The following is a 55,323-nucleotide window of genomic DNA, read 5'->3' as shown; positions in this document are numbered from 1 at the left end:
TGCCGCCGGCCAGAGCCTGCTCGCTGCAGCGCTTACCGTTAGGCAGCGCGCACATCCCTATCGCCGAGCCGTCCAGCTGACGCGCCACCGACAGCGAGCCGCCGATCATCGCGCAGTTTGCCTGCCCGGTGCTGCTCATCGCAGCGCGCATGCCCGGTGATACGTGGGCCGCCGTCGCCTGCTGAACGGGTTCACTACTGCAGGCCGACAGTAATAACGCGGCACACCCAACTAAAAACGCAGCTCGCATCGTCTCTCCCCTCGGAAACATCTTAAAATAAACAAACCCAAGAATAATAGGCAGCCCGGCGCCCGACGTCGAGAGGCGAAACCGCTATTTATGCGCTCCATTAACATTTTCTAGCAAATTTCCCGCCGGATTGGCGATTCTCGCAAGGTATTCCCTCTCTCCCCCGCAGATGAATAACCGCAGGGGCTCCCGGCGGATAAAATTGTTGTGAGATCGATCATATTTTAAAACATGCCGGTTGACTTAAGCGGCGGCTGAAAATAGCTTACCGACCTATGATATCGTTTTCATAAAAATTCTATGGCCACCATAAAAGACGTAGCAGAAAAAGCCGGGCTTTCCGTCACCACGGTCTCCCGCTTCCTGAATAATCATCCCTATATCTCTGATGATAAAAAAGAGAAGATTCTGGCGGCGATGCAGGCGCTCGATTACGAGCCAAGCACCGTTGCCCAGCAGATGCGCGGCGTCAAAACGCACCGTATTGGGGTGCTTATCTCGCGCATTACCAACCCCTTCTTCGCAAGCCTGGTCGATGCCCTGGAAGTCACCGCGCGCAAAAATGGCTACTCGGTGCTGATCGTGCAAAACCACGACAGCGCCGGGGAGGAGAAGAACTGCCTCGACCTGCTGAAGAAAAAAATCATCGATGGCCTGATTTTATGCGCGGTAGAGAGCAATAAGAACGTGCTGGAGAAATACCAGCAATACGGCCCGATCCTGCTGTGTAATACCAGCCTCGAGGCCACCAGCCTGCCGGTGGTTAAAGTGGACGATCGCCGGGCGACCTATGGCGCCGTGACCTACTTGATCGGCAAGGGCTATAAAAATATCGCCTACTCAACTGGCGGCACCTTCGAGCAGAAAGGCCACGGCAGCCGCAGAAACCAGGGCTTTATCGACGCCATGCAGGCCGGCAAGCTGGATATCAATCCCGCGCTGATTTTCCGCCAGATGCATACCTATAAAGACGGACAAGGTCTCGCCGCCAAGATGCTGCAGATGGCCGCCAGCGAGCGCCCAGACGCGATTTTTGCCGGCAGCGATGAGGTCGCCTGCGGCCTGATTGCCGGCCTTACCGCCGGCGGCTTGAGCGTACCGGCAGATCTTGCGGTGGTGGGCTTCGATAATTTGCCGGTGGCGGAGATGATCAACATCCCTCTCACCACCGTCAGCCAGCCGATTGAGCAGCTGGGCAGAATTTCCGTAGAACGCCTGCTCGCGCTCATCAGCGGCACCCGCTATCAGTACGACGAGCAGGATTTGCACTCTGAATTGATTATCAGAGCGTCCGCTTAATTTTTTTATTTCAATATGGTATCGATATCATATCAAGGAGAAGTGATGAACACACCCCAGCAGCGCGCATGGTGGAAGGAATCCGTCGTCTATCAGATTTACCCGAAGAGCTTTTATGACAGCAACAACGACGGGACCGGCGATATTCGCGGCATCATTGCGAAACTCCCCTATCTCAAGACCCTGGGAATTACCCTCATCTGGGTGTCACCGTTTTACCAGTCGCCGATGGCGGATAACGGCTATGACATCGCCGATTACTTCGCGGTGAATCCTGATTTTGGCGATATGCGGGACGTGGACGACCTGATAGCGCAGGCCGGCGAGATGGGGATAAAGGTGATGATCGATCTGGTGGTCAATCATACCAGCGACGAGCACCGCTGGTTCCGCCAGGCGCTGGCGAACCCGGACTCCCGCTACCGCGATTACTATATTTTTAAACCGGCGGTTAACGGCACGACTCCCAACAACTGGCGCTCTATTTTCGGCGGCAGCGTGTGGGAAAAAGTGCCCGGCGAAGAGACTTACTATCTCCACGTGTTCCATAAAAAACAGCCCGACCTGAACTGGGAAAACCCGGCGCTGCGCGAAGAAATTTACGCAATGATTAACTGGTGGCTGGCTAAAGGGATCGCCGGGTTCCGCATCGACGCCATTACCTTTATCAAAAAGGATCAGGACTTCAGCCCGCTGCCGCCAGACGGTATCGACGGCCTGGCCTCCGTCAAAAGCAAGGCCCGCAACCGGCCGGGGATTGAGCTTTTCCTCAACGAACTGAAGCAAAGGACCTTTAACAAATTCAGCTGCGTGACCGTCGGTGAAGCCCCCGGCGTTCCGCTGGAAGAGTATGAGCGCTTTATCGGCCCGGAAGGCTATTTCGACATGATATTTGACTTCCACGCCGCCGATATCGACGTTGAAAATGGTTCAGAGTGGTTCCGGGAATGCGACTGGAGCGTCAAGGCGTTCAGGGAAACCCTGTTTGCCAGCCAGCTGGCCTTCGCCCGGGCGGGATGGGGTACCACTTTTATTGAGAATCACGACCAGCCTCGCGCCCTGTCGAAACTGGTGCGCGACGCTGACTATCAGAACGAGATCGGCGCCACGGCCCTCGCGGCCATGTACTTTTTCATGCGCGGCACGCCGTTTATCTATCAGGGACAGGAGCTGGGGATGAAGAACTTCTGCCGCAGCGAGATTAGCGAATTTAACGATATCTCAAGCCTCGATAATTACTACCGCTCGCTGGCGGAAGGCTTTAGCGCCGAGGAGGCCATGGGCTTTGTTAACCGCCGCTCAAGAGATAATTCGCGCACGCCGTTCCCGTGGTCCGACGGCGTCAATGCGGGCTTTAACAACGGCGCTACGCCGTGGCTGGCGCTGTCCACTGACGATACGTCGCTGAACGCGCAAAGCCAGCTGGCGCAAGCCGACTCGGTATTCTCTTTCTACAGAAAGATGATTGCCCTGAGAAATATCGACTTCCCTGAAACGCTGATTTACGGCACCTTCACCCCGCTGGAGGAGGCAGCCGGGAACGTTATCGCCTATGCAAGAAACTCGGCAACCGAGCGCCTTATTTCCATCACCAACCTCAGCGCCACAGAGCAGCCGTTTACCCTGCCTGACGGGGAAATCGTGCTCAGTAATTACACCAACGTGACTTCTACCCTCAAACCCTACCAGACCATTCTCATTAAGGGATGCGTTAAAAATGAACAAATATAAAAATATCGCCGTTGATATTGTTAATACGATTGGCAAGGACAACATTGCATCGGCCACCCATTGCGCGACGCGTTTGCGCTTACAGGTGAAGGATCGCGGAGCCATTGATGACGAAAAAATTCGCCAGATCGGCGAAGTGAAAGGCGTGTTTTATAATTCAGGTCAGTATCAGATCATTCTCGGCACCGGTATCGTCAACAAGGTTTACCAGGCGTTTGTGGAAGAGTTCCAGGTGGCCGAAGTCAGCAAAGACGAGATGAGCCGGCAGAGCACGGGCAGGCTGCAGCGGGGCATCAGAAACCTCTCAGACGTGTTCGTGCCGATCGTCCCGGTGCTCGGCGCCACCGGCCTGTTTCTCGGCCTGAAGGGGGTAATTTTTAACGATACGGTACTGGGCTGGTTTGGCAGCAACGTGCAGGATATCCCGGTTTACCTGCAGACGTTAACCACCGTCCTTTGCGATACCGCCTTTGCCTTCCTCGCGGCGTTTATCTGCTGGTCGTCATTTAAAAAGTTTGGCGGCACGCCGATTATCGGCTTTTTAATTGGCCTGATGCTGGTTTCACCGGCGCTGCCCAACGCTTACGATGTGGCATATGGCCACGCCGCGCCGATATATATATTTAGCTTTATTCCGCTGGTCGGCTATCAGGGTTCGATCCTCACCGCGCTCATTACCGGTATTATCGGCGCGAAGCTCGAGATCTATTTCCGCAGAGTCATGCCGAACTCGATGGATCTTATTTTCACGCCCTTTATCGTCATCCTGATTGCACTCGCCATTGCCCTGCTGGTATTAGGCCCGCTGGTGCACGGATTCGAACATTATGCGGTGATGGCGATTGGGCAGTTCCTCGCCCTGCCGGCTGGAATTGGCGGCCTGCTGATCGGTTTTATTTATCCCATCGCCGTGATGACCGGGATGCACCATATGTTCATCATGATTGAAACGTCGCTGATTGCCGGCACCGGCTTTAATCCGCTGATTACGGTCTGCGCGATGTACGGTTTTGCCAACGCCGCCGTGTGCGTGGCTATTTCGCTGAAATCAAAGAACCTGGCCTTTAAGACCGCCGGCATCTCCGCCACTATAACGCAGCTGCTGGGGGTCTCAGAGCCGGCCCTGTTCGGGATTGTGATGCAGTCGGGGATCCGGGCCATTATCGTGATGCTCACCAGCTCCGCGCTGGGCGGCATGGTGCTCTCGCTGATGGCGATCAAGGCTAACTCTTACGGCCTGGCGGTACTGCTCTCTCCGCTGATGTACCTCTACGACCGCTACCAGTTTATTAGCTATATCACCGTCGGCATCGCGGTATTTATTTTTGCCTTTATTGCCACGACTCTTTTTGTTAATACCAATAAACCCGTGGCCAAAAAATGATAACCCGCAGCTAGCCGCCACCTGACGGCTTAATCACAGCAACATAATTTTTGCTGGCACACTCTTCCGTGCTGCAGGCTTGCCTATGCCCGCAGCGCGGGAATTCTCTGCACAGGTATTAATAATGAAAATCTATACCCTTACGCTCTGCGCGCTGGCGCTGCCGTTATCCGCGCACGCCGCCGATATTACGCTTAATGACATCAACGCCCGTCTGGAAAAACTTGAGGCTGAATTAAAACAGTCAAAAATAGATTTACGCTACGCTGAACAAAAGATTGATAATGCGGAAAAGAGAGCCGCCGCCGCCGAGAATAATGCCAGCCAGGCCCGGCAGCGCCTGCTGGCCGTTGAGCAAAAAACGGATCGCGATATTGCTTCAATAAAAAATAAATCGCTTAACCAGGACCCGGCTGAAATTAAAATCGGCGGCTATGCCCGCACCGGGATCCTCACCGGAAAGCAAGGGGCTACCAGCACCGTCGGTCCTTCCCTGACGCCCGCCGGAAGCACCGGCGGCAGCGTCGGCCGTCTCGGCAATGAATCAGACACCTACGTCACCGCCGATATTAACTATCTGCGTCGCTATGATAATAACGCTAAGCTGCGTTATTACATGAAAATTGCCGAATGGGATAAAACCTATAATACCGACAGCGCCTTTAACGGCCAAATGAACCTGCGTCAGGCGTTTGCCGAAATGAGCGACCTTCCATCCTTTTCCGGGGCGTTCAAGCACGCAACCCTGTGGGCAGGTAAGCGCGAGGATCGCGATAACTTCGATATTCACTGGCTCGACTCCGACATGATGAATTTAATCGGTACCGGGGCCGGTATTTACGACGTTAACCTGGCCGGCGACGTCAAAACCAATCTGGCGATTTACGGGCGTAACTTTAATGATATTGATGACATGGCGAACGTTGAATATAACAACATGACCGGAGCCGCCAATACCTATATTCAGAACTATACCCTGTCGCTCAATAATAAATTGGGCCCGTGGCAGTGGATGGTTAACGGCCTCTACTCTAAGGATAACGATAAGCGTATTAATGACGGCCTGGCGACGGATAAGGCGGCGTCCAAAGGCTTCAACACCATGCTGGCCTATCATGGCGACACTTTCTATGGGCTCCTGCCCGGACTGTCCAAAACGGTGCTGCTGTATGGCCAGGCTCTGGGGGCGGAAGTGCGCGGCCCGGGGTCGGACGGCTATCTGATCGATGACGCCTGGACCGTTAAATTCTCCTCCTACGGCATCACCTCCCTGACCGACCGGCTTAGCCTGGCGCCGCTCATCGTCGCCCAGAGCAGCAATAGCCGCTACCTGGACGGCGATCGCTACGACTGGGTCACCCTCAACGCCAGGGTTATCCAGGAGCTCAATCAGAACTTTGCCCTGCAGTATGAGGCCAGCTACCAGTATATGGATATCGACCCCAGAGGCTTTAACGGCAACCGACCCGCCCGCGGAAGCTACTACAAGCTGACCTTTGCTCCGACCTTTAAAATGCACAACGTGACCGACTTTTTCGAGCGCCCGGAAATTCGCTTCTTCGCCACCTGGATGAACTGGGACAAAGCCCTGGATAGCTACTCCACCACCGACACCTTTGGCAGCGCCGGCTACCACAGCGGAGGCACGCTGATCTTCGGCGCCCAGCTCGAGACCTGGTTTTAAGCGCAGCGCTTTGTTGCCAAAGCGCCCGCAACGTTCAGACTAACGGCATAGTAATCAGCAAGATAGCAGCCACAGGTTCTCCTCGCCCGGCGCGCAGGCAGGGAGAACCTCATGGATCAATTTGTGCACTCGAAAGCCGCACAACTTCAAGGGCATAGCGAAAGCCCCTATACTCACTCCATATAATTACAGGATCCGCCGCCGTTTTGCGGGTCCCTTCTTTTTGTTTGCGCAATGTTAGGGTCTCTTTTTATGATTACTATCGACGGTAATGGCGCGGCCGCTTCTGTCGCGTTTCGCACCAGTGAAGTTATCGCCATCTACCCCATTACCCCCAGCTCAACGATGGCCGAGCAGGCGGACGCCTGGGCGGGTAACGGGCTCAAAAATATCTGGGGCGACGTGCCCCGGGTGGTCGAAATGCAGTCGGAAGCCGGGGCTATCGGCGCCGTGCACGGGGCGCTGCAAACCGGGGCCCTTTCGACCTCCTTCACCTCCTCGCAGGGTCTGCTGCTGATGATCCCGACGCTGTACAAGCTGGCCGGTCAGCTGATGCCGTTTGTCCTGCACGTCGCCGCGCGTACCGTCGCGACCCACGCGCTCTCTATTTTCGGCGATCACTCCGACGTGATGGCCGTGCGCCAGACCGGCTGCGCGATGCTCTGCGCCAGCAACGTCCAGGAGGCGCAGGATTTCGCCCTGATTTCGCATATTGCGACCCTCAAAAGCCGGGTGCCGTTTATCCATTTCTTTGACGGCTTCCGCACCTCGCACGAAATCAACAAAATCGCGCCGCTGGCGGATGACACCCTCCGCAGCCTGCTGCCGCAGGCTGAGATCGACGCCCATCGCCTGCGCGCGCTGAATCCCGAACATCCGGTAATTCGCGGAACCTCGGCTAACCCGGACACCTATTTCCAGTCCCGTGAGGCCACCAACCCGTGGTACGACGCGGTCTACGACCATGTCGAAACGGCGATGGACGATTTCGCTGCCGCCACCGGCCGTCGCTATAAACCGTTCGAATTCTACGGCCATCCCCAGGCCGAACGGGTGATTGTGGTGATGGGTTCCGCCATCGGCACCTGCGAAGAAGTGGTGGATGAGCTGCTCAGCCGCGGCGAGAAGGTCGGCGTGCTAAAAGTGCGGCTTTATCGCCCCTTCTCCGCCGCTCACCTGCTGGAAGCGCTGCCGGAAAGCGCGCGCGCCGTCGCCGTGCTGGACCGCACCAAAGAGCCCGGCGCCCACGCGGAGCCGCTGTACCTCGACGTGATGACCGCGCTGGCGGAGGCGTTTAACCGCGGTGAACGCGAAACGCTGCCGCGCACCATCGGCGGCCGCTACGGCCTGTCGTCAAAAGAGTTCGGCCCGGAGTGTGTGCTGGCGGTATTCAACGAGCTGAGCGCGGCGAAACCGAAGCCCCGCTTCACCGTCGGTATCTATGACGACGTCACCAACCTCTCTCTGCCGCTGGGGGAAAACACCCTGCCGTCGGAGGCGAAGCTGGAGGCCCTGTTCTACGGCCTGGGCAGCGACGGCAGCGTGTCGGCGACCAAGAACAACATCAAAATCATCGGCAACTCGACGCCGTGGTTCTCGCAGGGCTACTTCGTCTACGATTCGAAAAAGGCCGGCGGACTCACCGTTTCGCACCTGCGCGTCAGCGAGAAGCCGATTCGCTCCTCCTATCTTATCTCTCAGGCCGATTTCGTCGGCTGCCATCAGCTGCAGTTTATCGACAAGTATCAGATGGTGGAGCGGCTGAAGCCCGGCGGGATTTTCCTGCTGAATACGCCGTACGCCGCCGATGAGGCGTGGTCGCGTCTGCCGCAGGAAGTGCAGGCGACGCTCAACCAGAAGCAGGCGCGCTTTTATATCGTCAACGCCGCCAAAATTGCCCGCGAATGCAGTCTCGGCGCGCGTATCAACACCGTGATGCAGATGGCGTTCTTCCATCTGACGCAAATTCTTCCGGGCGACAGCGCGCTGGCCGAGCTCCAGGGCGCGATTGCCAAAAGCTACAGCAGCAAGGGCAAGGAGCTGGTTGAGCGCAACTGGCAGGCGCTGGCGCTGGCCCGCGAGTCGCTGGCCGAAGTGCCGCTGCAGCAGGTCACCGCCGCCAGTCCGAACCGCCCGCCGGTGGTCTCCGATGCCGCGCCGGACTTTGTCAAACCCGTCCCCGCCGCCATGCTGGCCGGCCTCGGCGATGCGCTGCCGGTCTCCGCCCTGCCGCCGGACGGCACCTGGCCGATGGGCACCACCCGCTGGGAAAAACGCAATATCGCCGAAGAGATCCCTATCTGGAAAGAGGCGCTGTGCACCCAGTGCAACCACTGCGTCGCAGCCTGCCCGCACTCGGCGATCCGCGCCAAGGTTATCTCTCCTGAAGCGATGGAAGCGGCCCCGGCCAGCCTGCATTCGCTGGACGTAAAATCCCGCGATATGCGCGGCCAAAAATACGTGCTGCAGGTGGCGCCGGAAGATTGCACTGGCTGTAATCTGTGCGTGGAGGTTTGCCCGGCCAAAGACCGGCAGAACCCGGAGATTAAGGCCATCAATATGATGTCGCGCCTTGAGCACGTTGAGGAGGAGAAGGTCAACTACGACTTCTTCCTCAGCCTGCCGGAGATCGACCGCAGCGCGCTGGAACGCATCGATATTCGTACCTCGCAGCTGATAAGCCCGCTGTTTGAGTACTCCGGCGCCTGCTCCGGCTGCGGCGAAACGCCGTACATCAAGCTGCTAACCCAGCTGTACGGCGACCGGATGCTGATCGCCAACGCCACCGGCTGCTCGTCGATTTACGGCGGTAACCTGCCGTCAACGCCGTATACCACCGACGCCAACGGGCGCGGCCCGGCGTGGGCCAACTCTTTGTTTGAAGATAACGCCGAGTTTGGCCTCGGCTTCCGCCTCTCCGTGGACCAGCATCGTCAGCGGGTGATGCGCCTGCTGGCGCAGTTTGCCGACGCGATAACGGCGGAGCTCAACGATGCTCTGCACGCCGAGGCCACCCCGGACGTCCGCCGCGAGCAGGTGGCGGAGCTGCGCCGCGCGCTGGCCGGCGCTGAGGGAGCTCAGGAGCTGCTGACCGACGCCGACGCGCTGGTGGAAAAATCCATCTGGCTGATCGGCGGCGACGGCTGGGCCTACGATATCGGCTTTGGCGGCCTCGACCACGTGCTGAGCCTGACCGAAAACGTCAATATCCTGGTGCTCGATACCCAGTGCTACTCCAACACCGGCGGCCAGGCTTCGAAGGCCACGCCGCTCGGCGCGGTGACCAAATTTGGCGAGCACGGCAAGCGTAAATCGCGCAAAGACCTCGGCGTCAGCATGATGATGTACGGTCACGTCTACGTGGCGCAGATTTCGCTGGGCGCCCAGCTGAATCAGACGGTGAAAGCGATTCAGGAAGCGGAGGCCTATCCGGGGCCATCGCTGATTATCGCCTACAGCCCGTGCGAAGAGCACGGCTACGATCTGGCGCTGAGCCACGATCAGATGCGTCAGCTGACCGCCACCGGGTTCTGGCCGCTCTACCGCTTCGACCCGCGCCGGGCGGATGAAGGTAAGCTCCCGCTGGCGCTGGACTCTCGCCCGCCGTCGGACGCGCTGGCGGAAACGTTGCTCAACGAACAGCGCTTCCGTCGCCTCAACGCCCAGCAGCCGGAGGTGGCGGAGCAGCTGTGGAAGGATGCCACGGCCGATCTGCAAAAACGCTATGACTTCCTTGCGCAGATGGCCGGTAAAGCGGAGAAACCCACCGTCGAAAGCTAGTTTGTAGCGCGCCTGAGCGTTGCCATAAAAAAAGCCCGAATGAATATTCGGGCTTGTCATTTTACCGTTTAAATAGCCCGTAAGAGGACCGCGGGCGGCGGCAGCAATAATGCGGCTGACAATAAACAAAGGCATATAACGCGCGAATAATATCCCATTAATTTCCCGCCGTATAATTTTTATTTTATATGTATTGTATTGATAGATTCACTAAAATTATTATCACGGCAGCGGGTTATTTATTTTAGATTTTACTTATAGCAAAGCATTTTATATTTATTTTACTTTAACAGCCTTCACCTGTAATAATTAAGAGACTTCGAAGGCAGTCAAAAAAACGTCAAAGAATTTTCCAAATGAAAGAACGCGCTGGCCATCATGAACCGATAATTTATATTATTTCTCCGATGATACGTATTCTGCTGATGATATGAGCGATATCCGTCCCGGCTTCAAAGGCGAAACTCATATTCGCGATCTGCTGACCGGCTACGGCCAGTGGAAATATCACGTTCGGGCCAATAATAGCGAATCCGATACCAACAACGCCTGGGCCCGTCCGGCATTCGCCGATCTGAAATTTGGCGAGTGCCGGGCGCACCAACGAGCAGACTCATCGCCCGACCGCCGACGGCGACAAGGGTCTGGTGAAATATGCCGATATCGGCGCGACCTTTTACTTTAGCCGCACTATCTCCACCTACGCTGATGACAAAATCACCCTGCCGGACGAAGAACATAGCGGCTACGCAAACCACGGCATCGGCGCCGATGACGTCGTGGCGCCAGGCCTGGCCTACCCGTTCTGCCGCCGTGGCCCGCTGGGAGCTGCGGGCCTGCGCCCCTCTGTCTGCCGACATTTTAACCAAATCAAAACAATATACCTGTTGCGTTAAAATAGTCGTCCAGTGGATGATATATTGCTTATAAGACCGCTCGTAAAGGACGCCAGCCATGCATCATCATCCCGTAAAATCATCACGCATCAGCTCCGTCGCCTACGACGAAGCCTCCGGCATCCTTGAAATACGCTTTCGTGACAATAAAACGCTGCAGTACTGCGACGTTCCGCCGCGGGTGTTTCACAACTTTCTGCAGGTCGTTTCCAAAGGTCGTTTTTATGACGGGGTTATCAAAGGTAAATTTACCGAACGTTCCGCGGTCTGAAGCCAAAGTGTGACCCTGGTCATTGTACATATTGCCCCTGAATGTCGTACACTTTTAAAGGTTAATTAAACAGGAGGTTTTATGACCAGAATAATTCTTGTACCCATAGATATTTCTGATACAGAATTAACTCAACGCGTTATCAGCCACGTTGAAGCCGAAGCACGGATTGATGATGCTGAAGTCCACTTTCTGACCGTGATCCCCTCTCTTCCCTATTATGCCTCGCTGGGCATGGCCTATACCGCAGAGATGCCGCCGATGGATGAGTTCAAGGCGGACTCCGAAACGCGACTGAAAGAGGTGGTGAAGCAGTTTGCCATCCCTGAAGACCGGGTGCATTTCCATATTGCCGAAGGTTCGCCGAAGGACAACATTCTGGGACTCGCGAAGTCGCTGCCGGCAGATTTAGTCATCATCGCCTCGCACCGCCCGGATATTACGACCTACCTGCTTGGCTCTAACGCCGCGGCCGTCGTGCGTCACGCAGAGTGCTCCGTACTGGTTGTCCGCTAACCTCTCCAGCCCGCCGCCGGTGCGGGCTTTTTATCTTAATCCTTCGCCGCTTAAACTCTCTTAAATGTGCTGACATCCCCGGCGCGAATCCGTACCATACACGCCACAGACTGATACTCATCGACGTCAGATGCCATAAGTTGCCGCCGTCAGCAACGCTGCTGGCAGAATGCGTGTCCACACTACGAACTGAGCCATTATTAAATGCTGCAGAATCAAGATATTAGTAAGAAAGAAAAGTACAACATCGACAAGTTATCTAAATAACCACAAATCACTGAATTCATTAATTTTATATTTAAATACAGTCACTTACAACACCAATCAAACTACTGCAACCTACGCTATCCTACAAAAATATTGCCCTTTTTTTGCCCTTTTTTTCATTCAATGCCCCCTATATGCCCCTCTTTTGCGAGCAGCTTTCCACAACGAAAACGTGCTCGTTTACGGTAATATCCTCCCATGACATCATCAATCCCGTTAATCATGTAAATTTCGGTGCGCACCACTTTTTCATGATTATCCTCTTCTTTAAGCTTACCCCTTCGATCAGTACCATACATGACACCTATACTTTCAGTTTGACCACTGGAGGTAATCATGTATGGACGCTTTGCTCAATCACAAACGCGAGAAGAGTACCTGGCGTATCTGGCTGATGAGGCCAAGCGGGATATCGCCTTTGACCCCGAACCGATCGGACGTTACAACGTTGCGCCAGGCACCAAAGTCCTGTTGTTGAGCGAGCGCGACGAACAACTACACCTCGATCCTGTTGATTGGGGCTACGCACCCGGGTGGTGGGACAAACCTGCGCTCATCAATGCTCGCGTGGAAACCGCGGCAACCAGCCGGATGTCTGGCAGCATGGCCGGGCGATCTGTTTTGCGGATGGCTGGTTTGAGTGGAAGCGTGAAGGTGACAAGAAACAGCTTCTTTCTAATATACTCATATATATATTTGTTTTTTATTTTTATTTCATTTTAAATGACCACGAAATGACCACAACAAAAAACCGGATAGCTTGATTTTTTGATGTATTTAAAGGGATGCAACAATTACAAAAAACCCGACCAAAGGCCGGGTTTATGCGTGCTCGCCGGTTGGTATTCCGGGTAACGCGGTGATGCTCTCCAACTAACAAACAAGATTAATCCCCCACAGCCCAAAAGACAACCAGCAGACAAAATGCCCCTTTTTTTCTCCTCCGTCACCGGCTGACGCGATCACATTTGAATGCATACAGCGCCCAAAAAATCCGCCAGCCATTGCCATGACATTTTTTTGCAGATGCCCGCACGGCGCGACTTTCAAGAAAACTTATCTCCAGCGACGCCGCCAGCAACCTCACGCAATTGAAATAAATTCATTTAATAACAATGAGTTGATTAAAACTTAGACTCCAGCCCTTCGCCATTACCAGGCAAAACCCGGCAAAATGTGGCGTACTGTGCCAAAACCAATAGCGCCGAACATCCCAGCAATGGCGTGGCTCAGGCTATTGATCGGCGGGTAATCAGTTTGGCAAAATATTGAACATGCAAAGAGCGCAGGCGCGGGGGGCGTAGCGCCATTTAGTCAGGTGAAGACGTTCGTTCCGTGTATTCCCCTCAAAGTTACAGTGCTCTACTCCTATGTATGATATTACGGTTAATGATCTAGTAGAAAAATGCCTTAGCCCACACTTAGGAGAAGGTTTCTCTAGACTAAATTAATAAATAAATGTAATTTTGGCATGACGATTTTTTTATTGATGAGAAGAGAACTATCATGCGTGAAGGTTTCGGCGGGTTTTATGGTAATAGCGAGGAGACAATCGAACTCGTACTCAAATCTGATAAGACAATTTTCATTTTTGATACCAATATTTTTTTAACTCTATACAGATGTGAGGAAGAAACCCGCAATCAATTCTTCGAAATTTGGAAGAAAGTTAAAGACAAATGTTGGTTTCCTCATCATGTATGTCTAGAATATCAACGTAATCGTTTAAGTGTTATTAAAGGAAGTAGAGATTCATTAAATGCTATACCGAATAAAATTAAGAATACTATAAACGACTTGAAAAAGGAAATTTATGGAAACACGCACAGCCAGACAATATCAAGATACTCAAAACTTCGTAATGAAATAGATAATTTATTTGAAAAAATTGATAACAATATTAATTCCTTCATTTCAGATTCTATTGATGTGAGAAATGAGAAAATTGACTTCTTCACTTCTCATGATGTTATTCGCGACGAGATAGATTCACTCACTGAGGGGAAGATCGGTCCTGCCCCCGCATCACAGAAAATTATTGAAGCGTTGAATAAAGAAGGGAAAATTAGATATCAATACAAAATGGGACCTGGCTATGAGGACTCAACTGATAAAAAGAATAACTTCTACGCCTTTAATGGGATAAGGTATGATGCGGAATACGGAGATTATTATGTATGGAGTCAAATCCTCGATTATGCCCAAAGCTCCGACGAAATAAATATTGTATATGTTACAAATGATGCTAAATCAGATTTTTTCTATAAGTTAGACGGAAAAATTCGTGGCCCAAATGAATCCCTTACCTCAGAAATAAAAAACCGAGGTGTGAAAGAATTTATCTTACAAAACTTAGACACGTTCCTTCATCATGCTAAAACTCATCTTAACGTACAAATTGAGCAGGAAACAATTACTGAATTGAGTAATGCCAGCAGTATTTCTCAAGTTCTTACATCCAACAAAGATGACAATTCACTTACGAATAGCTCTGACTCAACTCATTTAGAAAACCAACTTCACACAAAGTATCTTCTTATTCAAAATGCAATCCTCAAACGTCAAGAAGAGTTAACTACGTTGAATGCATACAGTAACAAAATCGCAAACAATTCAAGTTTCAGTGAGTTTGAAAAAAAGAAAAACAGATTAAATCAAGAACTCCAAATGTATTATGGTTTTCTAAGGGAGTTAGCAGGTGATATAAGTATATTGCAGGAGAAAAACGCTCTAGAACAATTAATCAATGAAAATAAACAACATTAACGAAATTATGTAATAGAATCTTTTTTATGAGACGTTGGTTATTTAGTGTATAACCAACGTCAGTTCTCATATTATTTTGTCTTTCAAGTTAGGTTGAATAGTATAAGGTAATTAGCCGATCATGTTGTTGTACTTCGTGCGAAGAGCTGCGGGCTTTGCCGCAGTCGCGCTGATCGCCCCGCTGTTTGTCGGGGTACCCGTATTGTTATGAGTATGTTCCGCCGTCTGCCTCGCCAGCTCTTCGAGCACGCCCAAAGTATCGATAAACAGGCGCATGAGGTTCACCCTCTCCGAACCGATCACGATCGAGGGTGCAAGGATATGATGTGCCGCCGCGACGTTTTTACGGATCCCTGTTATACGCTCAGTCAGTGCACCGCCGACCGTCGCCTCAACAATGCCGATTGTCACATCTCCCACGCCTTCGCACCCGCGACAAAGAAAAAACTTTTCTCACATCTGAGCAAATTGATATTTTACTGAATACTCTAGAGAATTCTTATTATCGCTTAGCAGTTCTAGCGCTTGCTACCGGCGCACGATACGAAGAAGCCGCGCAACTGACAATCTCTCGCGTTCAACAAAATAAGGTGACTTTTACTGATACAAAAAATGGGAGAGATCGCACTGTCCCGATTGGCCCTGATGTTCACAAAATCATCACGGATAAAGTGAAGAGCGGGAAGCTTTTCCCCGGTGTACGCTATGAAACCTTTCGTGCAACCCTAAAAAGGCTTTTTGATCTTCCCGAAGGCCAGGCCACACACGTGCTCCGTCACACATTCGCAAGTCATTTCACGATGAATGGTGGAAATATCATCACACTACAAAAGCTTTTAGGACATGCTTCAATCAAACAGACGATGGTTTACGCTCACCTGGCCCCCGACTATTTGAATGAAGTCATTACCCTAAACCCGTTCATAAAGCGTGACATGAAATGATCCACATTTTGACCTAAACAATCAGCTTTCACGAGGTTTGAATAGAGTTGCTTAGCATGTAACTCACTGTTAAATATTGTAAATTATTGATTTTACAGTACCCACGAAAAAACAGCCCTATTTCATCCACAGGAAGGACGGTAAGCCCATATTCATGGCGGCTATCGGCAGTGTGCCTTTTGAGCGCGGCGACGAAGCTGAAGGATTTTTGATTGTAACCGCTGCAGCCGATCAGGGGCTGGTCGATATTCACGACCGCCGACCACTGGTACTGTCACCAAAAGCAGCTCGAGAATGGATGAGGCAGGATATTGGAGGGAAAAAGGCGGAAGAGATAGCTGCCGACGGTTCAGTGTCAGCAGATCATTTCAAATGGCATCCTGTTTCACGCGCCGTGGGCAATGTTAAAAATCAGGGTCCTGACCTTATTGAAATTGTGTAATAATACTTTTTAACAAAAAGTCACTGCATTAGTAATTTTTGAGGGATAAAAATGGACATAGAATTTTTTCTACTTGAACGTACTAAGTTTATTGCTTTTTTTTACAAAACAGCTTCCACACCATTTTCTCAGATCATGAATGATATAGTTAACCAGATCCCCCCTTATGTTCCTCCTTACAGTGAAGATGCTGAACCACCATTCTTAACTGAATGGTTAGATGCCAAATATGGTTTAGATACCTGCGGTCATCATGCCATATCAATGCTATCTTCTTCTCTTCAGCTATTTTTAAAAGCATGGGTAGACAGATTAGATAGATTTCAAGGGATGACATTCGAGGTTAACTTCAAAAAAAATGGGTGGCTTAATGGATACCTTCAAATTTTCAAAGAGTTAGAGTTGGACATGGACGATTGCCCTGCAAATCTTAAAATTATTGAGCAATTACCCCTTGTGCGAAATCGTATCCAACACCCTGAACACCTTACATCAATCTATATCGAACATTCAGATAATGATTTAACAAAACTATCAAGACCATATTTCATTCAAGAATCAGAGTTTGATTCAGTATCTGATCAAGAAAATAACTCTTGGTTACTCCCCCCTGTGATATCACCATCACATGAGAAAATAATGGAAGCCGTCAATAATGTGGAGTTATTAGGCTCGTGGTTGGAAAACCAGTACAGGAAAGCTAGAAATTAAATACACACGAAGAATACAAATAAATTTTTTACTATTAAAACTTAGCTTCACATATTAATGACTCAGGGGTATAGCAATCTAATGTTTGATTAAAGTGTTTTATTTTACAAACAGCAAATCGCTATACCTCGTCGTGTACCGCGGGGATAACATTTCCCGTTTCATCTGCCAGGCTGCCTGTATACCTTGGCCGGCAAAATACAACGCCCCTCTTCCATTTTTGGCATTGAGATGATCCAGGACCTCCATCAGTTTTTCGCTGTTTTGCCGCGGTGCATTATCGTCAAATAGATTTAGCTGAGCCACGCCCTGGCTGTAAAAATCCCCCAGCATCACGCCTGCTTTCTGGTATCTATGCCCATCTTTCCAGACAGCGTCCAGGCACCTGGTCGCCGCGGCGATTATATCGCGGCTGTCCTGGGTCGGGGTCAGCAGCTTTACCGATGCGCTGTTGCCGTAATACGGCTCGTTCAGAGCAAACGGGCTGGTTTTCACGAACACTGAGATAAACCGGCAATACTGGTGCTCACCACGAAGTTTCTCAGCTGCGCGCGAAGCGTAACTACATATCGCCTGCCGCATCTCATCATATTCCGTGATACGCCCACCGAACGAGCGGCTGCAGACTATTTCCTGTTTTACCGGCGCGAACTCCTCCAGACCGAGACAAGACTCTCCGCGCAGCTCCCGCACGGTTCTTTCCAGCACCACATTAAAATGCTTCCGGATAAAACGGATATCAGTATCAGCCAGCTGCAGTACGGTTTTGATGCCCATCGCTTCCAGTTTTTTGCTAATGCGGCGCCCTACGCCCCAAACCTCATTCACTGGCAGTGCAGCCATCAACTTACGCTGTTTTTCGATATTGGACAGGTCAACCACCCCGCCGGTCTGCCGCTGCCATTGTTTTGCAGCATGGTTGGCCAGCTTCGCGAGGGTTTTCGTTTGAGCGATTCCTACACCTACTGTGAGATGCGTTCTGCGCAGTACCGTCTCGCGTATCTCCCGACCAAAATCGGTAAGGTCCCGGCAGTTGCGAACACCACTCAAATCGCAAAAGGCCTCATCGATACTGTAAATTTCGCACCGAGGTGATAACTCCTCCAGCGTTGTCATAACGCGATTCGACATATCCGCGTAGAGCTCGTAATTGCTGCTAAAGCAGATAACTCCCTGCCGGCGAAACACATCCTTCTGTTTGAAGTACGGCTCACCCATTTTGACGAACGGCTTTGCTTCGGCCGAACGTGCAATCACACAACCGTCGTTATTCGACAGGACGAACACCGGCCTCCCTTTCAAATCGGGCCGGAACACTGTCTCGCAGCTCGCATAAAATGAGTTCACATCACAAAGCGCGAACATCTCAGCCCGCCGCTTTAATTATGTAGGTAACGACGCCAAAAATATCGAGTGTGTCTTCACTCCCGACGACGATCGGGGAATAAGCGCTGTTCATAGGGTTAAGCTGCACCGTCGGCCGTAGTTGCAGCTTTTTGACAGTGAACTCCCCATCCACCGCGGCGATAACGATATCTCCGTGAGCTGCTTTACGAGAGCTATCGACGACCAAGAGATCGCCCTCACTGATACCGCCCTCGATCATGCTGTCTCCGGCCGCCTTAACGAAATACGTTGCGCTGGGGTGGTTAATCAACAGCTCGTTGAGGTCGATTCGCTGTTCAACATAATCCTGCGCCGGGCTTGGAAATCCGCATTGCACTGGGTCACTGAACAACGGGAGTGGGATGATCTGACGTAGCTCAACAGGCGTAAAAAACTTCATAATAAGGCACCAAACAAATACTGTTATTATATACAGTAGATTTATCTTGGCGACATATCAATATAGGTTCAGGCTATCAATTCCTCCTACAGGTGTAACGTATTGATGTAATGAGTAAGGTAAGTCTTAAAGTTTTTTCCGTGTTTCACTGATTGATGGCTTTACCAGCAATGCAGGGATAAAATTTTCTCGCTGTGGTACTGCCACCTTAGCAACTTGCTTACCTGCTAGCTCTTGCATACGGCTCGCAGGTAAGCATCCTTAATCTTGCGGAGAACGTCCTCCTCCCTACTTCGGCCGCATCTACAAACCAGCTTTCTCGTAATGTTATTCGACAGCTTCAGGGCAGACAATCTACATCCCCCCTAACATCAAAGCATTCTGTTCGTATTGCATCTCCATCACATTTATTACATGCTCAAAAAACAACCCGATACTGTGTATAAACAGTCTCACTAAATATAATTCTGACGCGAGAGAGGTGCATAATGAGTGATATATCTGCAGATGACAATTTACGTGAAGAACTTAATTCCCCCACTAATGGCCTTGGTGGTGATCTTGTCAACACTCCATATAATATTAGTGTGAATAAATTACTATCGCTTGGACGCATAGTTTACCCTGAAATGTTTGGTTCGGAACTAGCAGAACCTTCCGATGATGAGCTATGGTCTACCATGTTTGCTGTGCTTTCTGGGCTTGATGACACCGCTCTATCAAGTGATCTGCCTTACACTATAGACTTAAGAGGTAAAACATATAGCCTTTCAGAGACGCATCACCTTGATATCAACTTTAATATTATTAATGGCACTATCTATATGGTTGGCGGACAGATAGTTATGGGTAATGAGGCCACAGGTTCAAAAACAAGGCGACATTATCTAAAAGATCTGAAAGTAAGATATTTAAATGATGGTAAAAAATACTTTAATGATGCACTAATTAAAATTGCGAGATGCTACAATACATTCGTAATAAATTGTGACTTTTGGGCAGGAGTTTCAACTAATAAAAATAGTGATGGAAATCCTCTTCGCGCAAGATATGGACTATGGTTGGGTTCGAAAAGAGCGTGGGGTTGCTCAATCATTGGCGGGGAATATTATGGTGGAGAAGTAAGTTGCCGCATTGGGTTTACCAATGACCATACCGGTATTACCGTAACAGGTGGAGCGACATTCCATCATGGCCTAGTAGGAAATTTACTAATGTGTAACCCCGCCGGCTCAATGGTTTCTGGATGTAATATTGAACATTCGGAAGATGGCGCGTGGGGACTTGCAATTACATCAAATACAAATGGTGGAGGTAATTCATCCCATGGAGTGATTATTGAAGGGTGTTATATTTATAATAATGGAAATGGAACAAACGGGGTATTAAATGCCGAAGCTGGCATATTAATCGGTTGCGATGCCCCCGGCACAATGGGATTTGATGAGAACGAGAAATTAATTAACAGCCTTAATACTGCTCATAGCATTACTATACGCAATAGCTATATTGTATCACCTAAACAATTACGAGCAGTAAAATTACAAGGCCTGTATGGATTGAGAGTTGAAGATAATAAATACGGTGTTACTCCTAATGAACCCTATGGTTTTCTTGTAAAGGGTACCGCGGCAAGAACTTTCATAGTAAACAATAGAAATCAGTCATCAGGCATTTCTGATGAGGTAGAATACACCTCAACCAACAAACCACAAGTTGGCGCAAGAGGAGGCACATTTACCCCTAGCATAACCGGGAGTAACACATCAGGGAATATCACCTATACGTCTCGAGGTTGTGACTATTATATCAATAATGGCATGTGTGAATTGTCGCTCTGGTTGGTTGCTGGCTCTGTAATCACGCAACCTGAGGGTAATTTATCTATCACCCTGCCGGTAGCTATAACACTTGGTCGACGGGCAGGTTGTGGAGTATTCGCGCTGGCACTGGTTTCAGGTAACTCTGCGTTGCCAATTACGGCAGCTATTACTAGTGGCACTACACTCAATCTTTACCTTAGTGGTTCCGCTATGCCAGGTTCTGTTATTCAGGCAGCAACAGATATCCGGCTTTCAATCACATATCCTGTAGATGGAGCAACTTATACGGGGTCATGATATAACATTCTTAAACCAAAATAGTTCAAAGGGGTTACTGTAAGCTACTGCTCTGCGTAATCGTTAGCCGGAGACGGTAACCCCATCACAGCACCCTCTCTATACTCCTGAGCATCCATAGCCTATTTTCAGTGCCGTCTGGGGTTTTGTCGACAAAGTAAGTTTGATGGATCTCTATCCACTGGTTGGCCTCGCGCCCAGAAAAGTGAACACCTCGTTCCTGCAGCGCGCAGACGAAATCCCGTATGCGCAGGTATTGATACCCTTTCGGGTTACGAGAGGTAGAGGCGCAGAACGCCTCGCGGATTTTGGTCTGGAGCATGATCTGCCCCCTGGCTTTATCTGGTTATACATACAGTGTTGTCATCGGGAAGACAGATCAAGATCGGTGATGCCTATCAATTTTTATTGCAGTCGTAACGTATTGATGCATCGATTTGGCTATCGATAATGAGCAGGAAAATATTTGTAGATCGTCTTCACCCCTACCCCGATCACGTCGGCCACCTGCTGCCGGGTAGCACCATTCTCCAGCATCCTGCGTGCCCGCTAGACAACTACCGGCGTCATCACCCGCCTACGGCCACCAATACGCCCCAGCTTTTGCCACGGTTAGTCCAACCAAGGCTCGTCTGAAGATAGGGTATTGTGCCTGAACACAAATGTTTATCTTTCCCAAACCTCACTGCAGTTTAGCTACTCTTTAATGGCAAACCTAATCTTGAAAAAGTATCAATTAACTCATAGTAAGGATGAAAAAAAGATCCTATAATAGGGATAGAATTTAAAGAATATCATCGTGTAAAAAAAATCAATGCTTTGATTAAATTAAAAAGAGGTTTTCACATTAATCAGCGGGCTAATAAAATGATCATTTAGCTTAGGATGAAGATGTATATTAAACTAATAAATACACATCCAATAAATTGTATTAAAGGAAATAGGTAATGAACAAGATAAGAAAAACACAGCCCCCCGCCTCTGATTTAATAAATAAAGTCGAGATACTCATAGACAGATACGCAACAAACCTTACGCTATCAGGAGTAATTATTTTCACGCCCAAAAGAATTCCACCACAATTTCTTTATAAATATACATCTATTGACTCAGCAATAAAAATCATAGAGACCAGTTGCTTTAGATATTCTCAACGGGAAGTTCTTGATGATATTTTTGAAGAAGCCCCATGCCGTGATGAAATATCCAGTATACTTCCTGGGTTCGAGGATGGACCGACACTTTTAATCAATACACATCACTCTGAAGAAGATTTAATTCGCTTAGATAAAATACAATTAATGCGATCGGAAATGCGTAAATCTGGTGAAACAATTCAAAATAACATAGCTATAATTGACCCAAATAAAACAAGTAATAATTATAACAAAGAATTCCGGCGTACTTTTGAGAATATATCCAGACCCTTGGCACTATCATTGACAGAAAATTTAAATAGTAAGACGATGTGGGCCAGTTATGGTGACAACCATCAAGGCATCTGTATGGTGCTCAACACTCGATCAATGTATTTTATTTCCAACAGAGATAGAATTTCTACATCTGGTTACTTTGCACCAATTACCTACCGATCCTTGACTGCAGAAGATTATGCTTTCCGCTTTCCTTCTGAGCGTTTCTTTATTAAAACTGACGAATGGAAAACCCAAAATGAATGGCGACGAGTTGAGTATGTCATTGATAATAAAGACAGGAATTGGAAGGATGACATCCATACATTCCCCTTCCCCAGCAACATACTAAAAGGAATAATATTTGGAGTTAGATGCAATCAATCCGATATAGAAAAAATAATTAGTTTAGTTAAATCAAAATCTTCTTTAAAACACGTTTATTTTTACAAAACAAAGCGAACCATTAATCATCTAACTCTTGAGGAGATATAAACATGGAATATAATGAGGAAATGAGATTCCTAAGTGAAATAATGAACAAAGAGGTCCTTTCAATTGATAATCTTGGAGTAGCCGCCATCCCTAATAAAGATGGTAACTCAGGGTCTGTTATATTAGTACTTAAACAGATATCTGGTAAAGAGTTTATATGCCCCATCGATGCCCCGCTCGCATTAGTAATTGGCGAACAATTAATGCGTGCTGCAGATGCTATTGAGAAAAATATCTTTCACAACCAACACCAACAAACAAACAAACAAATAACAAAGGGATACTAATACAAAATCACACATGTTATAAGGGCTGGCTGTATTTCGTTATCAGATATCCCCCCGAAGAACCTCGGGAGGATATTTTTAACTAAACCTACCTTTACTGCTACCATCTCCTCCGCAATAACCTGCAATCGCAGTTTTGCTGACCAGCGTCAGATCGTAAATTCGCTCCCCGTAAAACAGTCCTGCAAAGGGCGTAGTGTCCGCCAAGTTTGAGCCGATGCCATTTTCCCGTCCATACGCCCTCATAGGCAAGAACTCCATCCAGATAAACCAGCCCCTTCGGTTGCGTACCATCAGTAGACTCCAATTACAAATGCTCACATAAATTAATCATGTTGATGGCCGAAAAATCATATAGTTAATGAAATCTTACCGTTCATGCCTTAGGTATCTAAATGAATTACAAAGAGTTTATTTTAGGTGCAAGCTTGCTTGTGATAGGGTTTCAATCCGCTTATGCAGCAGAATGCCAGCCTAATGGCCTTGGCGGGTCATTTTGCATAAATGATGACGGGACCACGTCAGACAGCATCCCGAATGAAGTTGATGGGCAGGAAACCTATTCGGATAACGGCACACTGTCCAGCAGCAGCCCCACTGAGGATGGCAATGACCAGATGTTGTCGGGTTCAGACCCATCCAACCCAACCGATACTATGAGCAATACACTGAACTCTAAGGTAGACAGGAAAGACGACCCGCTCATCGGTCCGAGCTGGAATAAGCCGTCTAACCTGAGCGGTGATGGGGCTGCAACATCAAGTATGGATATGCTCAATTAAATGGTTTGACCATACCCGGAAATATAATTCTGAGAACGCTGGTAGGTTCGCTGCAGCGCGGCGAGGTCCAGAGGACGATCGAAAATCAGCACTTCAGCAACATCAAGCGCCGTCTCCGCGGAATCAGGCGTTGAAGGGTCCCGCCAGTTAATCAACCTGTAAAAACTACTGAGTCCACCCTCCAGGATGCTGCGGTTCGCCAGGTTCGCACCTGACGTTAACGTAGCAGGGATTAGAGACGAGTTTGCTGCTGGCAGGTATAAATTCGCAGCATTACCCGCACCGTCGACAGAAAGCGCCGCAAAGCGGAATTTAACCCGGCTGTCATATGATTCATCAGGCCCCGGTGCACGGGCAAGTAGCGCATCAGTTTTTAACGCATTACCGACTCCACCACTGTTTCGATTTAATGTCGACGCAGAGCTGCTGAATAAACCCACACCTACGCCGGTGATAGTGGCGCTTTGAGACAGGTTCCCAACCGGATAACCAAATGTTGCTGTTGTCTTATTATTTCGCCAGACCGCAACCAGTGTTCGCTGTAACCCATCAGGAACGGAGGTCAGGTAGCCGTTGTTTTTGTCGCCAGTGATGTAGTAATTACCGCGCGTCGGTGCTCCAACGGCAGACAGGGTATGCCCGTTTCCGCTCAGATCTGACAACCCGTCACCGAATCGCCATGCGGCTAACAATCCGGCCTCGGCGACAAACGGAGTATAAATTGGCTTCAGCTGCGGATTCTGAATAACAACGTCTTTATTTCGAATAATCGTGGTCATTGTTGTACTTCCCTTAAAAAATTACACACCAGTTGTGGAGTTTGCGCAAAGTGCCTGCGCTGTCTGTGTAGCTCTCACCAGGCAAATCTCCCTCGCTGTCCCTCAGGTTGCCACGTGGGCCCAACTTTCTTCCCGTTTCCGCGACATCACCAGGTCGCCCCCAGGCATAGGTAACCTGCTCAGTAGCTGTTAATGGCCTGGAGCAGATAATCCTCACCTTATCCTGACCAGATATTGAAACACTGGTGATGATGTCTGAAACCGCATAATTATTGGCCGCATCACGAATATCAAAACCATAATTAACAGTTTCTAAAACCCAGTCAGTATCGATGACGAGTGGAGGTGTCGGCACATTGAAATAAAGCTCAACAATATTCCCCTGCCTGTACTCTCCGATCTTATCTAACCAGTGCATGCCCGGTTTATTTCCTGACTGGTTGTCCTTCAGTAATTTATAAACAGTCCGCCCATAATATTTAGCAAACATCAGATATGTGTTGTTGGTGCAATGGACTCCATCCAGATAACTACCTGAATACATGGGGTGGCTGAGTCTTGAAATCCCATCAAGAGCAGCATCTCGCAATGCCAGTGCAACAGTGGGAACATCCCGTGAATATTGCCGATGCGTACCAAGCTGGTAACTGATAAACATAGGCGGATAACTCTGCCCGGTTATCTCGATCGTGTCTGCCGTAATGTCAGAAATATACTGCCGAAGTTGACTGAGGTAATCCTCTCTACCAGTTCCCGCTCCGTAGTTGTTCTCACCCTGCGTCCACAATATCCCCAGCTCAGAAAATGTTTTTCCGGCGCTGTTAGCCAGCCTGACGGAGTTGGTCACGTGGTCAAGCGCCCGCTGATAATGCGTGGTCCCCTTGGATAACCCAGAGATTGGCGTACCGCCACGGCCTGGAGATGATGAGAAAACGACCGTTCCCAGCGCATCCCAGGTGAGCCCGCGCTCTGCCACCAGTCGCTCTACGAGGCCATTTGATGCGCCTGAGCAGGGGGATTCGCACACCGGGTTTACAGAGTTTTCCGGCGTGTAGGCACGCTCAATGAGAGGGATTGCCGTGTCTGTATCGGAAGTGAAACTGTTATTATTCGTGCTGAACCCAACATTCCCGTAAGGTTGCGTAGTTGAAACAGGTGGGTTTGTTGCTGCAGATGAGGCGGGGATCTGACCGAGCGACAACGACTGTCCGTGGCTGCGTATACCCACCCAGTCACTCAATCTGACTGGTGTAACCGTTTCTGACGTCCCTGAACCACCAATTACCGGAATATCCTGGTCACTCTCATACCCGGGAGTGCACGCCATAGGAATATAGTTGGCGTCACAAAAAACAATGCCAGGTGGCCCAGGGATCTCAACAATCTCAGTATTGCCCACGCCGACCCCACCCATTGGCGTGCCGTAAATGTATGGGACACCATCGTTATCCGTTATTCCCCAATGAGCCTCGGCATTAGCCGGTGCAGATTCAATCTGAACATTTGCCAATCCTACCGCTCCCCGTTGATTTATTCTTAGTGGTGCACGGCCTTCTGCATCGGCAAGAGCATGAACCAGCAGGATACCTTCATCATCATAGATATCCTGACTGGTCGTTAGCCCGGCATCTGGCAATAATGTATCAACATGTGATTGTGACGGCATCTTACGGCCGGTTGCGGTCAGCGTCCCGCCAACGTTCATGATCTCGATAGCCAGCGAGCTGTCGTCCGGGCTGCGGTAGTACGTGGTCGAACCAACAGGTATATTCGCGATATCAGCCTGAGCGGCGGCCAGAGTCATATACTGCCGACTGAGTGGGATCAGGTTCTGCCGGATTTCATCATTTTTCGCCATCATCTGGCGCCAAGTATCCAGCGGCTCCCCGCCGCGGTCGGGCACCGTTTCCGCCGGGCCGTTCACCAACCGATCGGCGCGCTTAACGTTGTCTAAGAAAATTTCCGGCGTCGTCGTGCCCAGCGGCAGATTCAGGTCATCTGCAGCCATGTTTTTTGCTCCAAAAAATAGCGTTCGCGCAAACGAGGGTTTGTGCGAAAGAAATGTTGAAAGGGGTTTTGGTGGGTTTTACGCGACGTCGCCGGGGTATGTGGCGTTGTCGTAGTCGTAGAAATCATCGCGGTACTGCCGTGCTGACAGTTGGCAAGTGCCATCGGATTGCGGCGCTATCTCTTCGATAATCGCATCATAGGTCCGGCGAGATGAGGTACAGAAAATTAGCCGAGGCGGTTCCACACAGGGATCGTCAAGAATGATATTTTCAAAGGTGGGCAGCCAGGAAACAGAAAGCTCGTAATCCCCTACTCGCGTTACCTCCAGCAGAGCAGAAGCTGATCCGTCCTGGTAACGCAAAATCGCCCGCGGGTTTTCAAACGACCAATCAAGCGGCTCAGTAACCGTAAACGTTGTTACCCCGTCCGTTGTGCTCATTGCTTCAACCAGGCAACTAATCGTTTTGTTTCCGGGTATATCATCCGTCAGCAAAATACGATCGCCATAGTTATAACAAAGCGCATCGAGCTCGGTCGTTGTTGAATAGCTACGTCGCTGATTCTGATATTTCATCAGCCTTCGCATGCCGATTTGATAAGCGTGATCCCTGTTGAGGACGCCATCTAATTTATAATCCTCAATTTTGAATGACGTTGGATTACTAGGAATCCGGCACTGTACCGTCTCTTCTGCCCACGTTGTGCCGTTGATATACGTCACATCAACACCGTCGTAATCGTCATCTGACGGCGGGGTGAAGGCAGTCTGCAGCTCTTCGGTCATTTCATGCGGGCTGATAATCCCGGTCCAGGGCTTAACCCCTTCCCGCCCGACAGAGGCAAGTCCATCACTCAGCAGGAAATACGATTTCCCGGCGTTAGCAATCTTCTGCAGCACTTCCAGCGCGGAAACGCTGTCACCGGCGGGGAAATCAAAATACTCGCCGTTCGGTGTCCAGATCGTCGATTCCAGCAGGTCTATTGCCTCTGTATCCATATCAAGACCAAGAGACTTGCCAACGTGATATAACGCTCCGGAAATACTTCTCGCTGCGCCTGTATCGTAAATTCGCGTCGCGACAACATTCACACGTCGATCAGACTGCGCCGCCAGCTTCCCGCCGGTTTCCACCGTCGCCGCCAAAAGCGTAACGCCAGCATAGGATGATGGCCGAGCCAATAGCCGACCACGCAGCGCCTGCCAGTACATCGAGTCGCGTGCGTTGTTCGAACCCTGCTCGTTCCGGCGGCGGCAACGCACTTCAACTAGTCCCGTTGTGCTGAGATCAAAGCGCTCAGTAAACCCCAGTCCGTTGACGTTCTGTAGCGCGTAAACGCCCTGCCGACTGGTCCAGCCGGAGCCGGAGCCATATACCCGATACTGAATCTCCCATTCACAATGGCGGATGCGTTTTTTGCCTTTGCTGTCGAACCCGCAAATTCCCGACGGGAACGAGAAATTCACTTCAAAGGCATCCACAACTTCATTTTCGGGACAGACAAGAAACGGTCCCATCCAGGTATTATTGTCATTGATACCTGTGGCCTGGTAATCGATCATCGTACGCGGAGAGAAGCCGAGCCAGGATGGATCTATTACACCCTCAATTACACGCTGAACCGTTGCCGTCGTGCCGTCGGCATCAGCGATCCGATACTCGTTACCACTATGGGCCAGGGAAAGCCGCTGCGTACCTTCAGGAATACCCGAGAAGGCCGCACCTGCAGCACTTCCATATGCGAGGGTGACATTAGACGTAATCGCAGGGCTACCACCGCTTGATGCCGTGCCTGACGTAGAATCAGGGTTATCCCCGAAGACGGATACCGGAAGCGACGATGAGGTGATGGAGCCGCCACGCCACGGACTCGATATCTCCACAATACGCACCACGCCGCCATCATCATGAGCAATGAGGCCGGAACCTGTGATCCCTTCGTTAATCACTGCCAGCAACCTGGACATAGTGCCGTAGTTCGCCACGAGCGAGATCGTGTAAGTAGCCCCCTGCCAGGTCAGATTAAACGTCTGGCCTGTTACTGAAAAATCATAGGTTGTCGGTGCAGCATTACCACGCACCGCCGCAGCCGTTCCCCCGACACCAGGAACAGCATCCTGTTTGGGGGTGTAGGTCGCGATGAATAGCTCATACTGAGCACCGTTAATTTCTAACGTAACCGGCATTCCCGGATATGGGTTAATCTCCGCAATAATGTCGCTGGTCAGTATGCTGTAACCCGATGACGTCGATATCTGGAAGTTGGCCGGAGCGATAATTGTCACCAGTGCGCCGGCGACCCATGACTCTGGCAGGGTGTTACCTTCATCATCGTCAACACTGGAATCGATCAATCCCGAAAACGTTACAGATGGGCCCGATACCGTCATGCTATCAGCCGTGATATCCGTCGAATCGGGTGAGGTCTGAGCCATATCGAGGCCGGTGCCGGATGATGTGCCGCCTACCTCAGTCGAGTTGTACCAGTTTTCGCTACGGCGATCAGCCGACACATCAGCACCCGGCCCGTAGACGGTTGAGGAAAACTTATCGGCCAGCGCGGCCGCGGGCGTTTCGCCAATACGGATATCACCGGTGGTGAAAGCGACATTGCCGACGCTGACGCAGAGCAGCATTTCCACACGCATTATCGTCGGGTCATCTGGATCAAATCGGGTGACAGGCTGCACGACATAATCGGGGTATACGCGATAGCGTCCGAATAATTCGCGGATGGGATCGCCAAGTTTTGCGGTGTTCGCTTTTGCAGGGTTTAAATCCAGACCGGTACCGGATGATGATGAATAACCGCCTTTGTCCATGTTGGACAAAGTGATCAGCACATAAACAGCTGATGCCGCGGCTATTGCCAACGCTGCCCAGGCTGCGACAGCTGCGGCCGTTGCAAATGGTACGGGATAAATCCTCACATCGCTTTCAGGCTTGATAAAGCAAAGCGGCCACTCCTGGGGAGGGACATTAATTCCACCCACCTCAACCGCTATCGGGTGCTTTTCCTGATCCCGATATTCTTTTACGTTCAATACCATCCAGTCGTGGAAAGACATTTCACTATGTTCGTGTGTTTCCAGCGGTTCGCCCGGCAGACGTGAAGGATAAAATCTGATGGTCATTGCCAGAACTCCACTTTTACAAAGCGCCGTTTAAAGCGGGCCAGCGGAAGAAACGTAACGTTTGTTTGTGGGTTACACTCTGCAACATGCAATTGCTCACCTATCCGCACTACAATCGCGACGTGTGTCACTGTGGAGCCGGAATAGCAAATTGCACCAGCCCCCTCGCAGGGGTCGCAACGGGTCAGCGAATGCATAAATTTTTTGGCTTCACGCTCGAGGCCCCCATCGTCTTTCGTCACCCCTGCAAAATCCGGCCACGCTGGTAACCCCAGGTCCCGACGAATTTCATTAATAAGACCGAAGCAGTCGAGAGCGGGGTAATCCCTGCCACCTTTCAGCCAGCCGACGGACTTATATTTTTCCTGTTTAAACATCACGCCTCCGCAAATTTCAGGCATAAAAAAACCTCGTCAGAGCGAGGTTGTTTTTGTCAGTTAGTCAGCTGATTAATTCGTATAGCGAAGACCCGGGAAGAATGGCAACGTATAACGATTACGAGGCCATGCAGTATCAAGCACATTCAAATACCCGGCAGTAAGTTGCGCATAGATAGCCGTCCAGTAACCGGGTTTCAGCTTCAGCGTGTACGGAGGAGAGGCAGGCGCGGACAGATCATCAGAAACATAATTACGATAGGTCAATGAAGACTCACTCAGATCGTCCAACGCATCGATAATGATCGTTGATACCTCACCATCAATATTTCCGACAACAAATTTTAAATCTTGTGTCCCGTCACTATTTCTGGCGGGAAGGGATATTTCGATTCCTCCTGCAATAAATGTAACGGTCTGCCCTCCTTCCGTCGTGGCGGTAATATCTTCATAACCGTTGCAAATATAATGAACAGCATCCCCCACATTTATTTGCAGCGTTTGGATGATAGCCTCAGAACTACCACTGGCATAAAGCTGGTTAATCACCGTCATGTTTCGGCCACTCCTTGTTCAGAGCTATATCAAGTAACGAGCTCCCGACAATCCACTCCGGATAATTCCCCCAAGGCGCAGGAATAAGAGGACGTTCCCACAGTTCCAGAGTGGCGGAATAACGCCAGTAGATCGGTGCCACCAGCACCGGTCCCAGATAGATATCCGTAAAGCGGCATTTGTAGAACTTTACGCCTGCGGGGGTCTGCAACTTCATCATGAACCAGGCGGCACCGTCTGAAAGGGCATCCCGGAACCATGATTCAAACGCCAGGCCCTGAGCGTCAGTCTCCATGAACCAGGCAACGGTCGCCTGGGTTGGCGTTGATGTATACGCTCGACGCTGCCGCACTCGGCCGGTGACCATGTCGGTACGTTTCAGGGGACTTACGGGCTGAAACCCATAGCCATCCTGTAGAGGCATGGGGAGATAGTCATGCGGGTAAAAAATGTCAGGCATTATCCTTGCCTCCTGCCAGTGTTATAACCGCCAGTTAGCGCCTTATGCACCTGCCCAACCCCCTTAGCGAGATCGCTTGCTACCTGCTGGTAACCTTGCTTGGCACCATCGCGAGCGGCTTGTTTCACAAGCATCACAGTCGCATCAGACGGGTTCCCGTTAATGGTTATTGGCGGCACCATAACGGTAGGCTGGATTACAGTCGTTTGCTGATTATTGCTGACGTTCTGCACGCCCGTACCGTACCCGGTGCGACCCAGCGTTGCATCAAGCGGCTTGCCATTTCGAAGCGCCTCAAGCTGAGACACGCCGATCCGGTTAGTAGATGCCTGGTCGAAGACATACTCCCCTTTGTGGACGACACCAGCAGGCTGATACTTCCCGCCGGGACCGGTATAGCCGCCAGAGGAAAAACCAACAGCTGCCGCGCTCGTTATGCTGGAGGTAATCGTTGCCATCAACCCAACAACCGAGGCCATCGCCGCAATATTGGCGGGGAACGGTAACCCGGCCAGAGCTTGCCCCATTGCCATCGGTAGCTGCAGGGCAGCCTGAGCAATCGCGAATGCTTTTTGGGTCACAAAGGCCGCTTTATACATCGCCGACTGTTCGCCAAACATCGTTCCCATCGAATCGGTGATGCTGGAGAAGGAATTTCGCGCGGATTGCATCTGCGCAACGTAGACGGCCGTGCTTAACGCCTCCTGGTTCTGCTGGCCCTGTTGCTGCAAGGCCAATAGCTGTTGCTGCTTCTGCTGCTCATTCAGGACAGTATTTTGCGTTATCGCCTGCTGCTGCTGGTTTAGCCATGTTGCATAATCAGTCTGGGCCTGCTTCAACTTATCAATGATTTCAAGCTGCGGATCGATTTGCAGCCCTATCATGTTCAACCCCTGCCCTGAAAGGTCGCTATTGGTGGCACCTGATGTCAGCGTGCCGCCAGCTTTATTCACACCAGCGATAACGGAATCCGGCAGCACTGATTTGCTAATCAGATCACTGGCTTGCTGTCCAGCAGCTTCAGGAGACAGCTTTTTGAGAGCCACCATCTTTTGCAGAATTTCGAGGCGCTTTTGCAACGTCTCATTTTGTCGCAGTTCCTTTGGTGCAATTTGCTCCTGCATATTCCGGTAGTCGTCAAGCGTCTTAACCGAGTTCTGTAGCGCCTCCTGCTGCTTGTAGGCCTGCAAAATCTCATCAGATCGGGAAAGGATCGACTTCTGGTCGGCAGTGAGCTGCGTTTTAGATTTGAGGTCAGCGATCTGCTGTTCAAACCTAACCCGCGCCTGGGTTGCGCTGTTTAGCTTGTCGCTGGTGTCAAGCTGGGACTGCATGGCTGCAGTTTGCTGGTTAATCTGGTCGAGTAGCCGTGTGGCGGCGTCCTCTGTATAGGCTTTTCCCTTTGGCGTTTTAGGTGCTTTTGGGTCCTGATACATCTCGTTAATGCGGGAAACGTTTTTAGCGTATTGGTCCGCTGTGATTGCGCCAGCTTTCAGGAACTCACTCTGCTGCTTAATAGCTTTATTGCGCTTGTCCGCATTGCTGAGATATTGCTGGTTAACGCGATCCGCTTCCTGCTGAGTTTTAATGCGCTTTTGTTCTGCTTTGTCGTGGTTTGACAATATTCCATTTAGCGTATCTTCAGCTGTGATTTGCGACTGAATAGCGTCCCTTTGCTTGATCATTTCAGGAAGATTGCTAAATCGAGCATTAAAACCATTCCAAAACCCACCTTCCGCCTGCCCTTTCTGCGCTTCAGCGATATTTTCGTTTAAGGTGGCTAACTTATCGGCGAGGGTTTGCTCACGCCCGACATTAAGCATGGCATCCCAGGCGCCTTTCGCGGTTTTACCCAGGGAGTCCCACGCGCTTTCAAGAAGACCTAAATTTTCATGAATATCATTCGCACGTTGCTGCATGGTATTAGCATAAGCATCCGTCGTAACCCGTGCCGCATCCTGCTGATTTCCTTCATCCTGCAGAGCTTTAATCTGGTTATAGGTAGCCAGAGTAAGAAAGTGATACTGATCATTCAGCTTTGTAATTGCTGCTACAGGATCGGCAGCAATATCGTTGAAGTCGCCCACCAGCTTTTCAGTGGCGATATCCGTTGCATCACTGATTTCAACGACAGCGGTTGTCACTCGCTCCAGCGAATCGCCAGCCACTTTCCCGGATGAAACCAACTGATTAAGCACTGATGCTGCCGCACCGGTAGTTGAGTTGGCAGCTACTGATACACGGGCGGCCATATCGGCTAGTTGCCCGGAGGTTTTTCCCGCCAGGTTTCCGGTCATGGTAAGTGACTTATAAAACTCGTCCTGTTCTTGGGAGCCTTTGTAATAAGCCAGTCCCAAAACACCGACAGCCGCAGCAGCCAAAGTGAAGGGGTTGATCAGCCCAGTAACGTAGCCGCCAACACCTGTAATCGCCGGTCCAATGCCGCCGAACATATCTTTAAGCTGCCCGCCCTGCTGCATCAACACCATAAACGGGCTCTGTCCGGTCGACAGGCCAACGACGATATCCGTCATCTGCGCAGGGATCATTCGCATAGCGTTGGCGGTCTGGGCGGCGGATTGGCTTGTTCTACCCAGTTGCGTCTGGGTTTTCTCCAAGCCGTCACGGGTCTCCGAGAGTTTGCTATTTAGGCGATCGTATGCCAGAGGGGATAACATCCCAGAAGCTTTAGCGCTATCCAACTGCCGCTGCTGTTCGTTCAGGCGCCGAAAAGCTTCACCGACAGGATCTATCTGAGCCTCCAAGCGTCGCAGCGCGGCAACCTGTTCATCGTGCGCTTTTGCAGCTTCGCGTTCTGCCTGAGCAGCGCCCGTTACTTCCCGGCGTGTATCCTGTAGTTTTTTGCTGTAGGCATCGAATTGCGCGGTATTTATTTTCCCTGACGATAGTGCGGAGGATAGCTCCGCTTGCTGTTGATCCAAATTTTTCAGAGCCGCTGACAATGGGTCAATTTTATCCAGCATCCTCTGAAATGCCTGCGTCTGGGCTTCCTGCTGCGCGGTTGCTAATTTACCTGCCTTTTCCGCCTCGCGCTGAGCCTGGGCGACACCGCTTAACTCATCGGTCGTATCATTCAGCATTTTGGAGAGAGTGCGAAACTCTTCTTCGTCGATCAGTCCTTTATCGAAGTATTTTTTCAACTCACTGAACCGGCGACCAACGGTATTAATCGCAGCACCAACAGGGTCAATGACTGCTCGCAATTTATTGAGTGCCTCTTTTTCCTCATCCGTAGCTTTCGATACTTTGACAATACTGGTTACTGCCTTGTCACCAGACTGAGTCATTTTATCAAGCGCAACTGTTAGGCTATCAGCCTGTTTCTCTGCCCCGGAGCTGTCGAGAATAATCGCGAGACGGGATGTTTGTTCTGTCATTTACCTTTCTCCGGGCAATAAAAAACCCGCGGTTAAGCGGGTTAGGAAATACTTAAACAATGATAATTAGTGAAGGTTATCTTCAGCCCTCGATTAATTTACTGCAATCTAACCCCTCCCATAACAAACCGTTTGTCATCTTTGTTATAGGCTTCAAAATTTAAGGATTTCCCTTCATTGGATCTCACGATATTTACTTCACCATTCTCGCCACCAGCGCCTTTCATCGTGAATGAAGTTGTCTCCTGACCAGCAAAGGTGTTACTGCTGATATCGCTTTGATAGTAAGCCTTGCCGTCAATAATCATATCTACACTCCCGCTGTTATGCAGGTACAACTTGGTATGATGCCACTTCCCCGTCCCGGTTAAATCGCCGGTGAGGAATTCACAGTTAAAGGAAACATCGCCTTTTTTACATTCCGACGTTATTTCCTCTTTACCCGTAGCTATCATCTCAGCAATAGAAGGTGGGTCTTTAGGGGGGAGTAGCTTTGATATTTGAAACTTGTCATCACAGCCCAACAATGCCATTAAACCAAGCCCGACCACCAAAACCTTTTTCATATCCCTATCCCGATCATTAAGATTTTCACACAGATTAGCAGGGATGCGGGGGACGCAAAAGCCTGATCGTTTATCAGGATGTTCGACGCTTCGTTAACATAGTAAGTTAGAAAACAAACCTAACATTAAGGAGTTGTCATGGAAAAATTCGATAGACTGCTTCAAAAAGAGATGCTTACGATCCTCATTGATGCATATCCTGAACAACCAGATGATATAGATTACCATTCAGACCTTATAGACAAAGCAGACCCAAAAGTGTTATCGGCAAACATTTACTACCTTGCGGAACATCGATTAATACGAATAATGGAAAGTGCGGCAACTTTAGATTCTGGTGATTCTCGCTGGCTTTTCGAAAGTGCTACGGTTACGTCAAAAGGCATTGACTTTATGCTCAACGACGGCGGCCTCTCTGCAATCCTCAACGTCCAGACCATCAAGTTTCACCGAGAAGTCGTGGTCGTCCTCGAAGACCTCATTGCCATATCCAACATGAACGATGAGCAGAAAGAAAAGGCTAAATCCACACTCGGCGAACTATCGACGGAAGCACTTAAAACTGTGGTGCAAGCTGCGACAACTGCAGGATTATCAGCGCTACTTGGGAAATGAGTAAGGCCCCAAAAGCAAAAACCCGCCGGATGGCGGGTTTAATATATTGCTTTAGGTCAGCGGAATTGAGCCGCTTGCTACATTTACTACAAGCCCCATCATTGCTGCTGATGCTGCGTCGAAAAATGATAACACCCAAATTGAAGTTTTTTTATTCATAAGCTTCTCCTTTTCCTCAATACTAACTGTTGCTAAATAGTTCTTTATAACAAAAAAAACGAATAGAACTACGAGGACGAGTAGCCAAAATAGCTGCGTACTTACAACTCCACCAAGCCCCAGTATCGCTGGCCTAAAGCGGAAATAAATATAGCCAAGAATATTATGAATATCAACTATAAACAGACAATACCCTTAAGGGCACGCTCCCCCTGTAACGCGAACGGAAACGCCGTTTACTGATACGGTTGGATATTTCATGCGAGTTACCTTAAGAAAGCGATCCTGTCACACAGAAAAGCCACCCCAAGAGGCCCGCCGGCACTAGCGGCAGTTCTCAGGATCGCTTTCTGTGAGGTTCTTGGATTGTAACGTGCGCGTGTGAAGCGCGGGATATTGCGGATATAAAAAAGCCCCGGACCTTGCCGAGGCTCACTTCTTCTTGCTGTTTCTTTTCTGCTCCGTAGCCCACGCATCACGCCAGGCGTCATCCAGTGCCATTATAGCCGCATCAAACTCTGCACGATCCATCAGAATGGAACGCGAAGCCAGATATCGCTCGATATCACCCAGAGAAAGCGGCAGCGGCACGCCAACCATCCCGACGTATTGCCGCGATCGGGATATGATGGCATAGGCATTAAGAATTTCTGCTGTCACACCGTCGACATTAGGTTCGGGGATGGCCGGCAGTCCAAGCTTTTCGCGCTTCCACTTTGCCTTATCTCCCCTTTCCCCGCCAAACTCACTTAACCACTTCTGCGCCTCTAAGGCTTTCCCACGGTCTCCTGAGTCTGCTGCTCTTTACCCTGAGCAATATTTGCAGCCTCTGCCATGATCTGCCAGTACAGCGCCGGGTGCTGTTTCAGCATGAAAGCGCCGAGTTCGGGTGTATAGTCAACAGCGACTTCAGCGCCATCCACCAACTCTCCCACACCTTCCCACCCTTTCAGCAAATAGCGGGCGCAGTTATCGATCAGCAAGTCATCAATTGAATCGATCTCGCCGACAGCCGCGAGGTCAAAGTTGGTTGTCCCTACCTGATAACTCGCGTCCATTTTATCGATATGGCGCCGTACCAGGGCATTTCGCGAGCGGAACTGGGGGTTCTCACTGCTGGCCACCAGCAGGCGGAGTTTGAACAACGATTCCTCTTCGGACGTGTATTCCTTTTTGCTGTCTTCTGGCTTTTTGTAGGGGAAAAACCAGCGCTCGCCGTTGAGGTCGATTTTCGAGGTGATGATCAGCATAAAAACTCCATGAAAAAGCCCGAACCGCGGTGCTAAGCGGAACGGGTCAGGGAAATTAAGGGGCAGTGACGGTAATTTCAGACGTTGCGGTAAAGGTGCGGGCCTTACCTGTGATGGTCGCAGTACCCGCAGCATTGCGCGTAACTTTCGCTGTTTTCTGGCCAGTTGAGACCACGCTGGCAATCGCCGGATCCGAAGAAGTCCATACAACGGTGTCGCTTGAGTCTGCCGGGGTTAAAGTGGCGGTAAGGTTCACAGTAGAGCCAATAGCACCGGAAGACGTCGCCGGCGCTACGCTAATGGCCGTTGCCGGTACGGTAGGAACGCGAGTGATCGTCGGTGGCGTATTGGCTGCAGTGATATCGAGCTGAACCTGAACGATATCGGTATTGCCGGCGTCCGGCCAGTCGCCAGAAATCTGCACTTCCGGGAAGTCGAAGATATATGCACCTTCAGCATTTTCCAGGGTGAAACTGAACGGCACCGTTTCGCCGGTGAAGGTTTTTTTGTAGACCTCCCAGGCCGCCTTTGACCACGAAAGCGTGACCTGGCCGGACGGCGTAAAGGTGGTAGGAATGTTAGCACCAGCGAACGCCGAACCAGTGCCGACGCAGCGCTGCACCTGCATGTTGTTGTTGAACTGGATATTGAAGGTATCAACGCAGAAGCCGGTACCGCCATCAACGCCGTTAAGCCGGATATTCGTGACTTCTTTAAACGAATAGCGTAAAGCCCCGGCAGTATCCACCGGTGTCGTGAAATAGCTGGTGTCATCACCTTTCGTTTCCCAGTCCAGCCCCGCAAAAGTGATGGTCGAAGTGATATCCCCGTCGGCCGGAATTTCCATCTGGAAAGTACCGACCTGACAGCCGCGGGCAATCTGAGCGATCCCCACGTCGCCGGCATAAGTGGCCACCGAAAAAGTGATCCGCCCGTTGCCCATAGTCAGCACGTTATTTACCCATTCAGCGCCGAAGCAGCTGGCAAGGAAATCATCATGCTGATTCCAGCGGAACCTCGTGCCGACATCACCGCCAACATCTACCGTGCCGCGGGACACGCCCTGCGCCATGCGGTCGCCGCCGATTTCGTCGTTATCGTTAGTATTCTGCGTTGGCTTCACACCAAACGAAGTACGGCGAAGCAGGCTCCATGAGCCCACATCAGGCGTGATGCCAGGGGTTGTCTCGCGAATTACCGCGGATACTACTTTTGCACCTGAGCTCACAGGAGCCTCCTGTTTTTTGTGCGCTACAGAGCGCGATAAGGGATTTGAAGATTAAGCTGTGACCAGCCATCGGTTTCACCGGCGGGCACAGCTGAGACGGCGAAATAACTCAGCCTTCCGTCGTCCTGAAACTCGAAAAGCTCGGTTAATTTGTCCGCCGTCTGGGTAGTCAGAAGCGTTCCGGAGCCTACCGGGACGAAGAGCTGGATAATGAGTACGCCGGTCCTGTGAACGACTGGACCCGCCCCGATTTCGGTTGCACCTGCCTGCCCTGATATGTTGGTGAGACGAGCCCAGATGCTGCGACCGCTGGGGTCGAATACCGGGCCATTGGGGTAATCCACCGCATCAGAGGCAATAGCGGTCTGCGCCGCCATTCGGGAAATGACAGCGTTTCTGATTTCTGTGAGGGTCATTTGTAGGCCTGAATCACGCCATTAAACGAAACGGCATAGACGCCAGTCGGCGCCTGTGTTGAGTGACCATTCTCCAGAGGCACGGAGTACGGGAGATTGGACTGGATATAAATCACCGAGTAGGCCGGCGCCTGGTCGATGATGTTTTTTCCGTTGAGAAACGTCATCGTTCCTCGCGGGTCAGGTTCGACCGGTACCGAATAATCAGGCGCGCCAATACTCACGAAATGTGAGGCCCTGAACGTGCCAGCGCGGTATTCGGCCGGGCGCCGGATATCCATGCTGTCGTTAACGCGGACTTTCTTCCTTAGGCGTCCAGTTTTGGTCAGGTTGGCAGGATCGGCATACAGCGATTCATTCCACTCGCCTACCGCTTTGTTGTACTGAACAGCGGTCGCATTAATGGCCCACAACTCAGGATTCCCAACCGGCGACCGCTGAACGATTTCATTCAACAGCTGAATGGCGATCGTTCGTTGGCGAAGTTTGACATCTTCGCCCACCAGCCCGGCAAAAACCGCCGGGTCGATACTCCATCCCTTAGCCATATCACGCCCTCCGTAACTGGATGGAATATGCAGCACCGGCAGAATCAGCCGCTGCTGTTATGACCTCGTAGCGCTGAGCCTCTTTGGTAATCGGATCCGGCGCTGTGATGAAATGCCCGACCGCTGGCTTATCGGTCACTTCGTTAACCAGGGCGGTTAATTTCAGGTCACCATGCAGGATGTTAACGCCATCGATACGGCGGAGTTTGTACCGCGCAAGAACACCGCGTCCTGAATAGGTCACCACCGTTTCGCTGCCGGTTTCCGTTACCGGATCCCATGCGCCACGAATGGTGTAACTGCCGGTGAACTCATTAACGGCATCGCTCAGGTCGGTATCGAATGCTGCGGCAACTTCAGTCTGGAGTTCGTCGCGGATATCCATTTTATTCACCACCGCCCTGACGAAATTTAACGATCACAGTACCGTGGAGCTTGCGGGTATAGATTTCACCGTTGCGTTTAACCCGCAGCGGGCGAGGAGCAAACTCAACAACGCCCTTTGCCGGGTTTGCGTAAACGACATGATTGATCGGGTTTCCATTCACAAACACATCTCGAGGGCCGAGCCCGTCACCGACATAATGCACATCGGGATTTTGCATATCACCCCCTCACCAGCCGCACCTGAGACTGATTAACGCCATATGGCTTAAGCATCGCCAGCGCCAGCTGCAGGTCAGAATCAAGCAATGCAGAGCTGTTGGTGGCGAGCTCGGCAAACGTCTTTGACACAGAGACGTCATCGGCATCCACCGTCTTACTGAGCAGCACGCCAGAATCAGTTTTCTGCTGATACAAACCACCATTCGAGGCTGCCAACGCGGCATAGGCTCCAGCCTGTTTCACATCGTCAGGAATGATGGTTTCATGAGTTGCCTTATTGCAAGGCAGTTTTAGGTTGAGGCCATTCATCCAGGTGTTAGCCATCAGCACAGATTTAGCTTTTTTGCTTTCATCCGTCCAGGCGGCGCCCAGAATCGAATCAACATCTTCAACGGTGATGAAGGTGATCATGCATCACTCCATTTCTTTCCAGCCGTGAGCCTTCCAGTTATCCACTTCGTCAGGGTGAACGTCGGCGGTAGTCGGCGCGCCGGGGAACGCCGGAAAATCGGTAACCATCGCCACCAGCTGCGGTGCCTGCGGTGCCTGCGGTGCCTGCGGTGCCTGCGGTGCCTGCGGTGCCTGCGGTGCCTGCGGTGCCTGCGGTGCAGGAGTATTGGCATCAACCTGCGCGGTCGCAAGTTTTGCTGCAGCTCGTTCAGCGCGCTGCTCTTTGGTTAATCCGGCCATAATTACCCCAGAAAAAAGAAAGGGGCCGAAGCCCCATAATTGTTAACCAAGCAGCAGAACAGAATGCTCCGTTTTCACTGCCGCAACGCCCCAGGACAGACCGACTTCGTAACGCACCTGGCGGTACTGACGGTAGAGCGCAACCTGGTAAGTGATGCCGGATACCGGGTCGGTAACGTTCATTACGTCATCAGCAGTATCCCCGCCCTGTGGCATCGCCGGGGTACGAGCCGCCAGCAGGAAAGCATTGCGGTCGAACGCCATATTTGCGGTGTAGGAACCACCAGCAGTAATAGCGGCATTATCGGCCAGTGCCTGACGTAATCCCGGAGCTGCCAGGGTGATGGTCGTAGCGGTCGCGGCAGCAACCAGGTATTTGTTGCTGTCGCCATCAAACGTCACGATGTCACCGGCGCCAAAAGCACCTGTCCCGGTATCAATCGCAATCAGGATTTCGCCTTGAGCTTTTGCACCATTCACCAGATACCCGGCAGCCTGAGATGCGACACGTTTCTTAACATGTGCAGATTCGTGAATGTTGAAACCTTCCAGGCGACCCACGATGCCTTCACGCAGCAGCGCATCAGTGCCGGACTCGTTCACTTTGAACAGGACAGACTGTTTACCGCGGAGGTTAGCGATAGCCGAAGAGCCGAGGACCATTTGCAGATCCGTAGTCGGGGAGCCGTTATCGGACAATACCTGACGCGCATTTGCCGCATCATACAAATCACCGGCTACCCCGAACGGAGCTGTACCAGCCGTACCGACAGCACGGGAGGAAGCGAAGTACAAAGCAGCAAGATCCGCGTCCATCTCATTTGCCAGCGCACGGAACGCCTGTTTGAACTGATCCGCCAGGATGGTGTTGTATGAACCCGCCGGCCCCAGCGCAAGCTGTTCCTCACCATTCCATTTGACCGGAGCCATTTTGGATTTGGTAATTTTGACATCAACGGTGCCGATCGTCTGGTCACCGTCATTCGGTGCCGTGGCCCCCGGCGTAATATCGACAGTAGTTGCCGCTGGCGCAACAGGAGCGGTTACTGTCTGGTCTTTCGCCGCCGCATCAGCTTTGGCATTGCGCGATACGGCCGGGATAAAACCGACCTGCTCGCGAGATACGGTATCCAGAGCCGTAAAGATAGTCGGGATCAACCCGGTAAGCGTGTTAGCCATGTGCATGGTTTCCTTGGAGATTAAGATTTAGGGTTGTTGAGCTATCCAGCTCTGGCACCAGCCGCCATCCGGCGACTGGCAAAAGAATTAATCGACGACGGTAATACCGTCTTTGAGGGTCGATTGCTGTTCCACCGGGCTCAGACTGGAGAACGCATCGCGTTTCATCGTTTTCTGCCCGAGTGCATGTTGGGACTGGCGAGAGCCACCGCCCTGATTACCGCTGGACTTCAGGATGTGGTCTTTCTGAGGATACTGCTCTACCAGGAATTCCAGCGCCTCATCAAAGGCCGCCAGCTCTCCCGGCTTGGAGCGGGAATAAATTTTGTTGCCTGTACTGTCGTAGGCTACAACTTTGCCATCCTCGACTTTGAACGACTGACCAAAGCGGGCCTGGAGCATATCGGACGGAATTGCCACTTTATCTGCGATGAATTTCGAGCCAGAGAAACGACCGCCTATCATTTCCTGATAGAGCTGCGATTCCAGTTTGTCGCCGCGCTGGTTCGCTTCATCGAGCTGAGTCTGGAACGATGCGGTGATGTCCGCTTTCACCTGGTCAACGGCGCCCGCTTCGATCAGCTTTTTCTGGTCGATTTTAGTCATCATATCGAGCGCTTCGAGCGCCTTAGTCGGGTCACCGATTTTGGCAAATTTAGCCAGGTTGGCTTCGGCAGCTTCTTTGGCTTCACGATGAGATTTTGCCTCACCATTCAGGGCTGAAATTTTCCCCACCGCCTGGACGGCATCAAAACCGACCTCCTGGCCGTCGCCGTGGACGTAGACGGGCAGACCGCTAGCGTCAATTTCTGCATACTGCTTGCCGTTTACTTCTACTGTCTTAAGTTTCATGTTGGTACCTTTTCATGGCCATCCGACCGTTGCACCGCTCACCATCCGGATTGCGGCAATAAAAAAGGCCGCCCGGAGGCAGCCTGTTTGAGGTTTTATGGAAAATTAAAGCCTGGCGTTACTGAATGCCTTTTCGTCATGTTCCCGTAGCTGGTCCAGCGTCAGCCATTCGCCCCTGTCGTTGTAGAACTCATCAGGAGTCATGCCACCATCACGAATTAGCCTGGCGCGCGTCACGCCGACAATCTGGGATTGCCGTGTGAATGATTGCCGCGAGAACCAGCCCTGATAATCGGTATCCGTTGGCACCTGACCATCCATGCTTGCGCGGGAGCTATCCGATATTTGGCCTACGGCAATACCGAGCTCGTCTGCCGATTTAAGGATGTAGGTTTCGACGCTGCGACAGCAAAAGTGAATTTTCCCCGGCCCCTGCAGGTAGGGGATCTTGTGCCCGATCGGCTTGTTATCCAGGGTGTACTTGAGGCGGTCACGAATTCGGCAATCTTTTGATGTCCGGTTATCCAAAGTGGATAACCACTGCTTACCCTTCAGAATGTCGTCGTTCGCCGTCGCAAAACTCTGGCGCGCTGTCTGCGCAAGGTGTCCTACGGCTGTTTTGGCAATACTACCGGCGTTTGACCGGCTCATTTGCAGCGCGCCGTCCTGGTAGCCCCGGTTAGCGTGGCCGCGAACCTTACGGGCAATCTGTTCCGTTGTATCGCCCAGCAGGAAACCCTGCCGCACGGTATTGGTGATGCGCGTCATACGGTCGGCTTCAAGGCTGTTGGCCCATTCGCTCAGTAACCGTCCCTGAAAAGGCCGGGCCATCGCCGCGGCATAAACGGCATCCGGGGAGATGCCCACCAGCGGATGAAGCGCCAGCACATCATCGGGGATCGCAAACTGGAAGAGGCTTAGCTGAAATCCTGCTTCGTGATGCGCCAGCTCCTGCAGCTCGCCGGCTAGGCTTGCGCTCATGGACTGCACCACATCACGATTTAGCGCCCTGACGCTGACCAGCAAAGCTTCCAGCCGCGACACTGTGAAACTTTCCGCATCGAGGGTATCCATCGCCACCAGCAGCCGGGCCGTCAGTTCTGCGTCGCTGTCATTCAGGATTTTTATCATCCTGTTCGCAACGCCGGTGCTGTACTGGCTCCCCCAAATTGCGTGAGCCAGGCTTTCGTCACTGAGTTTCTCATTCGCCGTCGCCATCTCAACCACCTGGATTATTCAGGCCGTCGGCCAGCGTCACCTGCTGATTCCTCAGTTCGTCGATCACCTCTTCCGGCTTCGCGTCCGGGTCGATGAATTTCAGCGCCTGAAGCACGCGAACAGCATCAATCTGACGAATATCACCGCCCTGTCGAAGTGACTGAACCGCCGTTGCGGCCGCAGAGTCGAATGTCTGCGCCGAAACATCCAGCTCGGTACGCACATCCACATTACCACCCTCTTTTTCACCGAGCCATTCCGCCATGATCTGCAGGATATTATCGAGTGCATCCTCAAGTGAGCTCGCCATCGTATAAAGAGGTGAATTCTCCTGCATATGCTCTTCATGCGTCTGGTCATCAGATTTGGTTGAGGTGTTTTCGGCGCGCAGCAGCTTCGCGCCCGCCTGCCGCATTTGGTTTTCCAGATCTTCCAGCGAGATTTTCCCGGAGTTTATGGCTGAACCGGTATGCTCGATATACTCCAGGCCCTGCCGCTGGCGGTCTTCGAAACGAGTCGCAGTGGAAGATCCGATCGTTAGCGTTTCGTTATCGGCCAGACCGTAAGCCACCAGCAGGGGTACACGCGCAACATGCAGGATGTTGTCCTGCTCGCTCTGGCTTTGCCAGTGCTTGATATTTAGCAGTGCCAGATTGAGCAGCGGCGGTGAGCCGCGCATAAACCCGGTGCGTTTCGTATAGAGCGTCACAAGGGGAATATCATCACGGCTGGTTGCCCACTCTTCGTGAATCATCCACTGGCTTTCGCCGTTATCACCTTTGTTGCGGCGATATATCTCAACCTTGCGAGGCATGATATGGCGGATTTGCTCTATCTTTGTCTGCCCGTAATCGTCACCATCGACGATGATCACCTCTTTAATGCGCAGGTCGGTCAGTACCACCTTCCCTTTTTCCACTTTCGACTTCCAGCCGATAACCTGGCGGGGATTGAGCATCGTGGCGTATGGGCGGGAGCCTGCTGCTTTTTCGTCGGCCTTTGTTTTTACCGCCTCCGGGTCAACCTTCGGGAAATCCACCAGCGCATGCACCAGACCATACTGGAATCCGATACTGAAAAATTGCTGTGCCCAGACATCGATCCGGTTTCCTTCCATATCAATATCTGGCGCCAACTCCTGTATTTTTTCAGGCGTGTCTTCACTCAGAACCGTCGGCTCAGCAAATACCCGCCCAATATTCTGTTTGATGGCTTCTTCATAGGCCGGGAGAAGCGTTGCTGTTGCTATACGCTCTTTATAGCTGTCGGGCTCCTCGTTAGGCCACTTGGGGAGATACGTCGCCCCCTGGCGCCGCATTTCAAGCGTACCGCCCATCAGAGCATCGTTGATATCCCACGCCTCTATCATGTCGTTGTAATCGAGATTGGGTGTTGAAATATCTGGCATGGTTTCACATCCGAAGTGGTGTTGATTTGCCTGTCGGTTTAATGATCGGGAACTGTTTCACGATGAAATATCCGCCGGCATCGTTGGGGTGATCGTTATCGGCGGATTTATCCGGCTCCCCGTTCTCGCCCCATACCTGCTGTTCGAGCGATTCGGTGTAAACCGGGCAGCGCTGCACGTTAACTTTGTAACGTCTCTCTCCGTTACCGTTGCAGAACATGGCATTCATGGAGTTAACACGGTCTTTAACGGGAGGATTCGACGCATTCACGACCACGTTAAAACCCGCCTGTTTGAGCTGGGCAATGTCCGTGGCGCTGGCATTACTGGATTTTCGAGAATCGCCGGAGGCATCAGGATAGATGTAAATTTCCCTTACCTTCCGATAGTCATTGCCGTCATAGAGCCAGAACCGCTCTTTGATAATGCGGATCATGTCCGGTGTGTCGTAGGCCTTCACGATTTCATTTACTGCGCAGGGAAGTCCCAGGCGGAGAACGTGAACAATGCCGGCCATTTTTCCGACGTTAAAATCCATGCCGATATAAAGCGGCTCACCCGGCTGCTCTTCTTCTTTGCAGTTATTCAGCTTGCGGTCGAACTGGTGGTAAATCGTCCCACTAGTCAGGTTGGTAAACTGGCCGCGCAGGTACGCTTTAATCAGCTCCGGTGTATAAGACTCCATCAGGGACGGGATGTAGTCCGCCGGCAGGTTCTTTTCGTTGTCGAACGTCGAGGCCTGCACCAGGCCGTACAGCGTTGAGAGCGAAGGTTTATCGCGCACCGCTTTTTTGAACTGCTGATAGACGAACTTAAACCCTTCAGGAGTCGTGGTGACGTCTATTCCGTTTCGCAGACCGGGAACGTTGTAACGCATACGGGCAATGATTTTCCGCCAGGCTAACTGCGCCTTTTTGGCTGGCATCACGTCCAGTTCATCAATCAGCGCGTTACCGATTTTAAAACCCACGATGGTTTGCGGTTTCTCCATAGAACGGCAGATAGTCGTCCCGCGGAACCGCTTCCCGGCGTAAAAATGGACCTCTTTATTGCCCTCGTTGATTTTGACATTCAGCCCCCAGTCGTGGGCCACCTCTTCAACCGTGGGATAAAAGATGTCGCGGATCTGCGGATAAGTTGGTGCAAAGTAGCCCTGGTTGATTTTAGGGTGTTCCCACATCCCCTTGCAGATACCGCCGCAGCCGACCCACGTCTTACCGGAACCAAACCCGGCTACATAGGCTTTAAATTTGTGCTTCATTGCGAGGAAGCGGGCCTGAGGGATGTTAAGCGTCGGCGATATCATCGTCTCCCTCCACTCTCGCATCCACGACATTGATATTGATTGCTACTGGCGTTGGTTCGTCATCTTCAGGGTCAGCTGCGAGTTCCTTGCGTAGTTTTTCGACCTCCAGCTGCCGGCGCTCAATTTCAATCTGCTGCAGACGCTGAGCAAATTCACTGTCAGCCAGGCCGAGGCGCTTCATCACCGCTTCATACATACGCTCGCGGCTAATGGCGGTTATCTCTACGCCATTTTTACTGAGCTTCACGCCGGAGTAAGCAAGCGCAGCATCCGGCGCCAGCTTGCGGGTGTCAGCGAAGAACGGCTGGCCGATGCCGTCGCCATTGCAACGAGGGCATTCAGGATTAGGCGCTCTTGTGTGGTCGTAACCATAGCCGCCAACATCGCGCGGTGCGCCCCTTTTCTTCGCTTTGGCTTCTTCGCCAGCCTCATCGAACTCCACGACGTCACGCCATTGATACTGGTGACCGAAGCCCCAGCAGTAACGGCAACTCCCGCGGCGATACTGTGATAGCTGATTGGCATCGAAGGTGGCGAGCTTCCACATCTGCTCAAGCACTTCATCAGCGCTGCCGAGCGTGCGCACAATGGACGCTTTCTGCTGCTGCGCAATGGCCTGCGCAACGTTAGGATTCGTTAGGAGCTGACGACCATAGTTTGGGTCGCTATAGCCAGCGCGTTCAGCGGCTGCCGTGGCGTTCTGGTCCTTGAGGTATTCAGCAATGAAGCGTTTTACCTTTGGGCCAAGTTTGCTATCCACCAGTTCTTCTGCGCACTTTTCCTTTTGCGCAGTGCGCAATTTCTTCTGCGCAGGTTTTTGCGCAGAAGGCTTTTTGATGTATCGACGGGCGGTAGCGTAGTTCAGTCCCTGCGCTTCACACCAATCCTTCGGTGATACGCCGGTTGCGGCATGATCGGACAGGAACCGTTGCTGAAGGTCGCCCCAGTCCGGTTTTGCCATGGATTTAACCTTTCAAAGAATTACTCAATAAAAGAATGTCGTTATCTACAGTTAAGTTTATAAATCAAACACTGGTTAAAACAACATGTTAATAATATTTCGTTATAACCCAATACTATTATTTTTTACGATTATAATTTTCATGCCGAAGTGAGTTTTCGGTGTGAATTATTCCAAAATTAACGAGGTTTAAATATGACAGAATCAAATACCTCAGATAAAAACTTTGATGGTTGCGATGATCCTGGCCCCATTGATTTTAGTGACCAGAGTTCAGAAATTGACACATCAATCATGACTACATGCAGATTCATTTCAAACCGTAATTATCCAATAACGGTGACCGTAAGGCATTCACCTAATGCTGTACAAAATGGAACAATTTATCACCAAGGTGAGGATTGGTACGTCCATGTAAATCCAAATACTTGTTATTGTTGGAGTCCCCAAGGACCTGCTGAACCTAATTGTTCTTTACGATGCTCCCCCGGTGGAGTTTATTATGTGGGATGAAGGTAAAAGGTAAAAATTTATGGGCTAAAAACTCCATATCACATTTTCAGGTTATACCCATCAATTAATCTTCTCGAGATCAAAGGCGGGAGCGCTTCGGTTGATTGCAAAATAGCTTTGATAATTCTATCTATCGATCCGCTCTCGCTAGTAACTCGATTATTGCTAACATATTTCATTTTAGTTCTGACTTATCGGTTTTATCACGGTTACACTATCCCTGCACCGTCGCCGGGCTAACGTTCAAATTCAGATTGTGACTCCACGTCATTTTGCCCTAGATTTCAGGATGTGGCATTCAGCATTCAGATGGGTCGATAACGGCATTGCCACTACTGTGACGTGAACCATTCGCGAATTTACACTACCTTCTGACATGTTTACCTCTGTGCGATGTTTGGAGCATTATCGAAGCCACTCGTTGAATGGCTCCTGTAATGCTTACTCGGCAGGGGAGATATCGATGAAGTACTCTTTCCCCTGCTCAAACTGTTCGAATGCTGCTGGGTTAGAGATGACCATCTGCAACTGACCACTGGGGGTATACTTCGACCAACTTTCGTTCTCAGCACTGCCAGTTGTTACCGCAATCAGGTGGACAACAGCTGTAGAATTATCCTGTGATTTCTGAATGCTGTTGCATTGAAATTTTGCGCGTACAGTCATGGTTTTATCCTTTGGTGGGTATGCGGGCTCGATTATCCCTTAGTGGGGTTAGCGCATAGGAAAGTTGATGAGGAACATCAGGCCGACAAATGCGCACAACAGGCCTACGGCGCAACCCAATATAAGGAGTGTCCAAACGATAATTGTTCCCAGGGTTGCAATCATTTTGTGGCCTTTTCGGTTGGTTGCGGGCAATTCGCCAGCACAGCTTTATCGTGCGCCAGAATGTCGCGCTTGGTCTGCTTGTCCAGCACGTCGATGTCGTGGTCGGTCAGGTAGATGATCCGCACCAGCTGCACGCGGTATCAACCACCACTGGGGCGGGTAAATCTTTCGCGCAGCTCCCGATCAACAGCGTCATCAGGCATATGGCTAACTGTTTGCTGTACATCGCTGGCCCCTTTCGTTGCATCAGCACGGCGTTTTGCCGCGGCGACGGTAGCAGCGGCGTTTTCTTCGGTGCGCTGCTGCTCGGCTTTTGCTTCAGCTTTACTGGTGCCGCGGGCATGACCGATACCGAACGCGCCGGCAATAAAACCCAGCAGCACGACCACTAGCCCGGCAATAGTTTCAATTCCCATGATTACCCCACCAGTACCGATTTTGCTTTCAGGAAGCGTGCACGCCGGTCATCAATGCCGTTCTGCCCACCGTTGATAATCAGGGTAACCCGGACCACGTCGCCAGAATATTTCAGGCAGCCCTTAGTGGCATAGAACCAGGCTGCACTATGTGCCGCGTTTTCGTCCTGAGTCAGGAGTTCAGGTTGTGCTACCAGATCGATTTTCAGACCCGTTCCGCAATCCCTGTAATTCTTCAGCCCGGTGATCTGGATAAGACCGCGGCCACGATAAAGCCAACCATCACCGGGGCCTTTGTTGCCGTTCCTTTTGTTGTAGACCAGATTGGCGATCGCCCGCTGCCGCGCCAGCGGTAACGACGGCTCACCCTGCCGGCGGCCGAGCGAATTGGCCTGGTCCTGCGTCAATCGCCCGGCGCGCACAAATCCCGCCAGCCCGGTAACGCTGTAGTTGAAACTCTCAATCAAACGACTAAACCCGACGCTTTCATGGCCAACCTGAGCAATAAACATCGCCACGTCAGCCGGTGAAGTGATGCCGAATTCTTTTATCGCGGCTGTGATATGCGGATACCAGCGCGCAGCTAACCCGGCGCTGATACCAGCCGCCTGCTGAAATTGTGATTGATTCATTAGTACCTCAGTACATCAACCAGCCGCGCTACATTGCCTCTTACGCTCAGCAGCACAACAAGGATCATGATATTGGCCCCGATGGTGGGCCACGTGGAGTAGGGATAGATGCCGCACAGATACGCCAGCGGAACAGAGCTGTATATGACCGTTATCAGCCAGGCCAGCCGAGAGACCCACTTCCGATGCCGTGAGTCTCGGCGGCGATAGAACATCAAAGTAACCACGACGCCAGCGCATAACAGCGCATTGATGGTTGCAGTAGGATCATTTAGTACCACCAGAACCTCCCCGGCGCGTTATTAGCGCCACCAGCGAGCCAATATCCTGATTGTTCAGGAAGGTGAGTATTTTCACAGCCAATGCCGAAATGATTACGGCACCAATAGCATCCAGCGGTTTATCGCTATACCCGGTAAGGGCTGATAGCTTGGAGCCCACCAGCCCAGCGCACAGAACACCGGCGATATAGGACACCACGAAATAAGCCATACGCCGTGTTGCGCTCAAATCGGCAGCGGTCGCTATATAAAACACTGAACCAGCAAATGCCCCGAACACAACACCGTAATCAGTACCGGTTAACAGCCCGTAAACACTCGCCCCCGTTAAAGCGCCACCAGCTAAGCCTGTGCCGGTTATTGGTTCGGACATCGGTCCCCCTCAATTGCTGTGGATCCTCTCAAAGTTGAGGGGAAAGAGAATCAGACTTCACGGGCTGGATTTATCAACAAAACACGTCGTAGATGATTCCCGTGAGCCTGAAAATAAAAAAGGCCACCAGATGGTGACCTTTATTGTTCCTGAGTATGGTTATTCTGATTTCAACTTTTCGTATGATTCATTCATTTTTTGAACTGCGCCAAGCATACCAGAATCGTTACGCATCACCCATTGATAGCCGTATTGGCTAACAGGATTCATTGACTGGTATGTCACTGCCACTTGAAACAAAGAAACGCCATTACTCAATTGCGATTTAGCTGTGTAAACGCCATAGAGAAACAAAACAACAACGACTGCGATAATCCCTACAATAATTTTTTTCATCCAAATTGACCCGCCGACCATAAGGTAACTTGAATTTTATTGCATGTTCAGGACTAGTTCCAGCAAAAAGCCCCGCACAGATGCGAGGCTTTAGACTTTTCTGCACTGATACCCATTACGATGAGACTAAATTTCCCATTCTGTAGATTTTACTTATCGGCAATCTGATTACCCCTTGACCAAGGGATGAGTCCGTCAGAAGTTCAGGAAAATGATCTTTATTAACTTCTTCACCCTCAATAATCTCGGTTGCACCCACACAATTGATATCGCTTCCCGATAAACAAATTTTAACCGAGCAAAAACGCAGAGGTTCTTTTTGAGTCGTCCGTCTCTCTAGAGTAATCTCTTCTAAATCAATGCGTTGTGCAATGATTGTTACACGCTCACCATCAGCGATTTTTTTATGTAGGGTATAGCTTTGAAATCCTACCGTTGGAGCAAAAACATCATATAAATGCTTGTCCATCACATCTTACCTGCTTTTCTATCATGGCTCTTAACACAGCAATTGGCGTGGCAAGAGAAGCTAGAAAAAGTAGATAGCATTTAACTTTAGTTGTCAATAAAAAAATAAAACCCCGCCGAGGCGAGGTCTGAATGTCTTTAACGTCATGGGCGAATTAACCCAGCGTTGAAACGAGATTAGCCAATTTCCGCCACGTTTGCAACAGGCTTTATAAAAATCACCTCGTCACTCTTTCAAGCATCTTTTCTGCGAAGGATTCTTCAACGTGGCAATACTCCACCAGCCGATCGAAGAACAATTTGAAGTTTCTGCGCCAGGTGGTTTCCGTCACTCCAAGAGCCTTAAATACCTCGGTATCCTTTAATCTGGGATAGCCACGCCCGCTGCAACGGGGGCACTGTTTAAAAACAGGAAGCCCCTGCAGCTCAGATTTTTTCTTATCGAGAATCTCACCGCGCCCCCGGCACCGGCATTCGTTCTTGATGCTCCCCTTCCCGTTGCAAGCTTTGCAGATTACCCTTACCTGCTCACGAATGGTTTTAACTTCCTCCCAGTCTGATGGGGAGATCCCCTTCGTAACTTTGACCCATTTCGGTGGCTTGCCATCTGGGTAGGTCACTTTGTTGGTGAATACCTCCGCGTCAATGAACCCGGCGCCGCCGCAACTACTGCAAGTCACCCTGCTTGCGGCGCTAAGCGAGTAATCCCGAAAAACGTATTGGGCCAGAATGAGCAGGAATGCTTCTCGCTGTTGTTCCGGCATGGCCTGCAGCGGGCGGTTCCGGCTGGCGCGTTGAGTGGCAAGCTCATAGATAAAGGCGAGGATGTTATCCGTATGAAGAACGCCCGCTTTTGCCAGGTAGAGCTCGATGCCTATCGCCGATTTTGATGTTGCCAGCCCCAGCGCAGCCATGACGTCAGTAATCGTTAGCGTTTCTGCGGTGATCCCACATGGCACAGCTCCGGGCATCATCGATTTTGGCGAGAAAAATTTCGGTAATGCTTCAAGTTTCACAATGATTCCCCTGCTTTCTGTGGCTGATTGGTTTTGGTGCGGCTATGTTTCGCTACTGGCGGCATGCTGGCGTGCTTAACGCTTTCTGCCTGGTACTGGATGAAGTGATCGAGGGTCATAGAGACTCCCCAATAATGATCTGCCCCTTCTCTCCCCATATTTTGGTTATGCGACAATCCCAGACGTGAGAATCATCGTCATAGAGGGCATCCATCAGGGCTTTCAGCATATTGTCGCAGTCGGGCTTTGACTGATGCGGATGTCCGGCGTATTGCGCCCTCTTTTTCTGACTCCACCTTTGCGGCATAGGCATGACGAACGTGATGTGAGCGCCGGACTCTGGCAGGTGAATTTTGCGCAGACGCGCTTCATCACAGTATGCCCGGTAACGCATTACTGCCGGACGCTGCTTCCACTTATCAGCTCTGGTCATCCTGGGTTTGCCAATGGGTGTGATATCGTAGATTTTCATGATTTGATGAATCCCTCTTTCCGCCAGATTTCCAGGGTGCGCATTACCCCCTCCGCGTGCATCAGGCGCAATTCGTCATAGGTGAAATCGGTGGTTTTGGTTCTGCCGTCGATCAAGTCATGGCACCCGTTGCAGGCTATTGCCGCTTGGGTGTCATCGGGTTTGCACCCGGTGCCGCAGGTGCCAGCCAGTCGGTAATGCGCGAGCACGCTGGTTTCCGGGTTGCCATTGCAGTGGCCAGGGATCCGGACAGTACATTCTCGTCCACGCGCCGCTTTACAAAGGTTCGCCATAATCACTCCCACATCCGGTTACGCCAGCGGGAATCCGGGCGGGGTGGATTCTTGTCCTCCACCAGCTGCGCGCTGACGGTCCAGGTAAGGAAGTCAGGGTTTAAACTGCGTTCAACCTTGATCCCCCGCTGCCGGTATTTGGCCACCAGCTCGTCTGCCTGGGCCGTTGTGCATTCGGTATGGGCGAACCATGATTTCTTCATGGCGATCACCCCGCGAAGCTTAAAAGCTGGTTTGCGGCGTTCTCGACTTCCAACTGGCTGTTGAAGGAACGAGAGAGGATCCACCGCCAGAGAACATCCAGCGATGCTTTGTACAATTCATGGAATTCGGTTTCGTCCATACTGGCGAAGGAGATACTACGAGGGTGTTTTTTTAACGTGCCATCCGGCAGCTGTATGGCGTCATAGTGCCCAGCCTCGACAATGACCCATGCCCGATAGGCATCAAAGGATTTGCAGATGCTGATGCTGCCGGCACGCTTCTCGGCTATGCGGTCGAGGTATTGCTCAGCGGCATCGAGCAACGCTGATTCACTTCCGCCATATGCCGCGAGGAATTTTGCATAACCGCATACCAGCCGACGTTCATTGGACGAGATCGCCCCGCCGGTAGGTTCCCAGTAATCAAAGCCGAGATTGAGTAAGGCGAAGTAGCGGCGGTGAAAGGCCGGATTGCGGACGAGCTTATACTCGGCCTCCAGGACGGCGCCGAGCTTGCATTTTGATTGCAGAAAATCACTGGTCTCCTGCGTGGCAGGGATCAGGATACCTTGGGACTGTTTTATTAAGTGCAGTTGTTGCGCCATGGTTTTCACTCCGTGGCGCAGTAGGTTAACGGCTGTTCAGACCGTTGATTTCATATTATCAGAAGGTGTGATAATCCGGTAGCCAAGGCGTTCAGCAAACCTCATAAATCCATTGAGCGTAAAGATTTCTTCGTCGGGCAGCAGTGGCCGCATAGAAACCATGCCATTCACCCTGTAAATTAAATGCCTTCCTGCAGAGGGGAAGCTAAAAAGAATAGCTCCGTCTGATCTCCTGACAACGTCATACCAGGAATGATCATCCGGAACCTCTAAACCATTACTCACATTACCCCCCCAGAGCGACATGCAGAAGCATTTAAAAAGCATGGTAGCAGCCGCAAAGGAAAACGCTGATTGCGATACTTTGAGAAATGCCCGCCACCATAAAAAGTGAATCAGCAAAACCAGTCATCGGCGCTTTCCCATGTTTCCTGCAGGATCTCTTCTATCGTTTCTCTGTCGCCGTCAATGCCACCCAAAACACTCAGCCCATCGGTCCCGGCGCGGCGAACTGATAATTTGCAGTTCTCGTATTTTTTGCTTAACCGCCGGAGCAGTTCCTCTTCCAGCGCAGGCTCCGCTCCATCAGGCAGTGACTTCTTGCGGTCGATTGTGATTTCAATTCTCATAGTAACCTCGGCCTCGATATACTGTATAAATAAACAGTATATCTAACTTGCCAAATGAGCAATATCTTAAGAGCACAAATTGTTAACTTTATGTTAGTAGCGGTACAAAAAAACCCGCCGTAGCGGGTTGAATTGACAAGGTTTATTTTTTGGTGTTCTGTTCGGCCATCTCGATGTAACGCGGATCGGATGCGCGGGGTAGCTGGACGCTCTGCTCTTGGTAGTAGCGGACGCGCTCCATGAAGTATTCGCGCAGGAAGTGACTTTTACGGTCTGGACGGTCGAAAGTTTATTGTACTCCGAGAAATACCAGGCTTTCCGGGCTCAAACTTACACTTTCTCACTGCTGATTTAGTTACTGTAAAAAAGAGCTCATCACCGGTTGTCTCGACAGAAATAACTTCCCCTTTTTCATTTACTGAGGCAGTGTATTTTACAGTGCCGCCAATCCCTAGAGCTTTTGCGGAAGCAGGATATAATGGGAAAGGACAACTTATTCGTACAGGTATTGTTTCTTTCGGATTTTCAACAGCAAATGCCATGTTTGATATAAGCACTGTACAAACCAGAAGTAATATTTTTTTCATCGACGGTACCAATTGTTGTTATCCTTGCATCCATAGGTCACTCATGCACATTTTGCATGCAACACGGGGGG

Annotated in this window: 61 protein-coding genes and 5 pseudogenes; 19 read left to right on the top strand and 47 right to left on the bottom strand. The window is 50.9% G+C overall.

Annotated features, from left to right (window positions below; genetic code table 11):
• Positions 1–250 (bottom strand): putative hemolysin (locus PFH44_RS05630; protein WP_283824536.1); only part of this gene is annotated, 250 nt, incomplete at its 3' end.
• Positions 251–550: 300 nt separating this feature from the next.
• Between PFH44_RS05630 and PFH44_RS05625 the strand changes: the two genes are divergently transcribed.
• From PFH44_RS05625 to uspF, 9 genes are all read left to right on the top strand, one after another.
• Positions 551–1,549 carry a LacI family DNA-binding transcriptional regulator gene (locus PFH44_RS05625; RefSeq protein WP_283824535.1) on the top strand — a complete coding sequence of 333 codons (999 nt, stop codon included), beginning with the start codon at positions 551–553 and terminating at the stop codon, positions 1,547–1,549.
• A gap of 45 nt (positions 1,550–1,594) precedes the next feature.
• Complete coding sequence (locus PFH44_RS05620) at positions 1,595–3,280, top strand: alpha-glucosidase (protein WP_283824534.1); 1,686 nt, start codon at positions 1,595–1,597, stop codon at positions 3,278–3,280.
• Positions 3,267–4,664 (top strand): PTS transporter subunit EIIC, encoded by a 1,398-nt coding sequence (locus PFH44_RS05615; protein ID WP_283824533.1) that lies wholly within the window; start codon positions 3,267–3,269, stop codon positions 4,662–4,664. The genes PFH44_RS05620 and PFH44_RS05615 overlap by 14 nt, the downstream gene beginning before the upstream one ends.
• 124 nt (positions 4,665–4,788) lie before the next feature.
• Positions 4,789–6,348 carry a carbohydrate porin gene (locus PFH44_RS05610; RefSeq protein WP_283824532.1) on the top strand — a complete coding sequence of 520 codons (1,560 nt, stop codon included), beginning with the start codon at positions 4,789–4,791 and terminating at the stop codon, positions 6,346–6,348.
• A 252-nt stretch (positions 6,349–6,600) separates the two neighbouring features.
• Positions 6,601–10,128 (top strand): pyruvate:ferredoxin (flavodoxin) oxidoreductase, encoded by a 3,528-nt coding sequence (gene nifJ / locus PFH44_RS05605; protein WP_283824531.1) that lies wholly within the window; start codon positions 6,601–6,603, stop codon positions 10,126–10,128.
• A gap of 430 nt (positions 10,129–10,558) precedes the next feature.
• Positions 10,559–10,813, top strand: a complete 255-nt coding sequence (locus PFH44_RS05600; RefSeq protein ID WP_283824530.1) for a porin — start codon at positions 10,559–10,561, stop codon at positions 10,811–10,813.
• The gene (locus PFH44_RS05595; protein WP_283824529.1) at positions 10,710–11,024 is read left to right on the top strand and encodes a porin; all 315 of its coding nucleotides are present in this window, start codon (positions 10,710–10,712) and stop codon (positions 11,022–11,024) included. The genes PFH44_RS05600 and PFH44_RS05595 overlap by 104 nt, the downstream gene beginning before the upstream one ends.
• 58 nt (positions 11,025–11,082) lie before the next feature.
• Positions 11,083–11,295 carry a KTSC domain-containing protein gene (locus tag PFH44_RS05590; protein WP_045855117.1) on the top strand — a complete coding sequence of 71 codons (213 nt, stop codon included), beginning with the start codon at positions 11,083–11,085 and terminating at the stop codon, positions 11,293–11,295.
• 81 nt (positions 11,296–11,376) lie between these two features.
• Positions 11,377–11,811: a universal stress protein UspF gene (gene uspF, locus PFH44_RS05585; protein ID WP_045855116.1), complete on the top strand. Its 435-nt coding sequence runs from the start codon at positions 11,377–11,379 to the stop codon at positions 11,809–11,811.
• A 383-nt stretch (positions 11,812–12,194) separates the two neighbouring features.
• Here the strand turns inward: uspF and PFH44_RS05580 are convergent, their stop codons facing one another.
• Positions 12,195–12,416, bottom strand: a complete 222-nt coding sequence (locus tag PFH44_RS05580; RefSeq protein WP_283824528.1) for a hypothetical protein — start codon at positions 12,414–12,416, stop codon at positions 12,195–12,197.
• Here PFH44_RS05580 and PFH44_RS05575 point away from each other — a divergent pair.
• Positions 12,415–12,746 (top strand): annotated as a pseudogene (locus PFH44_RS05575) (SOS response-associated peptidase family protein); the annotation flags it as partial. The gene PFH44_RS05580 and the pseudogene PFH44_RS05575 overlap by 2 nt on opposite strands.
• 838 nt (positions 12,747–13,584) lie before the next feature.
• Positions 13,585–14,844: a PIN-like domain-containing protein gene (locus tag PFH44_RS05570; RefSeq protein ID WP_283824527.1), complete on the top strand. Its 1,260-nt coding sequence runs from the start codon at positions 13,585–13,587 to the stop codon at positions 14,842–14,844.
• Between the two features lie 111 nt (positions 14,845–14,955).
• On the opposite strand, the gene PFH44_RS05565 is transcribed toward PFH44_RS05570, so the two are convergent.
• Positions 14,956–15,255 (bottom strand): hypothetical protein, encoded by a 300-nt coding sequence (locus tag PFH44_RS05565; protein WP_283824526.1) that lies wholly within the window; start codon positions 15,253–15,255, stop codon positions 14,956–14,958.
• Here PFH44_RS05565 and PFH44_RS05560 point away from each other — a divergent pair.
• From PFH44_RS05560 to PFH44_RS05550, 3 genes and pseudogenes are all read left to right on the top strand, one after another.
• Positions 15,249–15,788, top strand: a complete 540-nt coding sequence (locus PFH44_RS05560; protein WP_283824525.1) for a tyrosine-type recombinase/integrase — start codon at positions 15,249–15,251, stop codon at positions 15,786–15,788. The genes PFH44_RS05565 and PFH44_RS05560 overlap by 7 nt on opposite strands.
• A 106-nt stretch (positions 15,789–15,894) precedes the next feature.
• Positions 15,895–16,230 (top strand): annotated as a pseudogene (locus tag PFH44_RS05555) (SOS response-associated peptidase family protein); the annotation flags it as partial.
• Positions 16,231–16,281: 51 nt separating this feature from the next.
• Positions 16,282–16,941 (top strand): hypothetical protein, encoded by a 660-nt coding sequence (locus tag PFH44_RS05550; protein ID WP_283824524.1) that lies wholly within the window; start codon positions 16,282–16,284, stop codon positions 16,939–16,941.
• 99 nt (positions 16,942–17,040) lie between these two features.
• Here PFH44_RS05550 and PFH44_RS05545 read toward each other — a convergent pair whose 3' ends face one another.
• Both PFH44_RS05545 and PFH44_RS05540 read right to left on the bottom strand, forming a co-directional pair.
• Positions 17,041–18,306 (bottom strand): Y-family DNA polymerase, encoded by a 1,266-nt coding sequence (locus PFH44_RS05545; RefSeq protein WP_283824523.1) that lies wholly within the window; start codon positions 18,304–18,306, stop codon positions 17,041–17,043.
• A 1-nt stretch (position 18,307) separates the two neighbouring features.
• Complete coding sequence (locus tag PFH44_RS05540; RefSeq protein ID WP_283824522.1) at positions 18,308–18,727, bottom strand: translesion error-prone DNA polymerase V autoproteolytic subunit; 420 nt, start codon at positions 18,725–18,727, stop codon at positions 18,308–18,310.
• Between the two features lie 488 nt (positions 18,728–19,215).
• Between PFH44_RS05540 and PFH44_RS05535 the strand changes: the two genes are divergently transcribed.
• Positions 19,216–20,847, top strand: a complete 1,632-nt coding sequence (locus PFH44_RS05535; RefSeq protein WP_283824521.1) for a hypothetical protein — start codon at positions 19,216–19,218, stop codon at positions 20,845–20,847.
• Between the two features lie 85 nt (positions 20,848–20,932).
• Here the strand turns inward: PFH44_RS05535 and PFH44_RS05530 are convergent, their stop codons facing one another.
• Positions 20,933–21,169, bottom strand: coding sequence for a hypothetical protein (locus PFH44_RS05530; RefSeq protein WP_463671536.1), 237 nt, complete (start codon positions 21,167–21,169; stop codon positions 20,933–20,935).
• A gap of 119 nt (positions 21,170–21,288) precedes the next feature.
• A pseudogene (locus PFH44_RS05525) lies at positions 21,289–21,444 on the bottom strand (helix-turn-helix domain-containing protein); the annotation flags it as partial.
• A gap of 350 nt (positions 21,445–21,794) precedes the next feature.
• On the opposite strand from PFH44_RS05525, the gene PFH44_RS05520 reads away from it, so the two are divergent.
• From PFH44_RS05520 to PFH44_RS05510, 3 genes are all read left to right on the top strand, one after another.
• The gene (locus PFH44_RS05520) at positions 21,795–22,754 is read left to right on the top strand and encodes a DUF2971 domain-containing protein (RefSeq protein WP_283824520.1); all 960 of its coding nucleotides are present in this window, start codon (positions 21,795–21,797) and stop codon (positions 22,752–22,754) included.
• Between the two features lie 2 nt (positions 22,755–22,756).
• Complete coding sequence (locus PFH44_RS05515) at positions 22,757–23,041, top strand: hypothetical protein (protein WP_283824519.1); 285 nt, start codon at positions 22,757–22,759, stop codon at positions 23,039–23,041.
• Positions 23,042–23,436: 395 nt separating this feature from the next.
• Positions 23,437–23,823 (top strand): RND transporter, encoded by a 387-nt coding sequence (locus tag PFH44_RS05510; protein WP_283824518.1) that lies wholly within the window; start codon positions 23,437–23,439, stop codon positions 23,821–23,823.
• On the opposite strand, the gene PFH44_RS05505 is transcribed toward PFH44_RS05510, so the two are convergent.
• From PFH44_RS05505 to PFH44_RS05470, 8 genes are all read right to left on the bottom strand, one after another.
• Positions 23,820–24,602 (bottom strand): hypothetical protein, encoded by a 783-nt coding sequence (locus PFH44_RS05505; RefSeq protein ID WP_283824517.1) that lies wholly within the window; start codon positions 24,600–24,602, stop codon positions 23,820–23,822. The genes PFH44_RS05510 and PFH44_RS05505 overlap by 4 nt on opposite strands.
• Before the next feature lie 13 nt (positions 24,603–24,615).
• Positions 24,616–26,610 carry a sialate O-acetylesterase family protein gene (locus PFH44_RS05500; protein WP_283824516.1) on the bottom strand — a complete coding sequence of 665 codons (1,995 nt, stop codon included), beginning with the start codon at positions 26,608–26,610 and terminating at the stop codon, positions 24,616–24,618.
• Between the two features lie 78 nt (positions 26,611–26,688).
• A complete protein-coding gene (locus PFH44_RS05495) occupies positions 26,689–29,745 on the bottom strand; it encodes a host specificity factor TipJ family phage tail protein (RefSeq protein WP_283824515.1) in 3,057 nt (1,018 codons plus the stop codon).
• Entirely contained in the window at positions 29,742–30,122 is a 381-nt protein-coding gene (locus PFH44_RS05490) for a nitrite transporter (protein ID WP_283824514.1), read from the bottom strand. Before PFH44_RS05490 ends, PFH44_RS05495 begins: the two co-directional genes overlap by 4 nt.
• Positions 30,123–30,194: 72 nt before the next feature.
• Positions 30,195–30,677 (bottom strand): DUF1833 family protein, encoded by a 483-nt coding sequence (locus PFH44_RS05485; RefSeq protein WP_283824513.1) that lies wholly within the window; start codon positions 30,675–30,677, stop codon positions 30,195–30,197.
• Positions 30,664–31,137, bottom strand: a complete 474-nt coding sequence (locus PFH44_RS05480; RefSeq protein WP_283824512.1) for a hypothetical protein — start codon at positions 31,135–31,137, stop codon at positions 30,664–30,666. The genes PFH44_RS05485 and PFH44_RS05480 overlap by 14 nt, the downstream gene beginning before the upstream one ends.
• Positions 31,137–34,535: a phage tail length tape measure family protein gene (locus PFH44_RS05475; protein ID WP_283824511.1), complete on the bottom strand. Its 3,399-nt coding sequence runs from the start codon at positions 34,533–34,535 to the stop codon at positions 31,137–31,139. The genes PFH44_RS05480 and PFH44_RS05475 overlap by 1 nt, the downstream gene beginning before the upstream one ends.
• 98 nt (positions 34,536–34,633) lie before the next feature.
• Positions 34,634–35,101 (bottom strand): hypothetical protein, encoded by a 468-nt coding sequence (locus PFH44_RS05470; protein WP_283824510.1) that lies wholly within the window; start codon positions 35,099–35,101, stop codon positions 34,634–34,636.
• A gap of 138 nt (positions 35,102–35,239) precedes the next feature.
• Here PFH44_RS05470 and PFH44_RS05465 point away from each other — a divergent pair, with 138 nt between their 5' ends.
• Positions 35,240–35,716 carry a hypothetical protein gene (locus PFH44_RS05465; protein WP_283824509.1) on the top strand — a complete coding sequence of 159 codons (477 nt, stop codon included), beginning with the start codon at positions 35,240–35,242 and terminating at the stop codon, positions 35,714–35,716.
• A gap of 591 nt (positions 35,717–36,307) precedes the next feature.
• Here PFH44_RS05465 and PFH44_RS05460 read toward each other — a convergent pair.
• The 32 genes and pseudogenes from PFH44_RS05460 to PFH44_RS28010 form a co-directional block, all read right to left on the bottom strand.
• On the bottom strand, positions 36,308–36,535 hold the full coding sequence (locus PFH44_RS05460) for a hypothetical protein (RefSeq protein ID WP_283824508.1): 228 nt from the start codon (positions 36,533–36,535) through the stop codon (positions 36,308–36,310).
• A gap of 107 nt (positions 36,536–36,642) precedes the next feature.
• The gene (locus tag PFH44_RS05455) at positions 36,643–37,125 is read right to left on the bottom strand and encodes a hypothetical protein (RefSeq protein WP_283824507.1); all 483 of its coding nucleotides are present in this window, start codon (positions 37,123–37,125) and stop codon (positions 36,643–36,645) included.
• Between the two features lie 55 nt (positions 37,126–37,180).
• Positions 37,181–38,353: a phage tail tube protein gene (locus tag PFH44_RS05450; protein WP_283824506.1), complete on the bottom strand. Its 1,173-nt coding sequence runs from the start codon at positions 38,351–38,353 to the stop codon at positions 37,181–37,183.
• Between the two features lie 23 nt (positions 38,354–38,376).
• Positions 38,377–38,769, bottom strand: coding sequence for a phage tail terminator-like protein (locus PFH44_RS05445; protein WP_132509910.1), 393 nt, complete (start codon positions 38,767–38,769; stop codon positions 38,377–38,379).
• Entirely contained in the window at positions 38,766–39,317 is a 552-nt protein-coding gene (locus tag PFH44_RS05440) for a hypothetical protein (RefSeq protein WP_283824505.1), read from the bottom strand. The genes PFH44_RS05445 and PFH44_RS05440 overlap by 4 nt, the downstream gene beginning before the upstream one ends.
• A gap of 1 nt (position 39,318) precedes the next feature.
• Positions 39,319–39,702: a glutamate 5-kinase gene (locus PFH44_RS05435; protein ID WP_283824504.1), complete on the bottom strand. Its 384-nt coding sequence runs from the start codon at positions 39,700–39,702 to the stop codon at positions 39,319–39,321.
• 1 nt (position 39,703) lies between these two features.
• Complete coding sequence (locus tag PFH44_RS05430) at positions 39,704–39,922, bottom strand: hypothetical protein (RefSeq protein ID WP_283824503.1); 219 nt, start codon at positions 39,920–39,922, stop codon at positions 39,704–39,706.
• Position 39,923: 1 nt separating this feature from the next.
• Complete coding sequence (locus tag PFH44_RS05425; RefSeq protein WP_283824502.1) at positions 39,924–40,334, bottom strand: protein singed; 411 nt, start codon at positions 40,332–40,334, stop codon at positions 39,924–39,926.
• Positions 40,335–40,337: 3 nt separating this feature from the next.
• Positions 40,338–40,613 carry a hypothetical protein gene (locus PFH44_RS05420; protein WP_283824501.1) on the bottom strand — a complete coding sequence of 92 codons (276 nt, stop codon included), beginning with the start codon at positions 40,611–40,613 and terminating at the stop codon, positions 40,338–40,340.
• 42 nt (positions 40,614–40,655) lie between these two features.
• A complete protein-coding gene (locus PFH44_RS05415; RefSeq protein ID WP_283824500.1) occupies positions 40,656–41,792 on the bottom strand; it encodes a major capsid protein in 1,137 nt (378 codons plus the stop codon).
• Between the two features lie 87 nt (positions 41,793–41,879).
• Positions 41,880–42,644: a DUF6651 domain-containing protein gene (locus tag PFH44_RS05410; protein ID WP_283824499.1), complete on the bottom strand. Its 765-nt coding sequence runs from the start codon at positions 42,642–42,644 to the stop codon at positions 41,880–41,882.
• 105 nt (positions 42,645–42,749) lie between these two features.
• On the bottom strand, positions 42,750–43,862 hold the full coding sequence (locus PFH44_RS05405) for a phage minor head protein (RefSeq protein ID WP_283824498.1): 1,113 nt from the start codon (positions 43,860–43,862) through the stop codon (positions 42,750–42,752).
• A 1-nt stretch (position 43,863) separates the two neighbouring features.
• Entirely contained in the window at positions 43,864–45,270 is a 1,407-nt protein-coding gene (locus tag PFH44_RS05400) for a DUF4055 domain-containing protein (RefSeq protein ID WP_283824497.1), read from the bottom strand.
• 4 nt (positions 45,271–45,274) lie between these two features.
• A complete protein-coding gene (locus tag PFH44_RS05395; protein ID WP_283824496.1) occupies positions 45,275–46,576 on the bottom strand; it encodes a terminase large subunit domain-containing protein in 1,302 nt (433 codons plus the stop codon).
• Positions 46,557–47,537 carry a terminase small subunit gene (locus PFH44_RS05390; protein ID WP_283824495.1) on the bottom strand — a complete coding sequence of 327 codons (981 nt, stop codon included), beginning with the start codon at positions 47,535–47,537 and terminating at the stop codon, positions 46,557–46,559. The genes PFH44_RS05395 and PFH44_RS05390 overlap by 20 nt, the downstream gene beginning before the upstream one ends.
• 954 nt (positions 47,538–48,491) lie before the next feature.
• Complete coding sequence (locus PFH44_RS05385) at positions 48,492–48,716, bottom strand: hypothetical protein (protein WP_283824494.1); 225 nt, start codon at positions 48,714–48,716, stop codon at positions 48,492–48,494.
• A gap of 161 nt (positions 48,717–48,877) precedes the next feature.
• Positions 48,878–49,071, bottom strand: a pseudogene (locus PFH44_RS05380) (hypothetical protein).
• The gene (locus tag PFH44_RS05375; RefSeq protein ID WP_283824493.1) at positions 49,022–49,297 is read right to left on the bottom strand and encodes a hypothetical protein; all 276 of its coding nucleotides are present in this window, start codon (positions 49,295–49,297) and stop codon (positions 49,022–49,024) included. Before PFH44_RS05375 ends, PFH44_RS05380 begins: the two are co-directional and overlap by 50 nt.
• Before the next feature lie 2 nt (positions 49,298–49,299).
• A complete protein-coding gene (locus PFH44_RS05370; RefSeq protein WP_283824492.1) occupies positions 49,300–49,929 on the bottom strand; it encodes a glycoside hydrolase family 19 protein in 630 nt (209 codons plus the stop codon).
• Complete coding sequence (locus PFH44_RS05365) at positions 49,929–50,210, bottom strand: phage holin family protein (RefSeq protein ID WP_283824491.1); 282 nt, start codon at positions 50,208–50,210, stop codon at positions 49,929–49,931. Before PFH44_RS05365 ends, PFH44_RS05370 begins: the two co-directional genes overlap by 1 nt.
• Positions 50,197–50,583 (bottom strand): phage holin family protein, encoded by a 387-nt coding sequence (locus PFH44_RS05360; protein ID WP_004864257.1) that lies wholly within the window; start codon positions 50,581–50,583, stop codon positions 50,197–50,199. The genes PFH44_RS05365 and PFH44_RS05360 overlap by 14 nt, the downstream gene beginning before the upstream one ends.
• Positions 50,584–50,742: 159 nt before the next feature.
• Positions 50,743–50,979: a hypothetical protein gene (locus tag PFH44_RS05355; protein WP_171824554.1), complete on the bottom strand. Its 237-nt coding sequence runs from the start codon at positions 50,977–50,979 to the stop codon at positions 50,743–50,745.
• A 115-nt stretch (positions 50,980–51,094) separates the two neighbouring features.
• A complete protein-coding gene (locus PFH44_RS05350; protein ID WP_283824490.1) occupies positions 51,095–51,448 on the bottom strand; it encodes a hypothetical protein in 354 nt (117 codons plus the stop codon).
• Between the two features lie 217 nt (positions 51,449–51,665).
• Positions 51,666–52,463, bottom strand: a complete 798-nt coding sequence (locus PFH44_RS05345; protein ID WP_283824489.1) for an antitermination protein — start codon at positions 52,461–52,463, stop codon at positions 51,666–51,668.
• Between the two features lie 115 nt (positions 52,464–52,578).
• The gene (locus tag PFH44_RS05335; protein ID WP_283824487.1) at positions 52,579–52,935 is read right to left on the bottom strand and encodes a RusA family crossover junction endodeoxyribonuclease; all 357 of its coding nucleotides are present in this window, start codon (positions 52,933–52,935) and stop codon (positions 52,579–52,581) included.
• Positions 52,932–53,228: a DUF1364 domain-containing protein gene (locus PFH44_RS05330; RefSeq protein ID WP_283824538.1), complete on the bottom strand. Its 297-nt coding sequence runs from the start codon at positions 53,226–53,228 to the stop codon at positions 52,932–52,934. The genes PFH44_RS05335 and PFH44_RS05330 overlap by 4 nt, the downstream gene beginning before the upstream one ends.
• A 2-nt stretch (positions 53,229–53,230) precedes the next feature.
• A complete protein-coding gene (locus tag PFH44_RS05325) occupies positions 53,231–53,431 on the bottom strand; it encodes a hypothetical protein (protein WP_187362772.1) in 201 nt (66 codons plus the stop codon).
• A 5-nt stretch (positions 53,432–53,436) separates the two neighbouring features.
• Positions 53,437–54,036, bottom strand: coding sequence for a DUF1367 family protein (locus tag PFH44_RS05320; RefSeq protein WP_283824486.1), 600 nt, complete (start codon positions 54,034–54,036; stop codon positions 53,437–53,439).
• Between the two features lie 36 nt (positions 54,037–54,072).
• A complete protein-coding gene (locus tag PFH44_RS05315; RefSeq protein WP_283824537.1) occupies positions 54,073–54,342 on the bottom strand; it encodes a hypothetical protein in 270 nt (89 codons plus the stop codon).
• A gap of 89 nt (positions 54,343–54,431) precedes the next feature.
• The gene (locus tag PFH44_RS05310) at positions 54,432–54,665 is read right to left on the bottom strand and encodes a DinI family protein (protein ID WP_283824485.1); all 234 of its coding nucleotides are present in this window, start codon (positions 54,663–54,665) and stop codon (positions 54,432–54,434) included.
• Positions 54,666–54,807: 142 nt separating this feature from the next.
• Positions 54,808–54,921: pseudogene (locus tag PFH44_RS05305) on the bottom strand (DNA polymerase III subunit theta); the annotation flags it as partial.
• Between the two features lie 10 nt (positions 54,922–54,931).
• Positions 54,932–55,207 (bottom strand): TonB family protein, encoded by a 276-nt coding sequence (locus PFH44_RS28010; RefSeq protein WP_367575698.1) that lies wholly within the window; start codon positions 55,205–55,207, stop codon positions 54,932–54,934.
• Between the last annotated feature and the right edge of the window lie 116 nt (positions 55,208–55,323).

The organism is Klebsiella sp. Ech2A (assembly GCF_030078455.1).
GTDB lineage: Bacteria > Pseudomonadota > Gammaproteobacteria > Enterobacterales > Enterobacteriaceae > Klebsiella > Klebsiella terrigena.
The sequence above is the reverse complement of the archived record's forward strand: the minus strand, read 5'-3'. Positions and strand labels throughout refer to the sequence as shown.

Excerpts from the sequence above, each read along its gene's own strand:
- PFH44_RS05625 (WP_283824535.1), top strand. The coding sequence starts at position 551 with ATGGCCACCATAAAAGACGTAGCAGAAAAAGCCGGGCTTTCCGTCACC.
- PFH44_RS05620 (WP_283824534.1), top strand. The coding sequence starts at position 1,595 with ATGAACACACCCCAGCAGCGCGCATGGTGGAAGGAATCCGTCGTCTAT.
- PFH44_RS05615 (WP_283824533.1), top strand. The coding sequence starts at position 3,267 with ATGAACAAATATAAAAATATCGCCGTTGATATTGTTAATACGATTGGC.
- PFH44_RS05610 (WP_283824532.1), top strand. The coding sequence starts at position 4,789 with ATGAAAATCTATACCCTTACGCTCTGCGCGCTGGCGCTGCCGTTATCC.
- nifJ (WP_283824531.1), top strand. The coding sequence starts at position 6,601 with ATGATTACTATCGACGGTAATGGCGCGGCCGCTTCTGTCGCGTTTCGC.
- PFH44_RS05600 (WP_283824530.1), top strand. The coding sequence starts at position 10,559 with ATGAGCGATATCCGTCCCGGCTTCAAAGGCGAAACTCATATTCGCGAT.
- PFH44_RS05590 (WP_045855117.1), top strand. The coding sequence starts at position 11,083 with ATGCATCATCATCCCGTAAAATCATCACGCATCAGCTCCGTCGCCTAC.
- uspF (WP_045855116.1), top strand. The coding sequence starts at position 11,377 with ATGACCAGAATAATTCTTGTACCCATAGATATTTCTGATACAGAATTA.
- PFH44_RS05580 (WP_283824528.1), bottom strand. The coding sequence starts at position 12,416 with ATGATTACCTCCAGTGGTCAAACTGAAAGTATAGGTGTCATGTATGGT.
- PFH44_RS05570 (WP_283824527.1), top strand. The coding sequence starts at position 13,585 with ATGCGTGAAGGTTTCGGCGGGTTTTATGGTAATAGCGAGGAGACAATC.
- PFH44_RS05550 (WP_283824524.1), top strand. The coding sequence starts at position 16,282 with ATGGACATAGAATTTTTTCTACTTGAACGTACTAAGTTTATTGCTTTT.
- PFH44_RS05545 (WP_283824523.1), bottom strand. The coding sequence starts at position 18,306 with ATGTTCGCGCTTTGTGATGTGAACTCATTTTATGCGAGCTGCGAGACA.
- PFH44_RS05540 (WP_283824522.1), bottom strand. The coding sequence starts at position 18,727 with ATGAAGTTTTTTACGCCTGTTGAGCTACGTCAGATCATCCCACTCCCG.
- PFH44_RS05535 (WP_283824521.1), top strand. The coding sequence starts at position 19,216 with ATGAGTGATATATCTGCAGATGACAATTTACGTGAAGAACTTAATTCC.
- PFH44_RS05530 (WP_463671536.1), bottom strand. The coding sequence starts at position 21,169 with ATGCTCCAGACCAAAATCCGCGAGGCGTTCTGCGCCTCTACCTCTCGT.
- PFH44_RS05520 (WP_283824520.1), top strand. The coding sequence starts at position 21,795 with ATGAACAAGATAAGAAAAACACAGCCCCCCGCCTCTGATTTAATAAAT.
- PFH44_RS05515 (WP_283824519.1), top strand. The coding sequence starts at position 22,757 with ATGGAATATAATGAGGAAATGAGATTCCTAAGTGAAATAATGAACAAA.
- PFH44_RS05510 (WP_283824518.1), top strand. The coding sequence starts at position 23,437 with ATGAATTACAAAGAGTTTATTTTAGGTGCAAGCTTGCTTGTGATAGGG.
- PFH44_RS05505 (WP_283824517.1), bottom strand. The coding sequence starts at position 24,602 with ATGACCACGATTATTCGAAATAAAGACGTTGTTATTCAGAATCCGCAG.
- PFH44_RS05500 (WP_283824516.1), bottom strand. The coding sequence starts at position 26,610 with ATGGCTGCAGATGACCTGAATCTGCCGCTGGGCACGACGACGCCGGAA.
- PFH44_RS05495 (WP_283824515.1), bottom strand. The coding sequence starts at position 29,745 with ATGACCATCAGATTTTATCCTTCACGTCTGCCGGGCGAACCGCTGGAA.
- PFH44_RS05490 (WP_283824514.1), bottom strand. The coding sequence starts at position 30,122 with ATGTTTAAACAGGAAAAATATAAGTCCGTCGGCTGGCTGAAAGGTGGC.
- PFH44_RS05485 (WP_283824513.1), bottom strand. The coding sequence starts at position 30,677 with ATGACGGTGATTAACCAGCTTTATGCCAGTGGTAGTTCTGAGGCTATC.
- PFH44_RS05480 (WP_283824512.1), bottom strand. The coding sequence starts at position 31,137 with ATGCCTGACATTTTTTACCCGCATGACTATCTCCCCATGCCTCTACAG.
- PFH44_RS05475 (WP_283824511.1), bottom strand. The coding sequence starts at position 34,535 with ATGACAGAACAAACATCCCGTCTCGCGATTATTCTCGACAGCTCCGGG.
- PFH44_RS05470 (WP_283824510.1), bottom strand. The coding sequence starts at position 35,101 with ATGAAAAAGGTTTTGGTGGTCGGGCTTGGTTTAATGGCATTGTTGGGC.
- PFH44_RS05465 (WP_283824509.1), top strand. The coding sequence starts at position 35,240 with ATGGAAAAATTCGATAGACTGCTTCAAAAAGAGATGCTTACGATCCTC.
- PFH44_RS05455 (WP_283824507.1), bottom strand. The coding sequence starts at position 37,125 with ATGCTGATCATCACCTCGAAAATCGACCTCAACGGCGAGCGCTGGTTT.
- PFH44_RS05445 (WP_132509910.1), bottom strand. The coding sequence starts at position 38,769 with ATGACCCTCACAGAAATCAGAAACGCTGTCATTTCCCGAATGGCGGCG.
- PFH44_RS05440 (WP_283824505.1), bottom strand. The coding sequence starts at position 39,317 with ATGGCTAAGGGATGGAGTATCGACCCGGCGGTTTTTGCCGGGCTGGTG.
- PFH44_RS05435 (WP_283824504.1), bottom strand. The coding sequence starts at position 39,702 with ATGGATATCCGCGACGAACTCCAGACTGAAGTTGCCGCAGCATTCGAT.
- PFH44_RS05430 (WP_283824503.1), bottom strand. The coding sequence starts at position 39,922 with ATGCAAAATCCCGATGTGCATTATGTCGGTGACGGGCTCGGCCCTCGA.
- PFH44_RS05425 (WP_283824502.1), bottom strand. The coding sequence starts at position 40,334 with ATGATCACCTTCATCACCGTTGAAGATGTTGATTCGATTCTGGGCGCC.
- PFH44_RS05420 (WP_283824501.1), bottom strand. The coding sequence starts at position 40,613 with ATGGCCGGATTAACCAAAGAGCAGCGCGCTGAACGAGCTGCAGCAAAA.
- PFH44_RS05415 (WP_283824500.1), bottom strand. The coding sequence starts at position 41,792 with ATGGCTAACACGCTTACCGGGTTGATCCCGACTATCTTTACGGCTCTG.
- PFH44_RS05410 (WP_283824499.1), bottom strand. The coding sequence starts at position 42,644 with ATGAAACTTAAGACAGTAGAAGTAAACGGCAAGCAGTATGCAGAAATT.
- PFH44_RS05405 (WP_283824498.1), bottom strand. The coding sequence starts at position 43,862 with ATGGCGACGGCGAATGAGAAACTCAGTGACGAAAGCCTGGCTCACGCA.
- PFH44_RS05400 (WP_283824497.1), bottom strand. The coding sequence starts at position 45,270 with ATGCCAGATATTTCAACACCCAATCTCGATTACAACGACATGATAGAG.
- PFH44_RS05395 (WP_283824496.1), bottom strand. The coding sequence starts at position 46,576 with ATGATATCGCCGACGCTTAACATCCCTCAGGCCCGCTTCCTCGCAATG.
- PFH44_RS05390 (WP_283824495.1), bottom strand. The coding sequence starts at position 47,537 with ATGGCAAAACCGGACTGGGGCGACCTTCAGCAACGGTTCCTGTCCGAT.
- PFH44_RS05385 (WP_283824494.1), bottom strand. The coding sequence starts at position 48,716 with ATGACTGTACGCGCAAAATTTCAATGCAACAGCATTCAGAAATCACAG.
- PFH44_RS05375 (WP_283824493.1), bottom strand. The coding sequence starts at position 49,297 with ATGGGAATTGAAACTATTGCCGGGCTAGTGGTCGTGCTGCTGGGTTTT.
- PFH44_RS05370 (WP_283824492.1), bottom strand. The coding sequence starts at position 49,929 with ATGAATCAATCACAATTTCAGCAGGCGGCTGGTATCAGCGCCGGGTTA.
- PFH44_RS05360 (WP_004864257.1), bottom strand. The coding sequence starts at position 50,583 with ATGTCCGAACCAATAACCGGCACAGGCTTAGCTGGTGGCGCTTTAACG.
- PFH44_RS05355 (WP_171824554.1), bottom strand. The coding sequence starts at position 50,979 with ATGAAAAAAATTATTGTAGGGATTATCGCAGTCGTTGTTGTTTTGTTT.
- PFH44_RS05350 (WP_283824490.1), bottom strand. The coding sequence starts at position 51,448 with ATGGACAAGCATTTATATGATGTTTTTGCTCCAACGGTAGGATTTCAA.
- PFH44_RS05335 (WP_283824487.1), bottom strand. The coding sequence starts at position 52,935 with ATGAAAATCTACGATATCACACCCATTGGCAAACCCAGGATGACCAGA.
- PFH44_RS05330 (WP_283824538.1), bottom strand. The coding sequence starts at position 53,228 with ATGGCGAACCTTTGTAAAGCGGCGCGTGGACGAGAATGTACTGTCCGG.
- PFH44_RS05325 (WP_187362772.1), bottom strand. The coding sequence starts at position 53,431 with ATGAAGAAATCATGGTTCGCCCATACCGAATGCACAACGGCCCAGGCA.
- PFH44_RS05320 (WP_283824486.1), bottom strand. The coding sequence starts at position 54,036 with ATGGCGCAACAACTGCACTTAATAAAACAGTCCCAAGGTATCCTGATC.
- PFH44_RS05315 (WP_283824537.1), bottom strand. The coding sequence starts at position 54,342 with ATGTCGCTCTGGGGGGGTAATGTGAGTAATGGTTTAGAGGTTCCGGAT.
- PFH44_RS05310 (WP_283824485.1), bottom strand. The coding sequence starts at position 54,665 with ATGAGAATTGAAATCACAATCGACCGCAAGAAGTCACTGCCTGATGGA.
- PFH44_RS28010 (WP_367575698.1), bottom strand. The coding sequence starts at position 55,207 with ATGGCATTTGCTGTTGAAAATCCGAAAGAAACAATACCTGTACGAATA.